Origin of the sequence: Caballeronia fortuita (assembly GCF_001544835.2) — a bacterium.
GTDB classification, from domain to species: Bacteria; Pseudomonadota; Gammaproteobacteria; order Burkholderiales; family Burkholderiaceae; genus Caballeronia; species Caballeronia fortuita.
In genome coordinates this window covers 228,233-284,520 of record NZ_FCNX02000002.1, presented here as the reverse complement: position 1 = coordinate 284,520, position 56,288 = coordinate 228,233, and the positions used below count along the sequence as shown (strand labels likewise).

General features: G+C 64.0%; 51 protein-coding genes, 1 tRNA gene and 2 pseudogenes (2 of these 54 running past the window's edge). 24 read left to right on the top strand and 30 right to left on the bottom strand.

What is annotated here, in order from left to right; all coding sequences use genetic code 11:
- The 3 genes in view from AWB77_RS05560 to AWB77_RS05550 are tightly spaced (at most 3 nt apart) and all read left to right on the top strand, a layout consistent with a single transcriptional unit that may run on beyond the window.
- Positions 1 to 576, top strand: partial view of a transporter substrate-binding domain-containing protein gene (locus tag AWB77_RS05560; RefSeq protein WP_061133391.1) — the 3' portion only. Its footprint begins 294 nt before the window's first position; the window shows 576 of its 870 coding nt (coding positions 295-870); its start codon lies beyond the left edge, outside the window; it ends in the stop codon at positions 574 to 576.
- A gap of 3 nt (positions 577 to 579) precedes the next feature.
- A complete protein-coding gene (locus tag AWB77_RS05555; protein ID WP_061133390.1) occupies positions 580 to 2,034 on the top strand; it encodes a SidA/IucD/PvdA family monooxygenase in 1,455 nt (484 codons plus the stop codon).
- Positions 2,031 to 3,641 (top strand): rhodanese-like domain-containing protein, encoded by a 1,611-nt coding sequence (locus tag AWB77_RS05550; protein ID WP_061133389.1) that lies wholly within the window; start codon positions 2,031 to 2,033, stop codon positions 3,639 to 3,641. Before AWB77_RS05555 ends, AWB77_RS05550 begins: the two co-directional genes overlap by 4 nt.
- Before the next feature lie 341 nt (positions 3,642 to 3,982).
- Here AWB77_RS05550 and AWB77_RS05545 read toward each other — a convergent pair whose 3' ends face one another.
- The 8 genes and pseudogenes from AWB77_RS05545 to AWB77_RS37400 form a co-directional block, all read right to left on the bottom strand.
- Positions 3,983 to 5,113, bottom strand: coding sequence for an SMP-30/gluconolactonase/LRE family protein (locus AWB77_RS05545; RefSeq protein ID WP_061133388.1), 1,131 nt, complete (start codon positions 5,111 to 5,113; stop codon positions 3,983 to 3,985).
- A 42-nt stretch (positions 5,114 to 5,155) separates the two neighbouring features.
- Positions 5,156 to 6,328, bottom strand: coding sequence for a zinc-dependent alcohol dehydrogenase (locus AWB77_RS05540; protein ID WP_061133387.1), 1,173 nt, complete (start codon positions 6,326 to 6,328; stop codon positions 5,156 to 5,158).
- Positions 6,329 to 6,339: 11 nt separating this feature from the next.
- Positions 6,340 to 7,098 (bottom strand): SRPBCC family protein, encoded by a 759-nt coding sequence (locus AWB77_RS36585; protein ID WP_208601494.1) that lies wholly within the window; start codon positions 7,096 to 7,098, stop codon positions 6,340 to 6,342.
- 206 nt (positions 7,099 to 7,304) lie between these two features.
- Positions 7,305 to 8,453: a glutathione-independent formaldehyde dehydrogenase gene (locus AWB77_RS05530; protein ID WP_061133385.1), complete on the bottom strand. Its 1,149-nt coding sequence runs from the start codon at positions 8,451 to 8,453 to the stop codon at positions 7,305 to 7,307.
- Between the two features lie 670 nt (positions 8,454 to 9,123).
- Positions 9,124 to 9,426, bottom strand: coding sequence for a hypothetical protein (locus AWB77_RS05525; protein WP_157694752.1), 303 nt, complete (start codon positions 9,424 to 9,426; stop codon positions 9,124 to 9,126).
- A gap of 15 nt (positions 9,427 to 9,441) precedes the next feature.
- Positions 9,442 to 9,744 carry a putative quinol monooxygenase gene (locus AWB77_RS05520; RefSeq protein ID WP_061133383.1) on the bottom strand — a complete coding sequence of 101 codons (303 nt, stop codon included), beginning with the start codon at positions 9,742 to 9,744 and terminating at the stop codon, positions 9,442 to 9,444.
- A 255-nt stretch (positions 9,745 to 9,999) separates the two neighbouring features.
- Positions 10,000 to 10,131, bottom strand: coding sequence for a hypothetical protein (locus tag AWB77_RS37145; protein WP_279616167.1), 132 nt, complete (start codon positions 10,129 to 10,131; stop codon positions 10,000 to 10,002).
- A gap of 99 nt (positions 10,132 to 10,230) precedes the next feature.
- Positions 10,231 to 10,428: pseudogene (locus tag AWB77_RS37400) on the bottom strand (alkene reductase); the annotation flags it as partial.
- Between the two features lie 584 nt (positions 10,429 to 11,012).
- Between AWB77_RS37400 and AWB77_RS36725 the strand changes: the two are divergent.
- The 3 genes from AWB77_RS36725 (at position 11,013) to AWB77_RS34195 (ending at position 13,140) form a co-directional block, all read left to right on the top strand.
- Positions 11,013 to 11,162, top strand: coding sequence for a hypothetical protein (locus AWB77_RS36725; RefSeq protein WP_244158442.1), 150 nt, complete (start codon positions 11,013 to 11,015; stop codon positions 11,160 to 11,162).
- 399 nt (positions 11,163 to 11,561) lie between these two features.
- Positions 11,562 to 12,821: an NAD(P)/FAD-dependent oxidoreductase gene (locus tag AWB77_RS05505; RefSeq protein ID WP_061133380.1), complete on the top strand. Its 1,260-nt coding sequence runs from the start codon at positions 11,562 to 11,564 to the stop codon at positions 12,819 to 12,821.
- A gap of 46 nt (positions 12,822 to 12,867) precedes the next feature.
- Positions 12,868 to 13,140, top strand: coding sequence for a UBP-type zinc finger domain-containing protein (locus AWB77_RS34195; protein WP_074168849.1), 273 nt, complete (start codon positions 12,868 to 12,870; stop codon positions 13,138 to 13,140).
- Between the two features lie 45 nt (positions 13,141 to 13,185).
- Here AWB77_RS34195 and AWB77_RS05500 read toward each other — a convergent pair whose 3' ends face one another.
- From AWB77_RS05500 to AWB77_RS05470, 7 genes are all read right to left on the bottom strand, one after another.
- Entirely contained in the window at positions 13,186 to 16,020 is a 2,835-nt protein-coding gene (locus AWB77_RS05500; RefSeq protein WP_061133379.1) for an ATP-dependent Clp protease ATP-binding subunit, read from the bottom strand.
- 136 nt (positions 16,021 to 16,156) lie between these two features.
- Positions 16,157 to 16,756 (bottom strand): Hsp20/alpha crystallin family protein, encoded by a 600-nt coding sequence (locus tag AWB77_RS05495; RefSeq protein ID WP_061133378.1) that lies wholly within the window; start codon positions 16,754 to 16,756, stop codon positions 16,157 to 16,159.
- Between the two features lie 79 nt (positions 16,757 to 16,835).
- Positions 16,836 to 17,363, bottom strand: a complete 528-nt coding sequence (locus AWB77_RS05490; RefSeq protein WP_374728675.1) for a PRC-barrel domain-containing protein — start codon at positions 17,361 to 17,363, stop codon at positions 16,836 to 16,838.
- Positions 17,312 to 17,887 (bottom strand): HdeD family acid-resistance protein, encoded by a 576-nt coding sequence (locus AWB77_RS05485; RefSeq protein ID WP_061133376.1) that lies wholly within the window; start codon positions 17,885 to 17,887, stop codon positions 17,312 to 17,314. Before AWB77_RS05485 ends, AWB77_RS05490 begins: the two co-directional genes overlap by 52 nt.
- 164 nt (positions 17,888 to 18,051) lie before the next feature.
- On the bottom strand, positions 18,052 to 18,900 hold the full coding sequence (locus AWB77_RS05480) for a helix-turn-helix transcriptional regulator (RefSeq protein ID WP_061133375.1): 849 nt from the start codon (positions 18,898 to 18,900) through the stop codon (positions 18,052 to 18,054).
- A gap of 245 nt (positions 18,901 to 19,145) precedes the next feature.
- Positions 19,146 to 19,661, bottom strand: a complete 516-nt coding sequence (locus AWB77_RS05475) for a phosphate-starvation-inducible PsiE family protein (protein WP_061133374.1) — start codon at positions 19,659 to 19,661, stop codon at positions 19,146 to 19,148.
- Positions 19,662 to 19,863: 202 nt separating this feature from the next.
- Positions 19,864 to 21,240, bottom strand: a complete 1,377-nt coding sequence (locus tag AWB77_RS05470) for an aminotransferase-like domain-containing protein (protein WP_061133373.1) — start codon at positions 21,238 to 21,240, stop codon at positions 19,864 to 19,866.
- 175 nt (positions 21,241 to 21,415) lie between these two features.
- On the opposite strand from AWB77_RS05470, the gene AWB77_RS05465 reads away from it, so the two are divergent.
- From AWB77_RS05465 to AWB77_RS05445, 5 genes are all read left to right on the top strand, one after another.
- On the top strand, positions 21,416 to 22,699 hold the full coding sequence (locus tag AWB77_RS05465; RefSeq protein WP_061133372.1) for a hydroxymethylglutaryl-CoA reductase, degradative: 1,284 nt from the start codon (positions 21,416 to 21,418) through the stop codon (positions 22,697 to 22,699).
- Positions 22,692 to 23,630, top strand: a complete 939-nt coding sequence (locus AWB77_RS05460) for a hydroxymethylglutaryl-CoA lyase (RefSeq protein WP_061133371.1) — start codon at positions 22,692 to 22,694, stop codon at positions 23,628 to 23,630. The genes AWB77_RS05465 and AWB77_RS05460 overlap by 8 nt, the downstream gene beginning before the upstream one ends.
- Before the next feature lie 22 nt (positions 23,631 to 23,652).
- Positions 23,653 to 24,135 carry a hypothetical protein gene (locus tag AWB77_RS05455; RefSeq protein WP_061133370.1) on the top strand — a complete coding sequence of 161 codons (483 nt, stop codon included), beginning with the start codon at positions 23,653 to 23,655 and terminating at the stop codon, positions 24,133 to 24,135.
- Positions 24,135 to 25,520 (top strand): tripartite tricarboxylate transporter permease, encoded by a 1,386-nt coding sequence (locus tag AWB77_RS05450; RefSeq protein WP_061133369.1) that lies wholly within the window; start codon positions 24,135 to 24,137, stop codon positions 25,518 to 25,520. The genes AWB77_RS05455 and AWB77_RS05450 overlap by 1 nt, the downstream gene beginning before the upstream one ends.
- Before the next feature lie 796 nt (positions 25,521 to 26,316).
- Complete coding sequence (locus AWB77_RS05445) at positions 26,317 to 27,297, top strand: LysR substrate-binding domain-containing protein (RefSeq protein ID WP_167354128.1); 981 nt, start codon at positions 26,317 to 26,319, stop codon at positions 27,295 to 27,297.
- Between the two features lie 10 nt (positions 27,298 to 27,307).
- Here the strand turns inward: AWB77_RS05445 and AWB77_RS05440 are convergent, their stop codons facing one another.
- Complete coding sequence (locus AWB77_RS05440) at positions 27,308 to 28,255, bottom strand: VOC family protein (protein ID WP_061133367.1); 948 nt, start codon at positions 28,253 to 28,255, stop codon at positions 27,308 to 27,310.
- A 25-nt stretch (positions 28,256 to 28,280) separates the two neighbouring features.
- Positions 28,281 to 29,105, bottom strand: a complete 825-nt coding sequence (locus AWB77_RS05435; RefSeq protein WP_061133366.1) for an aspartate dehydrogenase — start codon at positions 29,103 to 29,105, stop codon at positions 28,281 to 28,283.
- Positions 29,106 to 29,302: 197 nt separating this feature from the next.
- Here AWB77_RS05435 and AWB77_RS05430 point away from each other — a divergent pair, with 197 nt between their 5' ends.
- Positions 29,303 to 30,067 (top strand): alpha/beta fold hydrolase, encoded by a 765-nt coding sequence (locus AWB77_RS05430; protein WP_157694751.1) that lies wholly within the window; start codon positions 29,303 to 29,305, stop codon positions 30,065 to 30,067.
- A gap of 17 nt (positions 30,068 to 30,084) precedes the next feature.
- On the opposite strand, the gene AWB77_RS05425 is transcribed toward AWB77_RS05430, so the two are convergent.
- The gene (locus AWB77_RS05425) at positions 30,085 to 31,014 is read right to left on the bottom strand and encodes a 2-hydroxyacid dehydrogenase (protein ID WP_061133364.1); all 930 of its coding nucleotides are present in this window, start codon (positions 31,012 to 31,014) and stop codon (positions 30,085 to 30,087) included.
- A 229-nt stretch (positions 31,015 to 31,243) separates the two neighbouring features.
- Here AWB77_RS05425 and AWB77_RS05420 point away from each other — a divergent pair.
- The 6 genes and pseudogenes from AWB77_RS05420 (at position 31,244) to AWB77_RS05395 (ending at position 38,435) form a co-directional block, all read left to right on the top strand.
- Positions 31,244 to 32,389: pseudogene (locus tag AWB77_RS05420) on the top strand (porin).
- A gap of 66 nt (positions 32,390 to 32,455) precedes the next feature.
- Positions 32,456 to 33,565, top strand: coding sequence for an amidohydrolase family protein (locus tag AWB77_RS05415; RefSeq protein ID WP_061133363.1), 1,110 nt, complete (start codon positions 32,456 to 32,458; stop codon positions 33,563 to 33,565).
- A gap of 2 nt (positions 33,566 to 33,567) precedes the next feature.
- A complete protein-coding gene (locus AWB77_RS05410) occupies positions 33,568 to 34,452 on the top strand; it encodes a transporter substrate-binding domain-containing protein (RefSeq protein WP_061133362.1) in 885 nt (294 codons plus the stop codon).
- Positions 34,453 to 34,528: 76 nt separating this feature from the next.
- The gene (locus AWB77_RS05405) at positions 34,529 to 36,073 is read left to right on the top strand and encodes an amino acid ABC transporter permease/ATP-binding protein (RefSeq protein WP_061133361.1); all 1,545 of its coding nucleotides are present in this window, start codon (positions 34,529 to 34,531) and stop codon (positions 36,071 to 36,073) included.
- A complete protein-coding gene (locus AWB77_RS05400) occupies positions 36,070 to 37,110 on the top strand; it encodes an alpha-hydroxy acid oxidase (protein ID WP_061133360.1) in 1,041 nt (346 codons plus the stop codon). The genes AWB77_RS05405 and AWB77_RS05400 overlap by 4 nt, the downstream gene beginning before the upstream one ends.
- A 2-nt stretch (positions 37,111 to 37,112) precedes the next feature.
- Positions 37,113 to 38,435: a dihydroorotase gene (locus tag AWB77_RS05395; RefSeq protein WP_061133359.1), complete on the top strand. Its 1,323-nt coding sequence runs from the start codon at positions 37,113 to 37,115 to the stop codon at positions 38,433 to 38,435.
- A gap of 245 nt (positions 38,436 to 38,680) precedes the next feature.
- Here the strand turns inward: AWB77_RS05395 and AWB77_RS05390 are convergent, their stop codons facing one another.
- The 10 genes from AWB77_RS05390 to AWB77_RS05345 all read right to left on the bottom strand — a co-directional run bounded on the left by AWB77_RS05390 (position 38,681) and on the right by AWB77_RS05345 (position 49,577).
- Positions 38,681 to 39,883 carry an acyl-CoA dehydrogenase family protein gene (locus tag AWB77_RS05390; RefSeq protein ID WP_061133358.1) on the bottom strand — a complete coding sequence of 401 codons (1,203 nt, stop codon included), beginning with the start codon at positions 39,881 to 39,883 and terminating at the stop codon, positions 38,681 to 38,683.
- Positions 39,884 to 39,898: 15 nt separating this feature from the next.
- Positions 39,899 to 41,272: an LLM class flavin-dependent oxidoreductase gene (locus AWB77_RS05385; protein WP_061133357.1), complete on the bottom strand. Its 1,374-nt coding sequence runs from the start codon at positions 41,270 to 41,272 to the stop codon at positions 39,899 to 39,901.
- The gene (locus AWB77_RS05380; protein WP_061133356.1) at positions 41,269 to 42,108 is read right to left on the bottom strand and encodes a TauD/TfdA dioxygenase family protein; all 840 of its coding nucleotides are present in this window, start codon (positions 42,106 to 42,108) and stop codon (positions 41,269 to 41,271) included. Before AWB77_RS05380 ends, AWB77_RS05385 begins: the two co-directional genes overlap by 4 nt.
- On the bottom strand, positions 42,101 to 43,492 hold the full coding sequence (locus AWB77_RS05375; protein WP_061133355.1) for an LLM class flavin-dependent oxidoreductase: 1,392 nt from the start codon (positions 43,490 to 43,492) through the stop codon (positions 42,101 to 42,103). Before AWB77_RS05375 ends, AWB77_RS05380 begins: the two co-directional genes overlap by 8 nt.
- Before the next feature lie 3 nt (positions 43,493 to 43,495).
- The gene (locus tag AWB77_RS05370; RefSeq protein ID WP_061133354.1) at positions 43,496 to 44,461 is read right to left on the bottom strand and encodes an oligopeptide/dipeptide ABC transporter ATP-binding protein; all 966 of its coding nucleotides are present in this window, start codon (positions 44,459 to 44,461) and stop codon (positions 43,496 to 43,498) included.
- Positions 44,458 to 45,453, bottom strand: a complete 996-nt coding sequence (locus tag AWB77_RS05365; RefSeq protein ID WP_061133353.1) for an ABC transporter ATP-binding protein — start codon at positions 45,451 to 45,453, stop codon at positions 44,458 to 44,460. Before AWB77_RS05365 ends, AWB77_RS05370 begins: the two co-directional genes overlap by 4 nt.
- On the bottom strand, positions 45,450 to 46,247 hold the full coding sequence (locus AWB77_RS05360) for an ABC transporter permease (RefSeq protein WP_061133352.1): 798 nt from the start codon (positions 46,245 to 46,247) through the stop codon (positions 45,450 to 45,452). The genes AWB77_RS05365 and AWB77_RS05360 overlap by 4 nt, the downstream gene beginning before the upstream one ends.
- Positions 46,244 to 47,164 (bottom strand): ABC transporter permease, encoded by a 921-nt coding sequence (locus tag AWB77_RS05355; protein WP_061133351.1) that lies wholly within the window; start codon positions 47,162 to 47,164, stop codon positions 46,244 to 46,246. Before AWB77_RS05355 ends, AWB77_RS05360 begins: the two co-directional genes overlap by 4 nt.
- Before the next feature lie 3 nt (positions 47,165 to 47,167).
- Complete coding sequence (locus AWB77_RS05350) at positions 47,168 to 48,688, bottom strand: ABC transporter substrate-binding protein (protein ID WP_244158440.1); 1,521 nt, start codon at positions 48,686 to 48,688, stop codon at positions 47,168 to 47,170.
- A gap of 505 nt (positions 48,689 to 49,193) precedes the next feature.
- Positions 49,194 to 49,577 (bottom strand): hypothetical protein, encoded by a 384-nt coding sequence (locus AWB77_RS05345; RefSeq protein WP_061133349.1) that lies wholly within the window; start codon positions 49,575 to 49,577, stop codon positions 49,194 to 49,196.
- A gap of 244 nt (positions 49,578 to 49,821) precedes the next feature.
- Here AWB77_RS05345 and AWB77_RS05340 point away from each other — a divergent pair, with 244 nt between their 5' ends.
- The 4 genes from AWB77_RS05340 to AWB77_RS05325 all read left to right on the top strand — a co-directional run bounded on the left by AWB77_RS05340 (position 49,822) and on the right by AWB77_RS05325 (position 51,486).
- Complete coding sequence (locus AWB77_RS05340; RefSeq protein ID WP_061133682.1) at positions 49,822 to 50,265, top strand: Hsp20/alpha crystallin family protein; 444 nt, start codon at positions 49,822 to 49,824, stop codon at positions 50,263 to 50,265.
- A 27-nt stretch (positions 50,266 to 50,292) separates the two neighbouring features.
- Entirely contained in the window at positions 50,293 to 50,700 is a 408-nt protein-coding gene (locus AWB77_RS05335) for an Hsp20/alpha crystallin family protein (protein ID WP_061133348.1), read from the top strand.
- Between the two features lie 102 nt (positions 50,701 to 50,802).
- Positions 50,803 to 51,366, top strand: coding sequence for an Hsp20/alpha crystallin family protein (locus AWB77_RS05330; RefSeq protein ID WP_061133347.1), 564 nt, complete (start codon positions 50,803 to 50,805; stop codon positions 51,364 to 51,366).
- A 47-nt stretch (positions 51,367 to 51,413) separates the two neighbouring features.
- Positions 51,414 to 51,486 (top strand) — tRNA-Lys (locus tag AWB77_RS05325).
- Positions 51,487 to 51,614: 128 nt separating this feature from the next.
- Here AWB77_RS05325 and AWB77_RS05320 read toward each other — a convergent pair.
- Both AWB77_RS05320 and AWB77_RS05315 read right to left on the bottom strand, forming a co-directional pair.
- Positions 51,615 to 53,054 (bottom strand): aldehyde dehydrogenase family protein, encoded by a 1,440-nt coding sequence (locus AWB77_RS05320; protein ID WP_061133346.1) that lies wholly within the window; start codon positions 53,052 to 53,054, stop codon positions 51,615 to 51,617.
- A 17-nt stretch (positions 53,055 to 53,071) separates the two neighbouring features.
- A complete protein-coding gene (locus AWB77_RS05315; protein WP_061133345.1) occupies positions 53,072 to 53,992 on the bottom strand; it encodes a LysR family transcriptional regulator in 921 nt (306 codons plus the stop codon).
- A gap of 291 nt (positions 53,993 to 54,283) precedes the next feature.
- Between AWB77_RS05315 and AWB77_RS05310 the strand changes: the two genes are divergently transcribed.
- Positions 54,284 to 55,777, top strand: coding sequence for a UbiD family decarboxylase (locus AWB77_RS05310; protein ID WP_061133344.1), 1,494 nt, complete (start codon positions 54,284 to 54,286; stop codon positions 55,775 to 55,777).
- Positions 55,770 to 56,288 carry the 5' portion of a UbiX family flavin prenyltransferase gene (locus AWB77_RS05305; protein WP_061133343.1) on the top strand. 102 nt of this gene lie beyond the right edge of the window, so the window shows 519 of its 621 coding nt (coding positions 1-519); it begins with the start codon at positions 55,770 to 55,772; its stop codon lies off the right edge, out of view. Before AWB77_RS05310 ends, AWB77_RS05305 begins: the two co-directional genes overlap by 8 nt.

Genomic DNA, 56,288 nt, shown 5'->3' with positions numbered 1-56,288 from the left:
GTCGATGCGCTCATCGCCAGCATGCAGTACACGAAGGAACGCGACGAAATCCTGAGTTACGTGCCGACACCGTTCGAGGAAATCGGCGGCTCGGCGATGGTGCGCAAAGGCGCGGGCATCCACGACTGGGCCGATCTGCGCGGCAAGCCGGTATGCGTGTCGCAAGGCAGCAACTACACGAAGCCGCTGATCGAACAATACGGCGCGCAGGTCAAGGCGTTCAAGGGCATGCCGGAGGCGCTGCTGGCGTTGCGCGGCGGTGCGTGCGTCGCGTCGGTGCATGTGACGCCGGGCATCGAGGCGCGGCTTCTGAGCGAATCGGGCGAATGGAAGGACTATGAATCGCCGATCAGGACGCAGCTCATTCCCTCGCCGTCCGTGGTCTGGGTCCGCAAGGGGCAGACCGATACCGTTGCCGCGTTCGACGGCATCGTGAAGGACTGGCATCGCACGGGCTTTGTGATCGACGAAGGCAACAAGTGGCACATGCCGCCGTCGCCGCAACTGCTCGCGTGGCATCGGCAGTATTCGGGCAAGCAGGGCGCCGTCGCGCAAAACACGACGAGCAAGGACTGAAGCATGGACGAATTCTTCGATGTGGACGGCGAAGCGCGCCGCGCGCTCGATCTGCTCGGACCTGCGCCCGAGAACTGGGTGCCGGCGCGCGCGGGCATCGATCACGATGTGCTGATCGTCGGCGGCGGACAGACCGGCTGCGCGTTTGCCTTCGCGTTGCGCCGGGCAGGCATCGGACGCGTGAGCGTCATCGACGCCGCTAACGATGCCGGCACGGCGGGCGTCTGGCTGAATCGCGCGCGGATGAACACGCTGCGCACGCCGAAAACGCTCGTCGGGCCGGAGGGCGATGTCGCGGGCCTGAGCTTTCGCGCATGGTACGAAGCGCGCTACGGCCGCGACGCGTACGGGTCCATCGAACGCGCGCCGCGCAGGGAATGGGCCGCGTATCTCGCGTGGTTTCGAACGTTTCTCGACATTCCGGTGCGCTACGGCGTGCGTCTTTCGCGGATCGAGCCAGCGGGCGACAGCTTTCGCGTGCACCTCGAAGTCGATGGCGAAGCGCGCGTCGAAACCGTGCGCAAGATCGTGCTGTGCAACGGCGTCGCGGGCAACGGACGCGCCTTCGTGCCCGATGTCGTGGCGCATTTGCCGCCCGCGCTTCTTGCGCATACGTCGCAGGCCATCGATTTTTCCGCCTTGCGCGGCAAGTCGGTCGCCGTGATCGGCGCGGCGGCGTCCGCGTTCGACGCCGCCGCGACCGCGCTCGAAGCCGGCGCCGCGGATGTGCATCTGTTCGCGCGCCGTGCCGCGCTCGCCGCGAAACCGGTCTCGCGCACGCGCGGCTATCCGGGCGCGTACGACAACTATCACGGCTTGCCCGATGCGCTGCGCTGGTCGCAGGCGCGACGCTTTCGTCGCGAAGGCTCGACCGCGCCGCGCGATTCGATCGAGCGCGTGACGCGCTTCGCGAACTTCCGCCTGCATGTCGGCGCGGCAATCGAGGCGGCGCGCGCCGTGGACAAGCGCATCGTGCTGAATGCGAACGGCGATGCCTTCGCGTTCGACTTTGCGATTGCGGGCACCGGCTTCGCCGTCGATCTTGCGGCGCGTCCCGAGCTTGCCGATATCGCGCCGCACGTGCGCCTGTGGCGCGACCAATACACGCCGCCGCCCGCCGACGCCGATGCGGCGCTCGGCGCGCATCCCTATCTCGGCGAGGCGCTCGAGTACCTCGAAAAGACGCCGGGCGCCGCGCCGTGGCTGCGCAACATCCACGTCTACAACCCAGCGGGCTTCGTCAGCGCGGGCGTGCCGGTCGGCGACGTGCCGAGCATGAGGCGCGACATTCCCGCGGTCGTGCGCCGCATCAGCCGCGATCTCTTCCACGCGGATATCGACACACACGCCGCGCGCCTCGACGCCGACGTTCCCGCCGATTTCGACGCGACGCTCTATGCAGCTAACGTGTGGAACGCGCAGGAACACGATCAACCGCTTTCTCAAGGTATTTCATGACTGCTTCGACACACGGCATCAAGCGCATCCAGACCGGTACGCTGCTCGACTGGCTCGGCGACGAACGCGAGATCGCACTCGTCGACGTGCGCGAGGAAGGCGAGTTCGGCTGGAACCATCCGCTGCACGCGATCAACGTGCCGTACAGCACGCTCGAACGCGACATCGCCACGCCGGTGCCGCGGCTCGCGACGCGCATCGTGTTGATCGACGACGGCGAGCACGGCGTCGCGGTGCGCGCGGCACGCCGTCTTGCCGCGCTGGGGTATAGCGATATCGCCGTGCTCGAAGGCGGCGTCATCGCGTGGCGCGAGGCGGGGCAGACGCTCTTCGAAGGCGTCAACGTGCCGAGCAAGGCGTTCGCGGAATTCGTCGAGCTCGCGTGTCACACGCCGCAGCTCGATCCGCAGGAACTGAACGCGCGGCGCGAAGCGGAGCCTGGCCTTGTCGTGCTCGATTGCCGCACCGCCGAGGAGTTCGAGCGTTTTCACGTGCCGGGTGCGATCAGCGCGCCGGGCGCGGAATTGCTGCATCTCGTCGATGCGTATCTCGACGATCCCGCGCGCACTATCGTCGTGTCGTGCGCGGGCCGCACGCGCGGGATCATCGGCGCTCAGGCGCTGATCAATGCGGGCGTGCGCAATCCGGTGTTCGCGCTGCGCGGCGGCACCCAGGCATGGCGGCGCGCGGGCTTCGAGCTGGCGTCGGGCGCCGTGCCCGCCGCACATGCGGACGCCGCGCCCGGCGATGCCGCGCAAGTCCGCGCCGATTCCCTCGCCGCGCGTTTCGACGTACGCTGGATCGAGCACGCGCAACTGCGCGAATGGCAAGGCGATGGGTCGCGCACGACCTATCTTTTCGATGTACGCACTGCCCGTGAATTCGACGCGGGCCATCTCGCGGGATCGGTCCATGCACCGGGCGGACAGCTCGTGCAGACCACCGACCGATGGATCGGCACGCGGCGCGCACGCGTGGTGCTCGTCGACGAGCATCGGACGCGCGCGATCGGCACCGCGCATTGGCTCGCGCAACTCGGCATCGACGTGTACGTGCTGCGCGATCCGTTCGCCGGCGTGACGCTCGAGCGCGATCGACGCGCCTTCGCATTCGAGCCGCCGCAGCCCGCGCCGGACTGGATCGATCCGCATGAAGCGGCGCAACGGCTGCGCGATGGCGCGGCGGGCTTCGTCGCCGGATCGAGCGCGGCGTACCGGAAGCGCCATCCGGCGGGCGCGGAATGGGTCAACCGCGCGCGTCTCGATGCGCTCATCGACACGTTGCGGACGAAACGGGCAGCGGTCATATTCGGCGACGACGACACGCTCGCAACGCTCGTCGCGATCGATCTGCGGGAGCGTCTGCCGGATGCGCGCGTCGAGTGCGTGCGCGGCGGCGTCACGGCGTGGCACGCGGCTGGCTTGCCGGTCGATTCGACGCCGCAGCATCCCGCCGACGACGAGCGCATCGACTATCTGTTCTGGGCGCACGACCGTCACGAGGGCAACGTCGCAGCGATCACGACGTATCTGCAATGGGAAGAGCAGTTGCCTGCGCAAATTGGCGATCCGGCGCGCGCGGGTTACCGGTTGCGCGCGGCGCGTTGAGAGAGGGGAAGAGGGCGGCTCCTCGGCGGCGGCCTCGCGACAGGACGCGGTCGCGAAACCGCGCAGCCGCCCGCGCTAACTGGCGATCGAGTGAACGTGAGGAGCCACGTCCGCTTCGGCACGTGCATCGCACATTGCTCGACGCGCCGTCGCCGCGCTTCGGTCAGGCACAACGAATAATGTACCGAGTACGAGGTCCGTACCGGGCCGTCGCTATTTGCTGCCCGATGGCCGAAGCGCGCGGTCGGCATCAGCCGGCGCTCACTTACTGCCGTTTCAAGGTGTCTTGGCTTAAAGGACGTCGACGCCGCCAGGCGGGCGGAAAAACCCTGCCCTGTGCGTCATCGTGGGACATCGGGCCGTTCAATGCGCCACAACTGCGTCTCGAGGCGCGGACCGTTCTCGGGCTTGAACCAGCTCATGTCCTGGATGCGGGAACTGGTGACATAAAGGGTTCCGTCGGGTCCCTCCGAGAACGTATCGGGCCAGCGCAGCCGCTTGTCCTGCACAACGGTAGCAGTGCGATCCCCGTCGCGGACTTTGACTGCGTTCTGCTCGAAAGCGCTCAAATAGAGCCGCCCGCGTTCATCGATCCAGAGACCGTCCGTCGGCTCCGTCTCGGCGACACGCTCCACGCGCGCTTCGAGATCCTTCGCCGGCAGACGCGGGTTCTGCAGTGCGCCCGTCGCGATGCGATAGAGCGTGCGACCGGTCAGTGCTTTCCAGTAGAGCGTGCGGCCATCACGCGAAAGCGCGAGGCTGTCGGCGGCGAATTCGACGCCGCGTCCGTCGGGTCGGCGCAGCGGCTGCCCGTCGATCTTCACGACGACGTCCTTTTCCGGCTGCGTGCTCGCGTGGCCGTCGAGCACGCGTCGGGCATTGCCAGAGCGCAGATCCACGACGAGGAGCGCTCCCTTCGCTCCGGCATCGGTCAGATAGGCATACTTGCCATCCGGCGAAAAACGCACATCGTTCAGGTAGCTTCCCTGAGGTGCGACGGTCTCGTCGAAGCGGATCACCTGCGCAACCTCGTTCGTCTTGAGGTCGATTCTCACGAGCTTGGGTCCACCCGGCACCAGTGACGCTGTCGCTGGCGCGGCCGGATCGACGACCCAGAGATTACCGTGTGCATCGGTCACGACGCTCTGAACGCACACGAAATGATCTCCGGCGGACATCTGGTTCTTCTTGCCGTTGCGCCACGAATTCCACTCGTCGTCCGGATAGGCCTTGAGCTGGCCGTCGTGTGTCACTTCGGCGACCGAGATCGGCGCATCTTCCGTCCAGCGCGGAAAATTGACGAAGATGCGCCCATCCTTCGAAACGGTCACGCCGGTGACCTGATGCTCGAATCGCGCGACCTGCTGCAATCGTGGCGTATCGGATGAAGGCGCCGTGTGCTGCTGTGCGATGGATGCACTGGCGAGAAGCGTCATCGCCACGACGGCGGACGCGGCTGTGATGCGGATCATGGTCGTTTCCTTTGCATGGCGGCACCCGGACTGCACGGGAAGTTACGGCGCGAACACGGCACGGACGCAGCCGTCTGTCTTGTGCTTGAACATGTTGTAGCCGCGTGGTCCGTCCTCCAGCGAGAAGCGGTGAGTGGCGAGGTAAGCAGGGTTGAGTTCGCCTTTCTGCGCGTGCGAGAGCAGCCGATCCATATAGGCTTGCCCGTGTTGTTGGGCGCTGCGCACCGTCATGCCCTTGTTCATGATGGCGCCCATCGGGAACTTGTCGATCAGCCCGTAGACGCCCAGCACCGACAGCGTGCCGCCCTTGCGGCAGGCCATCACGGCCTCGCGCAGCGCCTGGCCGCGGTCCGTCTCGAGACGCAGCGCCTGCTTGACGCGGTCATACGCGTATTGCGGCCCGGTGCCGTGCGCTTCCATCCCCACAGCGTCGATGCAAGCGTCGGGGCCCCGTCCGCCGGTCATCTCCATGAGCGTTTCCAGGACGCTGTCGACCGCCGTGTAGTCGATCGTCTCCGAGCCGGCGTGCTCGCGCGCCATCTCCAGACGCTCGGGGAAGCGGTCGATCGCGATGACCCGCTCCGCGCCCATCAGACGCGCGCTTTGCTGCGCCATCAGCCCAACGCCACCGCAGCCCCAGACCGCGACCGTGTCGCCCGGCTGGATGTTGCAGAAGTCGGCGCCCATGTAGCCGGTCGGCGCCGCATCCGAAAGGAACAGCGCCGTATCGTCCGCCACGCCGTCGGGGACCTTGAAGCAGTCGTTGTCGGCAAACGGAACGCGCACGTATTGCGCATGCGCGCCCGCATACCCGCCGAACGCGTGGGTGTAGCCGTAGATTCCTGCCGTCGTATGTCCGCCCAGAAGCGGCGCCTGTAGCTCGGGCTTCGGATGCGTGTTGTCGCACAGCGAGTAGAGGGAATGCTGGCAATACCAGCATTGGCCGCAGACGATGAACGAAGGAACCACGACGCGGTCGCCTTTCGCGAGGCGTTTCACCTCGGGGCCGACCTCCTCGATCACGCCCATGAACTCGTGGCCGATGACATCGCCGGACTTCATTGTCGGGATGTAGCCGTCGATGAAGTGAAGGTCCGAGCCGCAGGTCGTCGACAGACTGACGCGCAGGATCGCGTCGTGAGGATTGGTGATCTCCGGGTCTTTCACGGTCCCGACGCGCAGGTCGTTTACCCCGTTCCAGTAAAGTGCTCGCATGCTCACTCTCCTTAGCGTGTATTCGCGCGAGCAGCGGGCTGCCGCTCAGTGGTAGGAATCTCGCCGGTTTCGGCGAGGTTCTTGAAGCGCCGCAGCGCGTTGTCCGCGACCAGTTTCAGCGGCGTGGTCCCGAGGAGCTTGAGTAACCCTTCACCGAGCGCGCCGCCGGGCGGGTCGAACCGGACGTGCAGCGTCGCCACCGTGCCGCGGTCGTTCGGGGCGGAGTCGAAGCGGACGGATCCTTCGTTCGGCACGGCGGCGCCAGGCAGCGAGCGCCAGCCGACGCCTGCGCCGGGACCGTCGACACGCTCCGATTCCCATCTGTAGGCGCGACCGAGCGGCGTCCTGATCTCCCAGCGCATGCGGCCGTCGCTCGTCGGGTGCAACGTCGCGAAGCCTGCCAAGAGTTGCGGGAGCGTTCCGGGCTCAAGCCAGAGACGACGAAGATCGTCCGCGCTCCTGCCGATGGTGATTGCGCGTTCCACTTCCGGCGTCGCGCCAGAGGTCCCGCTTCGCTCCTTGCTGTTCGCCCCTCGATGCAGCGGGACAGCGTACCCGGCCCGCACCGCGGCGACGCCCGCGCAAGCAGTGAGCGCGAGCGCCACGGCGCCTTTCTTTCGTCCGGCGAGCCCGGACACGATCAAGGCCGCGCTGAGCGCGACGGGGATCCAGCCAATGCCTTGCATTGTTTCTCTAGCCGGGATGCCCGAAGAAGGGCGGCCGCGCTGCAATGTTTCGCGCGACCCGATAGCAAGAATGTTGCTTGCCATAACGAATGCTCCGAAGGTTACTGACCGCTGCGGTATCCGCTACGCGGTTCGTGCCGTGCAGCGGTATCGACGATAGATGTGGGCGGCGCCCGAGCGCATCGCACGGCTGCCATGAGTCGTGGAACCGGGCTGAGGGGATGCATCGCCCCACCACAGATGGAGCGATGAGCCCGAGTGCGCATGCAACGACAACGCGCGTCGCTTTGCTAACCTCCCGGATGCAGGACCACCTTGGTCCAGCCATGCTCGCGCACGTCGAAGTGCTTGTATGCTTCAGGCGCCTGGTCGAGTTTCAACTCATGCGACACGATGAAAGATGGCTTCGCGCGGCCGGCGTGAATCAGGTTGCGCAACTGCCGGTTGTACGCCTTGACGTTGCACTGGCCCGTGGCGATGTGCTGGCCTTTGAACCAGCACTTGCCCCAGTCGAATGCGATCTGCCCTTTCTTCGCCAATTCGTCCTGCGCGCCCGGGTCTTCCGGCACGAACACGCCGACCACGCCGATCCCGCCCGTGAACTTGACCGACGAGACCAGATTGTTCATCGTCAGATTGGGGCTCTCATGACGATGCGGAGACGGATCGTGACACTGATAGCCGACGCATTCGCAACCCACGTCCGCGCCCATGCCGTTTGTCAGGTCCATCACGCGCTGCACCGGATCTTCCTTCGAATAATCGATTGCAGTTGCGCCGATCGATTCAGCAAGCTTGAGACGGTCGGGATGGCAATCGACCACCATGACGCTGCGTGCGCCCTTTATCATGGCCGAGTGCGCGGCCATCAGACCCACCGGTCCCGAGCCATAGATCACGATAGCGTCTCCGGGCTTCAGGCCGGCAAGTTCGGTCGCGTGCCAACCGGTCGGGAAGATGTCGGCGCACATCACGTAGTCGGTCTGCTTCGACTCCGCGTCCTGCGGCAGCTTCAGCGCCATGAAGTCCGCCCACGGTACGCGAAGATATTCGGCTTGTCCGCCGGCCCACGGCCCCATGTCCGCGAAGCCGAATGCGCCGCCCGCGATGCCCGGCTGATTCGCGCTCAGGCAAAACGCAGTGAGGCCGCGCTCGCAGTTCACGCAATGGCCGCAGCTAATGTTGAATGGCAGACACACCCAGTCCCCGGGTTTGAGCCGCTCCACGGCGGGTCCTACTTCCTGCACCACGCCCAGATTTTCATGACCGAAGATGCGGCCTTGCTCGAAGTCTGTTCGCCCCTCGTACATGTGCAGATCCGAACCGCAGATGTTGGTAGTGGTGATTCTGACGATGGCGTCGGTCGGACGCTCGATCTTGGGATCCGGCACATCTTCTACTGCGACCTGGCGAGGACCGCGATATACAACGGCTTTCATATCTTTCTCCCGAGAGTCAACTGCGAAGAGCCTCAGCCACATCAATTCTTCAGCGGCTGACGGCGTCGATAAGCCCGCACGCATATCTGCGGGCCGTCCCTGACATATTCAGACCGGCACCTTGAAGGCCGCGTCTGCTATTGCTCGTTGAGGCTGGAAAGTCTGTCGCTATCCTAAACATTGCGTGCGAGGCGCTCCAGATTTTTCGTCGCGGTGCGCTATCACATCGGCAGCTATCCGCGTGCCTGATTGATGCCGGGCGAGGCAATCGCGGATTAGCGCCGTTCAATCCCGAATTCGGTGCGATTCGACGGGTCGGCTCATCGGTGCGTGATGGGCAGCGGCTACTGCGTATTCGCGGAAAACGTACATCAGGCCGCACATTTTGCAAAAGCGGCTCGATTTTGCGAACCGGAGATGCCGCAAATTGGCCAGCCGGCATGCTGGCGAAGTCTGCATCGCCACGTCTTTTCGGAAGCACTTGTCGGCACGACGCAGCGTAACGATCGAGTGGATAGGCTGCAGGTCTGACTGAACGCAGACGTGGTCATCCGCGATTTGCCACGCAGCTCATCAAAATGCTCTTCTGACATGGACACCGATGCGGCGTCATCGGGCCACCAGTTCACCATACAACGATCATCCGATGCAAGAAGCTGATGGCGGCAAGTCAGGAGGCCTTGAACGGAACGATGAATGCTTCTTGCATGACGGGTGCCGCGCTGCTGAGAGGCGAGGAGAAGCGCGTTCCAAGATCGGTGATTGCGTCGCTGTGCCCTTCGCGATCATCAGCGGCGCATGTGACCAGTGCAAACGTGTCAGCTTCGCGGTCGGCAAACCGGGCAAACGGACGCCGGGACGCGGCGAACAACGTCTCACGAGTCTGAATCCTCACGCCTTTCACGTGCACGCTTTCCGCAGTGTTTCGACGGCCAGGATTGTTCAGGCTGCGTGGCGGCGACGCGTCCAGCACCGGATGTCGACGTGGCTACGAAGGCAGCTTCGCCGCGAGTACATCGATGTTCATGATCTCCGGCGAATGAGCGAAGAGTTCCGGGGCTTTCGCCATCAGCGCCTCGGCTACCTTGCCCGAAAGGTGCGCCTTGCGGCCAGCGTCGTCGGGGAATGCGTCGAAGATGCCGTACACCGATGGCGCGATTTTCAGCCCGAACCACGCAATCGTGGCGGGCTCCTGCTCGACGAGCGGCAAGCCGCCCATCAGGAAGTCTTCGACTTCCTGCTCCTTGCCCGGCTTCGCTTCAAGTCGGACGAACAACGCTTTCGTGACCATGCCTGCCTCCGTTTTGATGACGCTTGTGGGTCGACGAGAACTTCTTTCCGATCACTTCACGCATGCGTGGCGCGCGCCTTGGCCACCGGGCCTTCTCATGCAAGGCAGTTCCTTGCCAGCGTATCCACAAGTCGATCGCGGCAATCCAAAGAGTGCTGCGCCCGCTGCTCAGTGTCCGGGCCACATGTTCGGCCCCGGCAAGCTTCAGCCATTCGGTCGAGCACTTGCAAATCGGCGCTTAGATGGAGCGAGCCTTCAAGTCTTCAGCGGTAGTTGCGAGCCGGCCTGCGGGATATCGCGACCCATGCTGCCGTCGGTGACGACAATTTGCGAAGTGCCGACCCCGGTGCGCCTCTCGGCGTGGTCGGTCGCGGCCTCGGCGGTCATCGCAAATCGTCGCATCACGCAAGCGAGCTTGCCTGTCGGTGATAGTCGGTAAGTCCGTGCTCGCCGCCCCCATCGAAGATGCGGCATCTCTTCGACCTAATGCGGGCGAGGCTCGACGCACGGGGCGACGACACTTTCGCCCCGCTCGTTCTCGATGAATGCCTCTGCTTTCGGCTGAACAGCAGACAGTGCGACTGGCATCATTTCATTGGGCTGCAAGGAGGGGTGCGATATGCGTCCTACGTGCCACAACTGCATGAACATCAACCCGCCTGCCTCGTGCACGGCGTCCGCTACGGACAGGGCTATGCATGGACGCCCGGCATACATACCGCGGCGCAGATCGCCTTTGCGGGTTCGAACAGCTTGTGAAGGAAATCTGCTCGGCGTGCTGCCGGGCTTCTTGTTTTTGGAACGGTCCGAACAGATTGCCATATCGAACCGCCGGCGTCAGCACATCGACACGATCCCGGAAGTTTAGCCATGACCGCGCATGGGCTTCTTTCCAGTTTCTGCTCAGATATGTCGCGATCCTGCGAATTTCGGGGCAGCAAAGGCGAGCGCATTGTTCGATGCAGCCAAGCCGCCGTCGGGCGGAACGCGAGGCGACGGTCCTGCGTGGGCTGTCAAACCGGGGCGAGGTTTCAAAAACGTTTCTCTGCACGATAGGAGCCGGACCCTGTTCGAATTAGCGACTAGACTAAAAAGGTCGGTGGCGCATGCATATTAGCGTAATCGTGTGCGCGCACTGGTCACGATCCGGACATCAAACCGAAGGAGGCAGACAGATGCCTAAAATCGTTCGAACCCCTGAGCAGATTCGCGACGAACTGCAGAACCGCATATCGAAAATCGACCCTGACGCGTCGGGAGCTTTGCACATGCGCATACCGCTACCAGAGCGTCACCCGCCCGACGCATCGGGCCGCAACTGGAACATCGTGCCGCTTAATGACCTCGGTGCGCGTTACGTGCATCACGTCGGGAAGGTGATCGAAGACATGCGCACCGAGTTCGTGCTTCCAGATTGACGCCGCGATACGAAAGCGGAGCGGATCATACAAATGCACGCGTGTGAGCATCGAAGCCGGGCGATCGTGGCACGGCAAAGGCCGGAGCAGAACGGACACGGAGCGTAGCCGGCGCACCGTGGCTGTGCGTCATGTCGGCAAACCGTGACGGAACATCGTCCAGAGACGGCTCATTCGGAATGACTTGCGCAGCGGCATCGAATGGGGGTACGCGTTGTTGACCGCAGCGAAGAGTCGCACGACCGACGTCATGAAAGCGTCGGCAGAAAACCAACAAAATCCGGCAGAATTGCGAAAGACCCACACCCACGATGCGCCTAACGTGGAGTAACGCGGTCTATCGCGGTTATCGGTGCATGCCGCCAGGACGCAAAGAGCAGGAAACGAAGAGAATCATCGATGTCCTCAAAAGCGGACAAGTTCATGGTCAGGATCTATGGATGCATGCGCAGCGCGAACGGCTACGCGATACGCGACTTCCTCCATCGTTGCGATATACCGTTCGAATGGATCGAACTTGGCAGCGATAAAGAAGCCAAAGATCTCGCGCACGTGCAGCATCTTTCCGACTCCCGCTTGCCGGTCTGCATCTTCCATGACGGCACCCGCCTCGAATGTCCCACTGTCCGGCAAATCACCGAAAAGCTCGGCTGGTTTACCACTCCATCCAGGGAAGCCTACGATCTGGCGATCTACGGCGCGGGACCGGCTGGATTGAGCGCGGCCGTGTACGGAGCGTCAGAAGGGCTGCATACCGTACTGGTGGAACGTTGGGCATTGGGCGGTCAGGCGGGCAGCAGTTCGAAAATCGAGAACTATCTGGGCTTCCCGCACGGCGTGTCCGGCGCCGAACTGGCAGAACGGGCGCGCGACCAGGCCTTCAAGTTCGGCGCGGAAATCCTGATCGCGCGCGAGGGCGTGCGTGCGGAGTTTCCGCCCGGGCAGGGCATCGTGTACCTGGAGGACGGCACACGCATTACGGCGCGCACGTCGATCTGCGCAACCGGCGTCGCCTATCGCACGCTCGGTCTCGAAGGTGAAACGCGCTTCTTCGGCGCCGGCCTTTACTACGGCGCCGGCACAAGCGAAGCAGCGCTGGTCCATGGTGACGACGTCTATGTGGTTGGCGGCGGCAATTCGGCGGGACAGGCCGCCATGCACTTTTCGCAATCGGCCAGGCGCGTCTATATGCTAGTCCGTGACGCTTCGCTCAAGAACACGTTGTCTCAGTACCTGGTGGATCGCATCGCGGCGGCGCCGAACATCGAAGTTCGGACGAACACCGAAGTTACCGCGCTCGCAGGCAGGGACACGTTGCAGGAGATTACGCTGACCGATGTGCACACGGGACAGCGAAGTTCGGTCAAGACCAGTTGGCTATTCGTCTGCATTGGCGGACAGCCCAAGACCGAATGGGCGCAGGAGGTTGGCGTTGTCCGGGATGAAGGTGGTTATCTGGTGACGGGTCCCGACCTGCAGGCATATCGGTCGAGCCTGAAATGGCCGCTCGAGCGAGCGCCGCTACATCTGGAGACGAGTGTGCCCGGCGTATTCGCGGCGGGCGACGTGCGCCACGGGTCGATCAAGCGTGTCGCGTCGGCAGTCGGCGAAGGGGCGATGGCCGTTGCGCTGGTGCATCGCTATTTAGAAAGCGCGTGAGCGTTGGCGCGATCTTGATTTGCGCGCCCGTCCGAGGAGTACGGTCATGAACACTGGTTGCACGCATCTTGGCGAAGCCCGCATTTCCCACACGTCCATCAATTACTGCGAGGACTGCATCAAGCTTCGCCAACCGTGGGTCCATTTGCGGCTTTGTCTTTCATGCGGACACGTCGGCTGCTGCGATTCGTCGCCCAACCGGCACGCAAGCAAACATTCTCACGCGACCGGACATCCGCTGGTGCGCTCAATCGAACCCGGCGAGACCTGGATCTGGTGCTATCGCGACGAGATTGTCGTCGGCGAAGTCGCATCCTGACAGCATGCCGCCCTCGCGGGCGGCGCCGTTCAGGTAAAGCCGGATTCACGTATGCGCCGGTTCTGGCTTGGCCGCTTCGATCGGCGCTTGCGCAGGTGCTGAGTCCTTCTGCACACGCACGGATCGGACACCCGGGTCGTAGGTGATGGTGACCTTGTCGCCGTCGCGAACGTCACCCCGCAGCAGCGCATCGGCCAATTGCGATTCCACTTCAGCCCGGATCTTGCGCTTGAGCATCCGTGCGCCGAACTCGGGGTCGTAGCCGACCTCCGCGAGATGGTCACGCAGCGAATTGTCGAACGACAACTCGATGTTCTGCCCGGCCGCAGTGCGCCGCACGCGTGCCAGTTGCAGATCCACGATGCTACGGATCTGCTCCTTGCCGAGCGCATGGAACACGACGACTTCATCGACCCGGTTCAGGAACTCGGGTCTGAAGTGATGCCGCAGTATTTCCATCAGACGGTCGCGCAGCGCGGGGTAATCGAGCTGCTTTTTGTCGGAGCGCACGTTGTCCTGGATCAGCTGCGAACCGATATTGCTCGTCGCGATGATGATCGTGTTCGTGAAATCGACGAGACGGCCCTTGCCGTCGGTGAGGCGGCCTTCGTCGAAGAGCTGCAACAGGATGTTGTGCACTTCCGAATGCGCCTTTTCGATCTCATCGAGCAGTACGACGCTATACGGACGGCGTCGCACGCGCTCGGTCAACTGGCCGCCTTCCTCATAGCCGACATAGCCCGGAGGCGCGCCCACCAGCCGGGCTACGGTATGCCGCTCGGCGTACTCGCTCATGTCGATGCGCACGAGCGCGTTCTCGTCGCCGAACACCGTTGCGGCGAGCGCTTTGGCGAGCTCGGTCTTGCCGACGCCAGTCGGTCCGAGAAAGAGGAAGCTTGCGGTCGGCTTACCGCCTTCGGTGAGACCGGCGCGTGAAAGCCGGACGGCCTTCGCGACGGCGCTGACGGCCTCGTCCTGGCCGATCACGCGTTCCTTCAGCCGGTCTTCGAGACGCAGCAGCTTCTCCCGGTCCTCGGCGGTGAGCTCGGACACCGGCACGCCCGTGAGCGACGCCACGATCTGCGCGATGTCCTCAGCCGTGACCTCTTGCGAATTCGTGCCGCGTTCCTTCTTCCATGCTTCGGTGGCATCGTCTAGCCGCTTCTGTTCTGAGACGAGCTTGTCTTCGAGTTCCTTTGCCTTGTCGAACTGCTTGGCGGCGCTTGCCGCGTCCTGTTCCTGGCGTGTTCGGCGGATGGTCGCCTCGATGTCGCGCAACTGCCCCGGCCGGGAATTCGACGAAATGCGCACGCGAGCGGCCGCCTGGTCGAGCAGGTCGATGGCCTTGTCGGGCAGGAACCGCGCTGCGATATACCGGTCCGACAACCTGGCAGCGGCCGCGATGGCCTCCTCGGTGATCTTCACCTTGTGATGGGCTTCGAGGCGGTCGCGCAGTCCGCGCAGGATTTCGATCGTCTCCGCGACGCTCGGCTCGGGCACGTTCACCGGCTGGAAGCGCCGTTCGAGCGCGGAGTCTTTCTCGATGTACTTCTGATATTCGTTGAGCGTCGTCGCGCCCACGAGATGCAACTCGCCGCGCGCGAGCGCCGGCTTGAAGACGTTGCCGATATCGAGGCCGCCTTCGCCGCCGCCCTGGCCGGCACCCACGATCGTATGGAGTTCATCGATGAAGATGATCAGCCGGTCCTGGTTCTCGACGATTTCGTCGAGCACCTGCTTCACGCGCTCTTCGAACTCGCCGCGATACTTTGCCCCCGCCACCACGCTGTTGATATTCAACTCGACGACGCGCTTGCCACGCAGCACTTCCGGCACCTGGTCCTGGACGATGCGCTGTGCGAGTCCTTCGACGATTGCCGTCTTGCCGACGCCGGGTTCGCCGATCAGCACCGGGTTGTTCTTGCGCCGACGCGCAAGGACTTCGATAGTCGTTTCGATCTCCTTGTCGCGGCCGATCACCGGATCTAGCTTGCCACGCCGGGCGAGATCGCTGAGATCGCGCGCGTACTTGTCGAGCGTCGGCGTGGTGGAGCGGCCCTCGACGGTGCCTTCCTCCGCGCCCTTGCCGACTACCTTGACCGTCCTCTGCCTGAGCGCATGCGACGATAGCCCGTACTTGCGCAGCAGCTCACCCGCGAAGCCGTCCTCCTCTTCCACGAGCCCGATCAGGATATGCTCTGGCCCAACGTAGCTATGGCCGAGCTCGCGCGACGCGGTGAGCGCGTTTTCAAGCGCACTCTTCGCGCGCGGTGATACGCCGATGCGTTCTTCGTCCGTCCTCTGCTCGCGGTTGCCGCGTGGCGCGTGCTGGTCGATGTTCTTCCTGATCTCATCGGGATCGAGCTTGAACTCGCGCAGAATTTCCTGCACCACGTTATTGCTGACGAGTGCGAGCAGCAAGTGCTCGGTATCGACTTCGGACTTGCCGAATTCGACCGCCGTTTGCGCAGCCGCCTGCAAGCGGTCCAGGCCGCTTTCGCTCAGGAACGTCTGCAGATCGACGGCTTCACGCGCGCGGCGATGCCGGCGCGGCCGGCCGCCCGCAGGGGCGCCGGCGGATTCATCCCTTTGTCCGCTACCGGCGTCTGCACGCTGGTCCGGGCCGCCGGATTGTCCAGGCGCGCGTCCAATGCGTGGCCGGCCACCTTGGCCGCTTTCCATCTGCGGCCACATGTCGTCGAACAAACTCTCGAACAGCCCGCCGTGAAAGAGGGACTCGAGCGGCGACAGACTGCGCTGATTGCGCGCCATGAACTGCATGTAATGCTCATCGCACAGCATCAGCTGGCGACGCTGACCGTTTTCGGTGATCGTGATCTGCGAGGTTGCCGGTTTGCCGCACACGCTGCAAGTAGGCATGATGTTCTCCGTGGGGTGGGCAGGGACGTCCTTCTCGTTACGCGTGCACAGCCTGATGAGTTTCGTCGCGAAGGTGGGTATCGACGAAGGCCGTGGAAGCTGCCGCATCGTCCGATGCCGGCTTGTACGCAACGCGCTATGTAATCTCGAGGCGCCGCTTCGCCGCGGGAGCATTCGCCGCTTTGGGCACCCGCACGGTGAGCACGCCGTTCTGGAAATTTGTCTCGGCTCGTTCGAGATCGACGCCGGAGGGCAGCGGAACCGCGCGCTGGAACTGTCCGAACGCCCGCTCCACCCGGTAGCAGCCTTTCTCGTCGCTCGTCGATTCGATGCGCTTCTCGCCGGTCAGCAGCAGCATGTCATCTATCACTTCGAGCTCCACATCCTCGCGCGATAGTCCTGGCAATTCGGCCACGATGCGAAGCGCGTCGCCGTCGTCGACCACTTCGAGGCGCGGCTGAAAGCGGCTGGGACTGAAGTCGCCGAACCAGTTGCCAAGCGGCCCCATCCCGCCGAAGGGATCGCGTATGAGGTCGGTGAGAAGATGCAGCGGATCGGGCAGCGGCCAACGCGCCGCATCGAACGAGGCCGGCCATGTGGACGTGTCCGCGTCTGAAGCAGACGGCGTGGGAGCTTGCTGCGTGGGTGGGGCGTTCAGCTTCGCGCCTGCTCCCTTTTCCTCGGGACTCTTGCGCAGGAAGCGAAAGGGATTCCATTTATCGAGGTCCAACAGCATTGCAATGCTCCTTGTTCCGATGAGCCGCAGGAGCGGCCCGAATCTTCAGTGACTGCCGCCTTGGCGCCCGCGGCCAATGTCAGCTCTTGGCATATTCGAACTCCGGCAGTTTCTTGAGCGCGTCCTTGTTGGCGCCAGCCAGGATGGCCTTCGGCGCGATCTGCTTGAACTGCTGAATGGGAATGGCGACACGGTGCGCCGCCACGCCGAGAAAGCCGCCGACGTCGATGATCGCGACCGAAAGCGAGCCATCGGGCGCGACAATCAGGTCGTCGACGCGGCCGATCTTTTCGTTCTTTTCGTTGTAGACATCGGCGTGAATCATCTTGGATGCGCGCCAGCCTGTTGCGACCACTTGCTCTTCGGTGACGGTCACCCCGAGCGTCGCCTTGCCGGCGATGGGCGCATTCTGCGCGCTCGCGCCGCTGGCCGAAAAGCCACAGACGCACAGCGCGAGGATGAATGACGACAGCCTTGCGGCCGATGCGAGTTCGAACTTCATGGCGTTCTCCAATATGCGCAACGGACTACGTGGACGCCGGGCGCGAGATGCGCTCATGAGTGCAGCGGCGTGTTCGGTTGTTTGAGAAGGACGGCGCTGCGCCAATTCCGTGCGCCGAGGCCGAGGACGAGCAGCAGCGCACCGGTGACGATCGCGTAGGTGCCGATCATCCAGACGAGGGCGAGCGCTCCGGCACCCGGGACGGCCCGCACGAAGATGCCAAACAGAACCGACAGGCTACCGATGAACAACAACAGCCAGTGCGTGCGGCCGCGCCTTTTCAGGCGAACCCAGGCGACGAGGTCGAGCACGCCGGTGACGATGGCGTTCGCCCCCATCACGGCGATCAGCACGAGCGCCGTGACGCCCGGCGCCGCGACGGCGATCAGGCCCGAAGCGATCATGCACAGACCGAGCAGCAAGGGGATCCACCAGTCGGTGCGGATCGACCGATGGCGTATCGCCGCGCTGACCGCGGCCACGCCTGTGATGAGCGCATACGCCGCGAACATCGCGACAAGGAGCAGCAGCGTGAGACCCGGCCAGCAGAGCGCGAGTAGACCGAACAGGATTCCCGCGGCGCCACGAAGCGTGAGCATCCACCATGCGCGACCAAGCAGTTCGTCCATCGTGGGCCTCCTCAGGCGGGTCGCCGCTATTCGGCGAACACAGCGCATCGAATTCCTGTTTGATCAAGCCTACGTCTGCAGAGGGCGCTCTTCTTTCGAGTTCCTGCCTAAAGGTGTCGGATTTCTGCGTTTGTTGGTGGCTCACCGATCTAGTCGAAGATCCCTCACGCCTGATCCTTGGGGACGTAATGTGCAATGCGGAACGCGCGGGGCGTGCACCCCACATATCGATGAAATACTGCGGTGAAATGCTGCTGAGTCTGAAAGCCAACGCGTGCTGCGATATCGATCAGCGGGAGACTCCCTTTCGAAAGCAGCGACCGCGCAAGTCTCAACCTTTCGGTGGTCAGGTAGAAGTGCGGCGGATGCCCTGTCGTGTTCTTGAAAGCCCGCGCGAAATGCGACGGACTCATGTGCAGGAGCGCGGCAAGGTCCTCGATCTGAATATTCTGCGCAATGTGCTCGCCTATGAAATGTTCGACAACGCTTAGCTTCGACTGAGTAAGGCTTGTACCCGTGTCGCGCGTATCAGCGGTGTGTCCATAACGATGCACGAGATGAAGCGCGAATACGTCGGCGAACGCGGCGAGGCATCCAGGATCCGGGCTGCTGTTGGCATGCAACGCGGAGAGTGTGTCGCCCGCTTCACGCAGGAAAGGGTCCCACGCCTTGAACCAGCAAGGGATCTCGCAAGTCGTCGTGCCGAGTGCATGTCGAGCGGTTTCTCGCAGCCTCGCCCAACGGAGCGCAACGACAAGGCCGCGCGGATCGTCGTCATTGACGAGCTCGACACGAGCCCAGGCCGGCACGATCGCAATGAACGGCGCACTGACGCTGAGATGCTGATCGGCGCGCGCGCTGCTGCCGGCGGTGGTCGCATGCACGGTGGTCCGGTCCGCCGGGATGATGCAAAGGATCCATTGCGCCGAATTCTGGGCGCAGTCGGTGCCTGACGCACCGATCCAGTGGCATCGAAGGTATTGCAAGTTCAGAGAACGGTGTAGTTGCTCCATTGGAGGCGACCCTCGGGGCGGGCATCGTTATCAAGCCTTGAATAATAGTGTTCAGCTTCCGTCCAAGCTAATTCGTAACGCATGCTTTCCGTACTGTCACCGGGCGGAAATGCACCTTCGCCCTGATGCACGAGAGGCGCAAAAACACAACGACGAATTTGGGGATTCTTGAAGGAGTGCAGGTCTGTGCGTAGAACGGGCGAAACTCGCGGGTACTCGGGGACCTTTCAGCGAACGCAGGTAGATCAAGGGCGCTCTTCGCGATTGCGCGCGGCGCGCTCTGCAATCGCCGCATCGATGGGATCGTCGCGCTGCCGCATGAGCCAATAGACGATGCCGAGCGCGATCAGGGCTGCCGCGAGTGCGGCAATGCGACCGGGGTCCGTGGCCGGATCAAGGATGATGAACTTGCGTGCTATCGCGAGCATCGCCACGAGGAGCACTGTCTTGACCTGCACGATGTGATCGCGTCTCAACATGACGCGGGTGATCGAACGCTTGAATTCCATCGCGATCAACAGCGTCATCACCATGCCGAAAACCGCTTGAAAGATCGCATGATCCAGCGGATCGAGTGCCCCGGACAGCACTAGCGCCACGACCGCCCGAATCAACTGCCACAGCGATACGACGACGATCGCCGAGATCACGACGCTCAGGATATGGGCGACGATCTGCTCGAAGCGCTCGTAGAAGGTCATCACGCGCCATTGCAGCCGAAATTCTTCGAGTTTCACGGAAACCTGGGGTGGCTTGCTCATGGTTCGGGGCGCAGGAGGACTCGGGCACGGAGTGACGCCAAAGACGGTGTGGCCGACCTCGTGAGCTTGAGCCATCCGCGTGGTCTTTTCTTTCGTCTTCGTGCTGATTTTTTTGCCTTATCTGCTGCTTGTTTCCGCACGGGCGCAACGCCTTCTCCCGCAGCGCGCTGCATGGCCGGCATGACACACGGAACAGCAAGGCCTAGCGCGGCAGCGCTTTCTCGAATCGCGGATCGCCGAGATACGCGACATTGAAACGAAACCACGGGGAAACGATATTCGGCTGCGCTGAGAAGATCGTCCCCGGCGCGAGGATGACATGCTTGTCGAGCATCTCTTTCGCGAACGCTATCGAGTCGTCGCAAGCCGGCAAGCGCGCCCATAGATAAAGACTCTGATCGCTGACCTTGAAGATGGTCGCGTTCAGACGCGTCAACGCTTCGACGCCCGTCGCAGTCGCGCGTTTGAGGCGGTCCTGCAAGCGGTTCGTGTGACGCAGAAAGTGTCCGTCGCTGACGATCGCATCGAGCGTGCGCTCGCAGTATTCGCTGCTGCTCACGTGCGTGAGCATCTTCACATCGGCGAGATCGCTGGCAAGATCGGCATGGCAGGCGAGAAAGCCCGTGCGCAGCGCCGCCGACACCGACTTCGAAAAACTGCCGATATAAATCGTGCGCCGCAGTTCATCCAGTGCGCTGATGCGCGTCGCCGATCGCGGCTTGAGATCGGCGAGGGCGTCGTTCTCGACGACGATCAGATCGTGCGCTTCCGCCAGTTGCAGGACGCGATGCGCCTTCGCCGCGCTGATGTCCGTCGCCGTCGGATTGTGTCCGACCGATTGCGTGAAGAAGAGCCGCGGCCGATGGGCTCGTAACCGCTCCTCCAGCGCCGCGATGTCCGGCCCGTCCACCGCGCGCGGCACGCCGACGATATTCGCGCCCGACAGTTTCAGCTTGCCGAACAGCGCGTAATAGCCGGGATCGTCGACGAGCACCGTGTCACCCGGCCGCACGAAGTAACGCACGACCATGTCCATCGCCTGATTCGCGCCGTGCGTGAGGACGATCTGTTGCGGCGCGGCTTCGATCTCATAGCCCGCGAGCTTCTGCTGCAGATGCTGACGCAAGGGCAAATAACCGAAGCGGCTGCCGTAACGAAACAGCGACGCGACACCGGTTCGCACCACGCGCTGGTGGAAGTGATCGAGCCGCGTCTCCTCGAGCCAGGCAACGGGCGGAAATCCTTCACCGAGATTGAGAAAGTCCGGCTTGCTCTGTAACTGTTCGCGCATGAGCCAGACCGAATCCATCGCGCGATCGAGCGTCGGCGCATCTTCGTCGTGTTGCTGCGGCCTCGCCACGCTCGCGACGAAAAAGCCCGCGCCGCGTCGCGGTTCGATGAGTCCGTTCGCCGTCAGCATGTCGAACGCGCTGATAACGGTGTTCTTTGCGCAACCGTTCGCCTCAGCGTATTCCCTGATCGACGGGAGTTTGTCGCCCGCGCGCAGGACACCTTCGGTGATCTGTCTGGCGAGATTGTCCGCGAGTGTTGCAGACAGGCTCGGCTTCTCATGACGCATCGTATCGACCTGGTCGGAAATGATCCTGCTGTCATGGGTACAGCAAAATCACTGTTTGTCGGAATTGTACCTTTGCAATGGGTACAGTCAGCCTATTATTCGCTCACCCGGTGCGTTGCTGCAAGCATCGAAAGGAAATACTCACGACACACATCCGGACAGAAGAGGAAGACACATGATCGATTCGAAGTTGCCGAATTTTCGCGCGATGTCACCCGCGCAACGCCTTTCACACATCGCGAAGGCGGCGGATCTCGATGACGCCGAGCACGCGCTGCTCGCGAAACCCGGCGCGCTGCCGCTCGATACCGCGAACGGCATGATCGAAAACGTCGTCGGCACGTTCGAACTGCCGATGGCGGTGGCCGGTTACTTCCAGATCAACGGCCGCGACGTTCTGGTGCCGATGGCGGTCGAAGAGCCGTCGATCGTCGCTGCGGCGTCGTTCATGGCGAAGCTCTCGCGTGAGGCGGGCGGTTTTCGCACGTCGAGCACCGGGCCGTTGATGCGCGCGCAGGTGCAGATCGTCGGCGTGTCCGACCCGTATGGCGCGCGGCTCGCGATTCTCAAGCATCGCGACGAACTGATCGAGATGGCGAACGCGCGCGACAAGGTGCTGATCGGCCTGGGCGGCGGCTGTCGCGACATCGAGGTGCACGTGTTTCCGGACACGCCGCGCGGCGCGATGATCGTCGCGCATCTGATCGTCGACGTGCGCGACGCGATGGGCGCGAACACCGTCAACACGATGGCCGAAACAGTCGCGGGCCGCATGGAAGAAATCACGGGCGGCAAGGTGCGTCTGCGCATCCTGTCCAACCTCGCGGACTTGCGCCTTGCACGCGCGCAAGTGCGCTACAGTGCGGCCACGCTGCAAACGAAGGAATACGCGGGCGAGGACGTGATCGCCGGCGTCGTCGATGCGTATCTGTTCGCGGCGATCGATCCGTACCGCGCCGCCACGCACAACAAGGGCATCATGAACGGCATCGATCCGGTGATCGTCGCGACGGGTAACGACTGGCGCGCGGTCGAAGCGGGCGCGCACGCCTACGCGAGCCGCGGCGGGCGCTATACGTCGCTGACGACGTGGGAAGTGGCGAACAACGGCGACCTCGTCGGCACGATCGAGATGCCGATGCCCGTCGGACTCGTCGGCGGCGCGACGAAGACGCATCCGCTCGCTCGTCTCGCATTGAAGATCATGAATGTCAGCTCGGCGCAGGAACTCGGCGAGATCGCGGTCGCGGTCGGTCTCGCGCAGAACATGGGCGCGTTGCGTGCGCTCTCGACGGAGGGCATCCAGCGCGGACACATGGCGCTGCACGCGCGCAACATCGCGCTGGCAGCGGGGGCGAGCGGCGCGGATATCGACTGGGTCGTGAAGAAGATGGTCGCGGCGCGCAACGTGAGCGTCGATTACGGCATGAGTCTTCTGCAAGGGCCGCGCGATGAATGAGCTGCCAAAGCGCGTTCGCATCGTCGAAGTCGGTCCGCGCGATGGCTTGCAGAACGAACCGTCGCACGTATCGGCGGATGTGAAGGCCGAGCTCATCGAACGCCTGATCGATGCGGGCGTGCGCTATGTCGAAGCCGCTTCGTTCGTATCGCCGAAATGGGTGCCGCAAATGGCCGATGGCGCGCAAGTGCTCGAACGCGTGCGCGACAAGGCACGCGCCACGCGCACGACGCTCGCCGCGCTCGTGCCGAACATGAAGGGGCTCGACGCCGCGCTCGCATCGCATGTCGATGAAATCGCGGTCTTCGCGGCGGCATCCGAATCGTTCTCGCAGAAGAACATCAACTGTTCGATCGACGAGAGCATCGCGCGCTTCGAACCGGTGATCGTGGCGGCGCGCGAGGCGAACGTGCGCATTCGCGGCTATGTATCCTGCGTGCTCGGGTGCCCGTTCGAAGGCGAGATCGCGCCGCAAGCCGTGGCGCGCGTCGCCAAGACGCTCTTCGACATGGGCTGCTACGAGATCAGTCTGGGCGATACCATCGGCGCGGGCACGCCACGAAAGACCCAGGCGATGCTCGATGCGTGCATCGAGCACATTCCCGTCGATGCGCTCGCCGGTCACTTCCACGATACGTGGGGCATGGCCGCCGCGAACGTCCACGCGGCGCTGCAACGTGGCGTCGCCGTGTTCGACGGCTCCGTATCGGGCATCGGCGGATGTCCTTATTCGCCGGGCGCGACGGGCAACGCCGCAACGGAGGACATCGTCTATTTGTGCGAGGGCATGGGCATCGAAACGGGCATCGATCTGAACGGTCTTGCGCAAGCGGGCGCGTTCATTTCGACGGCATTGAAGCGCGAAACGTCGTCGCGCGTGGCGCGTGCGCTCGAAGCCAAGCGTCAGCGACAAGAAAAGCAGTGCATTTGATAACTCCATTCAAGGAGGAGACATGGAACAGCAACTCGCCGCGCACGAGCGCGGCCGGGCGCTTTCGCAAAGCGCCGAAACGACGGAGTATCGGCTCGTCGAAATCTGGGGCGATACCGTCGATACGCGGCATCTCGCGTGGTCGGTCGTGCTCGGCATCGGAATCAGCTACGGCGCGTTCGCCGTCGCGAATCGCGTGCTCGCCGCTTATGTGCCCGATGCCGCGATGGCCCGCGCTTACGCGATGCTCGTCGGCCTCGCCGGATGCCTGATCGCGGGCGCGGTCTGCGCGAAGCTCTTCAAGCCGAAGCGCGAAGTGGTCGAGGAAGCGCACGGCGCGGCGGGACGCGAGGAAGTGCTGAAGCAGCTCGCGAACGAAGCGGGCGGAATCGGGCGCGTCGCGGATCTGCCGCCTTCGGTCGTCGCGGAGATGAAGGAACTCGGTCTCTACGAGCTTTTCGCCGAATATGAACAACGCGATGAAAAACGCGAAGGAGCGCGCTGATGGAACCGTTCGTCACTCAGCTGCTCGTCGCGCTCGGCATGGGACTCATCGGCGCGATCGTGTTTTCCGGCATCGGCCTCATTTCGGGCACCGATGAAACCACGACGCTCGCGCCGCTCACCTTGCTCGTCGTGCTGCTCGGCGTGCCGCCCGTCGGCGTGTTTTCGTTCTTCATGGCGGGCGCGGTGTCGAAGCACATGACGCACGCGATTCCGACTGCCTTGCTCGGCATTCCCGGCGACACGCTCGCCACGCCCCTGCTGCAACAGGCGACGATGCTGCGCAATCTCGGCGTGCCGCATATCGCCCTGCGCAAGATGATCTCGGGCGCGATCGTCGCGGCGTTCGTCGCCGTGCCGCTCGCAGTGCTGTTCGCCGTGCTGCTCGCGCCGTTCGGTCCGGTCATCACGAAGGCCGCGCCGTGGGTGTTTCTCGCGGCATCGGTGGCAATCGCGTTCTTTTCGTCGGGTCGATGGGCCTCGGTGTTTCTCCTCGTGCCGTTCGTGCTGGTGATCGTCGGCCTTCAGGCGCTCACGGGCAAATATGGCGTGAAGCTATCGGTGAGCTACTTCCTCGGCATCGCGATCGGGCCGCTCATCGCCGATCTGTTTTCGATACTCTCGCCGGCTGATCGCGCCCGCATGCGCCGCGAACGCGTGCGAACGTTCTCGCTTGCGCCCGACGTGAAGGGCTGGAGCGGCTACTTCCCCAATCCGATGAAAGTGCTCGACGGACAGCAGCGCGGCTGGGTCGCGGCCACGGCGGCGATATCCAGCGCGACGTTCGTGTTCAGCCCGGTCGCGATGACGGTCGTGCTCGGCGAACTCGTCGGCTCGCGTGTGAAGCATGCGTATCATCGCCTGACGACGGTGATCTCCGCGCGCAACGGCGTGACCGAAGCCACGTACATCGCCGAAGCGCTGATTCCGCTGATCGCGTTCGGTCTGCCGCTGAGTCCCGTCGCGGCGGGACCGGCTGCGCCGCTATTCAACGCGCCGCCGCGCTTTTTCGTCGATACGGCGACCGGCCATATCAACAATCTGCATACGTTGATGACGACGTGGCAGTTCCTCGGCTTCGGCCTGCTTGCGGTCGTGCTCGCGGCGCTCGTCGCGTATCCGCTTTCGATGAACTACGCGCATCGCGCGGCATCGTTCGTCGCGAGGAAGCTGAGTCACGAGGCGATCATCGCGACGTTCGTCGGCCTGATCGTCGTGATCAGCGTGTGGGAAGGGCAGTTGCTCGGTCTGCTCGTGATTCTGAGCGTGGGCTTGCTCGGCGGATTGCTGTCCCGCAACTTCGGCTTCAATACTGGCGTGCAGTTCATGGGCTATTACACGGCGGTGTTGAGCGTGCCCGCACTCACGAAGGCATTTGGCGCGTAAGACGAAGAAGTCGTATCTCGACGGAGTGTCCTGTCGAGATACGACAAGCTCTCACAGCCGACGACAGGAAACGCGCGGCCGCTATACCCGGCACTCGCTTCGAAGGTGGCCATCGCGCGGTCGACGAAGTCACGGAGCAGAACGCGCGCTCGTAGAAGGGGTCCGGCGCGTCGTCTGAAAGTCGGGCAAGGTCTGACATTGAACCTGTCGGCGAAGAATGCGCGCGAGGGCGCGGACACGTCGAGGTTGTGGAAATCAGCGTCACTAAAAAATTTACGCCGGCGCGTGGGGCAACATACCGCTTTGCGCGTGAGATAGGCATTGCGGCCCAGCGTCATGGGCACTCCGACGTTCACGCCGCGTGGATGAATCGCGCCGTCTTCTCCGCAGACAATGCCTCCGTCCAAGTATGCGGATTCTCTCAACTGTAGCGTGATCAGGCACAGCCGGCATCCTTGTTGGATCGTGTCCCGTGCAACGTTCGCTCACGACGCGCTGGCTCGATTGCGCCCAATTTCCCGCCGACAGCCAGATCGCCGAGATGAGGAAGTACACGACGCCGACGCCTGCGTAACACGCTACTTTGAATATGGCCAGCGTGAGCGGCGCAGGCGCAGGCGCAAGCGCGAACGTCGGCAAAGGCCGATCTGCAAGCGTAGGGCGTCGGACAGGTGCCGGCCAGTAGCAGTCATTCTGTTCCGCTATCGGTTTTTGAAATGATTTTTGGCGCGGAATAATGACCTCGTATGACTATGCAATGTAAAACGAGGAACCGATGTCTCGCCGACTGCCCAGCATGAACGCTCTGCGCGCCTTCGAAGCGGCGGCGCGGCATCTCAACTTCAGCCGCGCAGCGGAAGAACTGTTCGTCACGCAAGGTGCGATCAGCCGTCAGATCAAACTGCTCGAGGAGTCGTTCGGCGTGCCTCTGTTCAGGCGGCTCACCCGAACCATCGAACTGACGGAGCACGGGCGTGAATATCTGCCCGTGGTGCGCGATGCGTTCGATCGCATCGAACAAGCGACGCTGCGACTCGTCAATCGCGACCGGCATCGCATCCTCAACGTGAATGTGCTGCCGACCTTCGCGATGCGCTGGCTCATCCCGCGCCTGCCGCACTTCGCAATCGAGCATCCGGATATCGAAGTGCGGCTTATCACGTCGATCCGTCCGGTGAACTTCTGGCGCGAGGATATCGATGTCGCCATTCGCGTGGGCGTGATTCCCGACAGCGATCCCGGTGCCGATGTCGATCCCGCCATGCGTCCTCGCATCAGCCTGCAGATGGCGGAGGACTGGAGCAATGTGCGCGCGTATCGGCTGTTGCCGGACGTCCTGGTGCCGGTGTGCAGTCCCGAACTGATGAAAGGCGTCGCGCAAGTGCATGAGGCGCGCGAGCTTCTGCAACTTCCGTTGCTGCATATGGCGACGCGCGTGCATGCGTGGCCCGACTGGTTCCGTGCAAGCGGCGTCGAATACGATATCGCCGCGCACAATCACGCTTACGGACACTTCTTCATGGTGCTGGATGCGGCGCTCGCCGGGCGCGGCGTGGCGCTCGTGCCGCGCATGCTGGCGGCACCGGACATTCAGGCCGGGCGTCTCGTCGTGCCGCTGGAACTGGAGCATGAAAGCGCGGGCGCGTATCACATTCTGTGCCGCGAACATCAGGCCGACTCGGCGACCGTGCGCGCCTTTCGCGATTGGCTGTTTGCGCAGCGCGATGAACAGCAAACGCTCAAAGAGACCGCTTCGCTGAGCGAAGCCGATCTCTAGTCTTCCAAGGCTAGATAAGGAACGGCGCGAGCTTCGCGTCGATGCTGCGAATCGTATCGACGGTCCAGTCGCGGTTCACATACAGCTGTATCGGCAAGCCATCAGGATCGTGCACCAAGACCACGCGGCGCGCGGCGTGATCGTGCGCGGCGATCAGCTTTCCGCCGGAACGCTCGATGCCCTCCAGCGCGGCATCCAGATCAGCTTCCGAACTGACTTCCACGCCGATGTGATGCATCCGCATATGCGATTCCACATCGCTGCGGTACAACGCGAGATCTCCCATGCTGTGCGTGCCCGCAAGCAGCGCGAACGCGCGATCGCGGCCACCGGCGACCACACTAAGCCCGACGATGTCCGTATAGAAATCGAACATGGCCTCGAAGTCCTGCGCGATCAGCGCAACGTGCGACACGCGGCGGGCGTGAACGAGCGCAGCATCGACGACCCGAATCTCGGGATCGACAGGAAAGAGCGGTTGAGCAATCGGAACATTGGTTTCGCCCGGCACCCACTTTGGCTTCTTCTTGCTGAACGAGCCTTTGCGTGCAGAGCGCCAATCTTGCACCACGTCCGCGTAAATCTCGACTTCGTTGCCGTCCGGATCCTTTTGATAGAGCGAATGCGCGACGTCGTGATCTTCCGTCGAACGATACACGACGCCCGCCGCCACCGCCGCGCGATAGCCTTCCACGAGCGCCGCTTCGCTTTCCACTTCGAACGCGACGTGGTTGAGTCCCGGCTGCTGTCCCGGCTTCGCATACCGGCTGTTGATATCGACCAGTGCAAAGTCGTGGTATGTGTTGCCGTTGCTGATGAAACTCGCCTTGTTGTCCGGCTGGTTATAGACCTCTTCGAAGCCGAAGACGTCGCGATAGTAGTCGCTGGCGCGCTGATAGTCGCCGACGAAGATGTTGGCATGCGCGAGGCGGCGCGGTTTGAAGAAGCGTGAAGTCATGGCTATGTCCTTTGGATTGCGTGCATCAGGTGCCCACGCGCAGCGGCGCGCGCATTTTTTCCAGCAGCGCGACGACGCTCAATGCGGTAATGAGTCCCGTCTTCGGATTTGCGCTCGGGATGTTTTCGATCGTCATCGTGAAGCGCGCCGAGTCCGAGTCGATTTCGATCGTGTGCGTGTTGCGCGTCAACGCCGGATCGGCCCAGATTTCGAGTTCGGTGTCGTCCGGGCCGATGCCCGCGAGCGACAGCGCCACGGACACGTTCAGGTTCGCTGGAAAGCCCTTGGCCGCATCGCGCGGCGTGCCGGCGAAGATGCGCATCGGTGTTTTGATATCGTCGATGCGAATGTTGTTTTCTTCGAGGAACGGCGCGCCGAGCAGGCCCGTCACCGGTTTGCGGGTGACCATGCGCGCCGAGCGAATCGTGCCTTTGGCGGCGGCGGTCACGGCATCGAGGCCGAGCAGCGCGCCGGTCGGCACGCTGATCTGGCCGCCATGTTCACGCGCGATCTCGACCAGGTCCATATGATCGAGCAGTGCGCCGACGCTCAACGGCACGACCGTCTTGCCCGCGCGCAGCATGGGTTCGGCGATCTTCGGCAACAACTGCGAAGGCGCGCATTCGATGACGACATCGGCGTAGAGCGGCATCTCGTCGAACGAGACGATGCGCGGCGTGCAGTTCAAGTCCGCGAGCCAGGCGGCGGCGGCCGACGCATCGCGCACGCTGACGGCGGCGAGTTCGAGGCCGTCGATGCCCGCATCGATCGCTTTCGCAACGGTCTTTCCCACCGTGCCCAGACCGGCGATACCGACACGCAGCGCGTGCTTGTCGTGCTTTTGATTCATGCTGTTTCTCTCCAAGGGATGAACGCATCTTAGGGGCGCCAAAACGCGGAAACAAACGAGATTTTCTGCGCGGACGGATGAGGTGTCGTCATGCGTCGCCATGAACTGATCTCATCGACACGCATCACAAAAGTCGTTTGCCCGGCGCGTTTTTGGCTCGCGATAATGAGTTTTTACTGCTGCCGAAGGATCAGTCGATGCCATATCTCGATCATGGCGCGAGCCGCCTCTACTACGAAACGCATGGCGAAGGCACGCCGCTCGTGCTGCTGCACGGCGTGGGCGGCAATCATGCGAGCTGGTTTCATCAGGTCGTGGCGTGGCGCGACAAGGCGCGGATCATTACGTTCGATGCACGCGGCTTCGGCAATTCGACGGACGCCGAAGGGCTCGGACGCGCAGCCTTCGCCGACGATCTGGAAGCGCTGCTGGATCATCTGCACCTTTCACGCGTCGCGTTGATTGCCCAGTCGATGGGCGGCGGCGCGGCCGTGCCGTTCACTGCGCGTTCGCCCGACCGCGTGCGCGCGCTCGTGCTGGCGGATACGCTTGTCGGATTGACGCTTCCTGATGACCTCGCGGCGCGAATGCAATCGATTGCTGCGCGCACCGCCCATCTCTCGCAGCTCGAACGTGTCCTCGGTCCGACATTCACGCGATCGCAGCCTGCGTTGTCTTATCTCTACACAGCACTCGCGAGCTTCAACGACACCAATGTGCACACCCTGCGCGGTGATCAGCCGATGACATCGCTTGCCGCGCTCGATGCGTGCGGCGTTCCGGTGCTGTTCGTGGCAGGCAACGAAGACGTGCTGTTTCCGCCGCAGGAAATCAGGGCGGCACAGCAATCGATGGCGCGCGCCGACTACCTGGAAATCGAAGCGGCCGGGCATTCGGCTTATTTCGAAGCTCCGCAGGCTTTCAACGGACGGGTCTTCGAGTGGCTTGCAGCGCAACGGTAAGCGCGTCAGTGACCGCGTCAGTAACCGCGTGACGGATCGACACGCCCGGTTACGGCGCGTCCCGCTTCGATCGCGGCGATCTTGTCGGCGACCTGACGCGCGGAATCGTCGATCAGGGTGACGGCGGAAATATGCGGCGTGACCATCACGCGCGGATGCCGCCAGAACGGATGCGCTGCATCGAGCGGTTCGTGCGTGAAGACATCGAGCATGGCGAAGGCGAGCTTGCCGCTGTCGAGGGCATCGAGCAGATCGGCTTCGTGCACATGCATGCCCCGTGCGAGATTGATGACGCAGGCGTTATCCGCGAGACGCGCCAGTGTTCGTGCGTTGATGAGGCCGTGCGTATCGGCCGTGGCGGGAAGCAGGTTGACGAGCACGTGCAGGCCCTCGAGAAACGCGTCGAGTCCGTCTGGCGAGCCAAACGTTTGGATACCGTCGATGGTCTTCGTCGAGCGGCTATAACCCCGCACGATGAATCCGTCCGCTGCCAGTGTGCGCGCTACATGCTCGCCCAGACTTCCAAGTCCCATTACGCCGATCGGCATGTCGCGCCGATGCATCGCATCCAGCGCCTTCCATTCCCCGCGCGCCGCCTGCTGCCGGTATGCCTCGAAACGCCGCATGTGATGCAGCACGCCATAACGCGCGTAATCCGCCATTTGTTGCGCCATGCCCGCATCTTCCAGGCGATAGATCGGCGCTTCCACGAGTACGCCGGGCAGCATGGCAAGAAGCGCGTCCACGCCCGCGCCAAGATTGAAGACCGCCTTCAACCCGGCCCGTGGCTTCAACGCAGCGGCGTCGCATTTCCAGACGAGTGCGTAATCGGCGGGCTCGTCATCGCCTTGCCTCCACGCGCGCACGTGCGCTTCGGGTAAAACGCATTGCACCGCCTGCATCCAGCGCGACGCGTGCGGCGTGCCGACCGCCATCAGAATGTCCATGGAAAGCTCCGTTCGTCGATGAAAACCCCGCACGATAGAACCTGCCGATACGCAGATCAAACGAATAAATTAACCGGCGCGCATGAGGTCAGGTCATGCCTCGATGCATGACCTGACCTCATCGAAACCTCGCGAAAATCTCGTTTGTTGCCGCTTTTTCGCCTTCCTATGATGGCTTCGACTCAAGCCCACATGCACATCGAAAGCATATTCATAAGGAAACGAAAACATGAAACGTCTCGCACTGCCGTTGTTCGCTTCACTGCTGGCCGCCGCGTCGTCGCAGACGTTCGCGCAGAGCGCAGTCACCTTGTACGGCGTCGCCGATGAAGGCATCACCTATGGCAACAACGTCGGTGGCGGCGCGCAATGGGCGGCGGCGAGCGGCACCATGTCGGGCAGCCGCTTCGGCCTGCGCGGCGTGGAAGACCTCGGCAGCGGCCTGAAGGCGGTGTTCAATCTCGAGAATGGCTACGATCTCTCGACAGGCTAGCTCGGGCAGGGCGGGCGCATGTTCGGCCGCAAGGCGTATGTCGGCCTGGCCGATGCGCGCTTCGGTTCGGTCACGCTCGGCCGTCAGTACGATCCGACCGTCGATCTCGTGCAGGGCATCACCGGAGACGGCGTGTTCGGCGCTTTCTTCACCACGCCCGGCGACGCCGACAACAACGACAACAGCATCCGCGTCAACAACTCGGTCAAGTACACGAGCCCGACGCTCGCAGGCTTCACCTTCGAAGCGATGTACGGCTTGGGCGGCACCGCGGGCAGCATCTCCAGCGGCAATTCGATGGGCGCGGCGCTCGCATGGAGCAATGGCGGGCTGAATATCGCGGGTGGTTACCTGTACACGAAGAACGACACGCTGGCGAATGCGTCGTCGGGCGGCTTCATCAACAACGGCAGCCTCGTCACCGCCGGTTATGGCGTCACGCCCGGCTCGTTCCAGACGGCGCACGCGGCCATCTCGTACGCGTTCAACAAGTTCACGGTCGGCGCGCGCTATTCGAACTCGCAATACAAGACCTACACGCCGAGCGCCGTCTTCAACGACACCGAAAAGTTCAACGTCGTGAGCGGTTACGTCGCTTATCAGTTCACGCCTGCGCTGATGGCTGCCGTCAACTACGGTTACACGAAGACGAGCGGCGCGCAGTCCGCTAACTACAACCAGGTTTCGGCGGGTGTGGATTACTTCCTGTCGAAGCGCACCGATCTGTACGCCATCGCCGGCTATACCAAGGCCAATGGCTCGACGCTGTCCGCCGACGGCGCGTCCGTGGTCGCCGCGACGGCGAACGTGGGCGACTACAACACGGCGTCGTCGAACAGCAAGCAGGTGCTGGCCGTAGTCGGCATGCGCCACAAGTTCTGATTTTTGATCACGGGTAAGCGGAAATTTGGCTTGGTCTAATCGGACTTTGAAGGCTTCAGAAACAGCATGCAGCTCGTAATCGAAAATCTGTACGACAGCGCCGGTCTTCTCGGCGCACGGCGCGTGTTTCGCGTGCCGCGCACGCTGCCGGCGACTGTGCGGGCGCTGGATGCATCGCGCTGGCAGGTGCATCCGGCCCTGTACGACGCCGATACGCTGCTCACCCTGCGCGATGCCCGTCTCGACGAGAACGATCGTGAGATCGCGCTGGCGGGCGGCGTGGCGCGGCTCAATGCGAGCATCGGCTGGCAGCGCATGGCCGATCGCGAAGATGCGGCTGCGTTGCTGCGCATGGCAAGAGACAGCGTCATGCCGCGTGTCCGCCTGCTTCTCTCCGTCATGCCGGATCACGATACTTCCGGCTTTGCGGCCTGGTTCGCGGAATTCGCGCCACATGCGCCGACGGAGGACGGCACGCTGGTGCGCGCCTGCAAGCTGTACGGACGCGAGCCGCATTTCCAGCGCAATCTCGATGCCGTGTGGGATGCGGACTGGTTGCCGGTCGTCTTCACCGCCGATCCGCGCGCGGTGCTGGCGCAGGCGGCCCAGCGCCAGTGCGCGGTCGTGTTTCGCCACGCGGCCAGCGCCGCCGATGTCGATGCGATGCACGCCGGTCCCGCGCTCGACGTGTCGCGCTGGGTCGCGAGTTCGCCGCAGTATCTGCTGCCGGTGGAGGCATCGCGGCGCGCATCGCTGATCGTGCGTCCGCCCTTGTCCGATGACACCACACGCGATGCACTGCTCGCCCGCTTCAACGAAATCGATCTGATTGCAACCGATCACGTCGCGCGCGGCTCGACCACCGGTCCGGGACTGCAATCGCAACATCACTTCCTGCCTGCGCTGCTGACGCTGGCCGATTCGCTCGATGTTCCCGCGCACGCCGTGCTCGGCCGTGCATCCAGCCGTCCGGCGATGCTGTTCGGTCAGGACCCGACCGACTGGGCGGCCGCGCTCGTTTCAACCGATCCGCCGCGCGAAGGCAGCGTTTCCGGCATTGATGCCGCGCGCGACCCGTTCAATGCGGCGTCATTCAAGCCACGCGTCATGGCGATCGTCCACGGCGATACGTTGTGGCCGACGCGTCATCTCATCGACTCAATCCCTCTGGAGTAACTATGTTTCGTTCCGCCTTCCTGACGGTCGCCACGCTGGCGTCCGCACTGTTTGCGCTGTCTTCGGCTTCCGCACACGCAGCCGCTTTGCCGAGCTACGATGCGTTCGGCAAGAGCGCCGAATGCGTCGCGCTGCGCAAGCAGTATCCGACGCTCGTGGGGCAGCATCTCAAGATCGGCCTCGGTGGGTACACGGCCGGTTTCGAAGCGCCCGCGAAAGACGATCCGTCGAAGATCGAAGGGCTCGATCCCGATCTGATCGCATACATGGGCGCATGCCTCGGCTATACGCACGAGTTTCAGAACGTCGCGTTCAACGTGCTGCTGACCGGCATCACCGGCAAGCGCTTCGACATGGGCCCGAATCTCTACGTCACCGATGTTCGCCGCAAGCAGGTGGCGTTCGTATCGTCGTTCGCGGTGATCGACGGCTCGGTCATCAGGAAGGGAAATCCGAAGAAGCTGACCTCGCTCGATACGCTATGCGGCGCAACAGTCGCCGCGGCGGCAGGCACGTATGAAGCGGTGACGCTCGTGCCCCAGGCCACCGAAAAGTGCAAGGCGGCGAGCAAGCCGGAAGTGAATCTGCTGCTTCTGCAGGCGACCGACGCGAGCGTGCAGGCGGTCATGAGCGGCCGCGCCGACATCTATCTCACGGCGCACTCGGATGCAAAGGCGCTGGCGGCATCGGTGCCGGGTCTGGAGAGCGGCTTCACCGTCGATCTGCCGATTCTCAACGGCTTCCCTATCGCCAAGGAGAACACGACGCTGCGCGGCGCGGTGCTCGCTTCCATGAAAGTGATTCAGGACAAGGGCATCGAAAAGTCGCTTCTCGACAAGTGGGGACAAGATGCGGCGTCTCAGCGTCCGGCTGCCGACGCGGAGTAAGCGAAGTCGCGGATGCCTTCGATCTGGAAGGCATCCGCATCGGTTTGAGTATCCGAAGTAGCCCAGCGTGCCCGACATGCAAAACTTTCTGCATTACCTGACTTTCCCATACCTGCTGCAAGGCTGCATCACCGCGCTCGGCCTCTTGTTCGGCGCGCTTGCGGGCGGCCTGCTGATCGGCTTCGTGCTCGCGCTCGCCGCCGATTCGCGATGGCTCTGGCTGCGCTATCCGGTGCGCGCCTATATCTACGTGATACGCGGTACGCCGCAACTGCTGCAACTGATCCTGCTGTTCAACGTGCTGCCGCAGGCGGGCATTACGCTCGCGCCGTTCGTTAGCGCGCTGCTGGCGCTGACCATCAATGAGACGGCGTTTTGCGCGGAAATCATTCGAGGCGGCATTCGCTCGGTGAATCGCGACCAGCGGATCGCGGCGCAGGCGTTCGGCTTTTCCGCGTTGACGGAACTCGGGCATGTCGTCGTGCCGCAAGGTTTGCGCGCGATCATTCCGGCGCTCGGAAACGAAGCGGTCGGTCTTTTGAAATCGACGTCGCTCGCCTCGGTCGTCGGCGTGAGCGAACTGACCTTGCGCAGCCAGACCATCGTGTCGCAGAACTTCGAGTTCCTGCCGGTGCTGCTCGCATCGGGCGTGATGTATATCGCGCTGTCGGCGCTGATCGCGGCCATTCAGAACTGGTGCGAGCGCAATGTCGGCACCGGCCGCCGCGCGCGTCGCGGCGCGCAGCCGGAGCTTCGTATCGACGATCCTGGTCCGGTCGGACGCATGGCACCGGTCGAATCGGCGAGCGATGCGCATGTGCCGCAGCTCGAGATCGACAAAGTACGCGTAAGTTACGGCAGCAAGCAGGTTTTGAAGGACGTGTCGCTGTCGGTTGCGCCGGGAGAAGTCGTGGCGCTGCTCGGCAAGTCGGGATCGGGCAAGAGCACCTTGCTCAAGACCATCCTCGCCCTCAATCCGCTCGATTCGGGCAGCATTCGCATCGAAGGCCGTTCGCTGACATCGACCGGGAGCGGCGCGCCGATGCCCCGTCGCCGTCTCGCGAAAGCGCGTGCGGATGCGCGCATCGGTATGGTCTTTCAGAACTTCGCGTTGTTCGATCATTTGAGCGCGCTCGACAACGCCGCATCCATTCCGGTGCGCGTGCAGCATGTGCCGCGCGTAGAGGCTGCGCGCCGCGCGCGCATTGCGTTGTTGAAAGTGGGCCTCAAGGACTTCGCCGATCACATGCCGCACGAACTGTCGGGCGGACAGCAGCAGCGCGTGGGCATCGCACGGGCGCTGGCGAGCGATCCGCGCGTCATTCTCTTCGATGAACCCACGTCCGCCCTCGATCCCGAACTCGTCGGCGAAGTCGATGAAACTATCCGGCGGCTCGCGCGCACCGGCATCACCATGTTGTTGTCGACGCACGATATCGATTTCGCGGCGAGCGTCGCGGATCGCATCGTCTTCCTGCACGATGGACGGATCATCGAACAGGGCACCCCGGATATCCTGCGTGCGCCGAAAACACCGGAATTCGCGGCGTTCCTGCGTCATCCGGAAGACGACGGCGATGCGCCGCTTTTAAAGCCTGCCATGCTCGAGGCCGCCCGATGAAAGACTTCCGCGATGCCTCGCGCGCCGCACTTGGCGCGGAGTTATACGGCTATCTCGCCGGCCGTCCGCACGACATGCGCCCCGACGACGCCGATCCCAATGAACTCGCGTGGTCGCGTTACCGGCTGGTGCCGCGCGTCTTGCAGGGCCACGATCATGTCGATGTCACGTGCCGCCTGTTCGGCTGCGACTATGCCGCGCCGATCGGCGTCGGCGCATTTGCGGCGGATCGTCTGTTCGGCGAGGAGGGCGTGACGGCAATCGCTCGCGTATGCGCGTCGCTAGGTTTGCCGGTCGTCGTGTCCGAGGAAGCGGTGACGCCGCTTGGCGACATCACCGCGACGCGCGCCGATTGCTGGTTGCAACTGCGCGCAGCCGGACCGCTGGAACGTGCCGTGCGCCTCGCGCGAGAAGCGTCGCGGGCGGGTTGCCAAGGCATCGTGCTGACGGTGCTGGCGCCCGTGCATCCGGTGCCGGGCCTGCATCCGGGCGGCGTCGATGTCGCCGCGCAAGTCGCGCAACGCGGCTGGGCGACCATCGGCGCGAGCGAGGGCGTGGCGCGGCTGCCTGCGTTTCCATCGTGGGGCATGGACGCGATGAGCGAACTGCTGACCGTGGTCCATGCGCTCGGCATGCGCCTCGTGCTCAAGGGCGTCCTGCATCCCGACGATGCACGCGCCGCGCAGGCCGCCGGTTGCGATGGCGTGATGGTGTCGAACATCGGCGTGCGGCAGTCGTATCGCTGGGCGCCGGTCGCGGGGCAACTTGCGAGCATCGGTGCAGCACTCGAGGACGGCATGGCGCTGCTCGTCGACGGCGGCATTCGCCAGGCCGCCGATATCGTCGCGGCGCGTGTGCTGGGTGCGCATCTGTCGATTGTCGTGCGCCCCGTCGTGCATGCGCTCGCGGCGGGCGGCGAAGCGGCGGTACACGACCTGCTGAGCGGCCTTGTCGGCGAAGTGCAGGCCATTTGTGCGTGGATGGGCGCGGCATCGCCCGGCGATATCGCACGCGATCAACTCATCAGGCTCGACTGACCATGTTCGATCTCATTCTGCGCGGCGCGAAGCTCGTCGACGCCAACGGCGAGCGTTGCGCGGATCTTGCCATCATCGATCAAAAGATTGCCGCACTCCTCGCACCGGGAACGCCCGCCGAAACCCGCGCGACCCGCGATGTGCGCGGCCTCGTAATCCTGCCCGGGCTCGTCGATACCCACGTTCATCTGTGCGATCCCGGCTACACGCACAAGGAAGACTTCGATTCGGGCACGCGCGCTGCCGCGCTCGGCGGCGTGACTACGCTACTCGACATGCCGACCGACCTGCCGATCACAACCCATGCATCGGACCTGCGCGAGAAGATGACGCTGGCAGGCGGACGCATCCATGTCGACGTAGGTTTTCAGGTGGCGAAGCTCCGCGATCATCCGTCAATCGATGATGTGCGCGCGCTCGATCCCGTATCGTTCGAACTGTTCATGGCGGGCGTGCCCGAGGCATATCGGCACGATACGCAGGAGGCGCTCATGAATTCGCTCAAGGCGTTGAGACCGCTGAACACGCTCGCTTGCATATCGCCGGGCGATCACTCGTTGCAGAGTGCGCCGCAAACAGATACCGGAAGGGCTGGACTGAATGCTTTGCTCGCAAGCCGTCCGCCCGTTTTTGAAGCGGCGGGTATTGCGAATGCCGTGCTCGCTGCCGCCGCGACGGGCGCACGCGTGCATCTGCGCCAGGGCAATTCGAAGCTCGGCGTCGATACGTGGCGACGCCTGCGAGATCTTGCCGACGTGAGTATCGAAACTACACCGCAGGCATTGCTGCTGACAGAAGACGTTTACGACGAGCGGCGCAATTTCTTCAAGGCGTTGCCGCCGTTTCGCCCCGAAGGCGACCGGGTGGCCTTGCTGGCCGCCGTGCGGGAAGGGTTGATCGACATGCTCGTCACCGATCACGCACCGCATGCTCATGCAGAGAAAGCTGCGCACTACGATGATTTTCGCGACGTTCCCAGCGGCATGCCTGGCGTGCAGACCTTTCTTGCCACGCTGCTGCATCTGGTCGAAAGAGGCGAAATCACCTTGCGCGATATCGCGAAGCTCTGCGCGCACAATCCGGCGCAACGCTTCGGTCTCGGCGCGACGAAGGGTTTGCTCGCTCCGGGATACGACGCGGACTTGCTACTCCTCGACCCCGAACGATCGACGACCTTGCGCAACGAAGATCAGCGCTCGAAGGCACGTTACACGCCGTTCGATGGCATGCACGTGTCATGGTCGCTGGCGGCGGTGTACTTGCGAGGCGCGTTGAAGGGCGAAACAACTCCGGCGAATGGAAGGGTGGTGACGGCGAGCGCCTGACATCTACCGCGCATTGTAAGGCAAGAGGCAGAATGGACTTCTACCTTTGAGGTGCTGTCCGGATGCGCGGTGAATAGCGCGTGCGAAGCCCCGCGCACTTTCACGCGCGGCAGCGAGGAGGCGAGCCGTGTGGAGCGGCGCGAACACACCGCGTTGTTCGCGCAGGCGGCGTATTCAGCACGCAAGCATCCTGGTTTGCCCCGGCCGGCCGAGCGGTTCGCGGCGGCCGAGGTGCGCCGCGTCGCTCAGAACGTGCGGCCTTCCACCAGATGCGTCTTCACGCCGTTGAGCACATAGTCGCCGACGACCCTGGCCTTGTGGTGCAGCGGGTTGTGGCTGAAGATCGTGCGGAGATTGCGCCAGTGGCGGTCGAAATTGTGCTTGCGAGAGGTCGCCGATGCGCCGCCTGCATCGAAGAGCCGCTCGCCCGCCTGCAACGCCAGCCTGCCGACGACGATCTGCGTGCGCGCTGTGGCGAGCGCACCTTGCAGCACGCGTTCGTCCGCATCGTGATCGCCGCGCAGAATGGCATCCGACGACGCTCCGAGCGCGCGTGCGTTCTCGCGCACCAGCACGTCGATGGTATGGCTCAGCGCCGACAGCTCGCCGACGACCTGCTGGATGAACACGTCCTCGCGGGCGCTCGGCGCGGTCGAGTGCATGACGGGGCGGCCATGCGCGCTCACGTAGGTCCGTGCATCGGCGACGATATTGCGCACGATGCCCGCCGCCACCGCCACCAGATGCAACTGACGATACGCGCCGCCATGCCGCCCGGCGAGCGAGCCATAGCCCTTATCGACGACTTCGCTCGCATCGACGCGCACGTTGTCGAATACGGTGCTGCCGCTCGCCGTCATGCGCTGTCCCATGCCGTCCCAGTCGTCGAGCACTTCCACGCCCTCGGCGCGCACCGGAATGATGGCGGTGACGCCCTTGCCGTCTTCATCGACGAGATTGGTGCGAACGAAGTCGGCGTAGGCGGTGCCCGTCGTGTAGTACTTCTTGCCCGTCACGCGAAAGTGATCGCCTTTGCGCCGAAGCACGGTCTCGATCTCGCCGGCGCGCGCGGTGCCTTGTTCGCCCGATGCGCCGCCGAACAGCGCCCCTTCGACGATGCGGCTCACCTGCCGGTCGTGGAACGTCGTGCGCGGCGCGAGCCGCAAGGACTCGACGACATCGAAATGCACGCGCAACGCATGCGCGACGTTCGATTCGGCGGCGGCGAGCGTCGTCACGACGTGGATCGCGTCTTCGAGCGTGCCACCGAGACCGCCGCGCTCGGCGGGTATCCGCAACGCGCCGAGACCGGAACGGCGGAAGGCGTCGAAGGCCGCGAACGGCAATTCCCGGCGGATTTCGCGCTGCGCGGCATCGACGCCGATCTCCTGCGCCAGCGCGGGCAACGCGGCGAGCGCGTCGGAAAGCAGAGTGGTCTGGATGCTCATGTGAAGAGTAGATGGTTATCGAAGACGAAACGCCGCGCCGGGATGCCGCCGGTTCAGAAGGCTGCTCGCGCCCCCGAGTTTCTCGCGAAGGGTGCCTGGCGCGTAGGCGGTCTTGTAGCGGCCGCGTGCCTGCAACTCGGGCACGACGAGATCCGCGAAATCCTCGTAGGCTTCCGGCGTGACCGCATAACTGAGGTTGAAACCGTCGATGTCGGTTTCATCGACCCATTCTTCGAGCGCGCTGGCCACTTCATCCGGCGCACCGATGAACACCGGCCCGCGCCCGCCGATCGCGTTGTGCAAGGCGAGCTCGCGCACGGTCCACACGCGTTCCGGATCGAGCTTCGTGAAGCCTTCCAGCGCGGACGACGTGCCCGCGTCGAGCTGCATGTAGCGGATCGGCTCGTCCGGATCGTAGGTCGAGAAGTCGATGCCGGTCCAGCCGGAGAACATCGCGAGCGCAGCCTCCGGCGTCACGTAGCGGCGATAGTCCTCGTATTTGTCGCGCGCTTCTTTCGTCGTGCGGCCGGTGATGATCGTCGCCATCGTGAAGAACTGGATGTCGCGCGCGTCGCGGCCGGCTTTCACGGCTTCGGCGCGCGTGCCGGCCACGACCGGCGTGAGCACTTTCTTGCTTGGCCCGCTGAGATAGATGCCTTCCGCGTGACGCCCCGCGAAACGCTGCCCGCGCGCCGACGATCCCGCCTGAAACAGCACCGGCGTGCGCTGCGGCGAAGGCTCCGTCATGTGGATGCCCTGCACCTTGAAGTACTTGCCGTGATGGTCGACGCGATGCACCTTCGACGGATCGGCGAAGATGCCGCTCGCCGTGTCGCGCACGCTCGCGCCGTCTTCCCAGCTGCTCTCCCAGAGCTTGTAGACGACGTCCATGTACTCGTCGGCGATGTCGTAGCGTTCGTCGCGCGAGGCGATGGCGTCCTTGCCGAGCACCTTCACGCTGCTCTGAGCGAAGCCCGTCACGATGTTCCAGCCGATGCGCCCGCGCGTCAGATGATCGAGCGTCGACATGCGCCTCGCGAATACGTAGGGCGGCTCGTGATTGGCGTTGCTCGTCACGCACAGGCCGAGATGGCGCGTGGCGTAGGCCATCGCGGAGAGCGCCATGACCGGGTCCTGCTTGGGCACCTGGGCGCCGTGACGCAATGCGGTGTCGATGCTGCCGCCATGGACATCGTTCACGCCGATGCTGTCGGCCATGAAGAGTGAATCGATCAGCCCGCGCTCGAGCGTCTTCGCCAGATCGACCCAATAGTCGAGCGTGTTGTACTCGAGCGAGCGGTCGCGCGGATGGCGCCACATGCCCGGCGAATGATGCACCGGACTATGCAGCGCGAACGCGTTCACGCGAATCTCCTTCTTCGTGCTCATAGGAAAGGCTTGTCCCCGTTGATCGTCACGCGATAGCCCGAGCGCACCTCCGGGTAGTAATCCCAGACGGCAAGATGCTGCACGGCGCGGTTGTCCCAGAAGGCGATCGAATGCGGCTCCCAGCGAAAGCGCACCTGGAATTCGGGCGACGCGAAGCGTTCGTAGAGCAGGCGCAGGATGCCTTCGCTCTCGGCCGCCGGCACGCCGTCGATATGGGTGGTGAAATTCGGGTTCACGAAGACGCCCTTGCGGCCTGTCTCGGGATGCGTGCGCACGACCGGGTGCGAGGCGCGCGGAAACTGCTTGCCGGTGTCGTCGATGCCGCGCAGGCGGTTGCGTTGGCGGTAGGTCGGCTCGCCGTCATGCGTCGCGGTCAGTCCTTCGAGATAGGTTCGAAAGCCCGGAGAGAGCGATTCGTACACCGCGTATGAACTGGAAAAGAGCGTGTCGCCGCCGTGCGAGGGCAGCGTATGCAGATGCAGGATGCTGCCCATCGGCGGTGCTTCGTCGCATGAGACGTCGGAATGCCAGCGGTCGCCCGCGATGCGCTTCGTCGTCGCATCGCTGTGAATCGGCAGAATTTCCGGATAGCCGTCGGGGCCGGGGCTGTTCGGATGAACGTGCAGCGTGCCGAAATGACGGCCGAGCGCGAGATGCTGATCGAGGCTGATCGGCTGGTCACGAAAGAAGATCACCTGATGCGCGAGTAGTGCGCGGCGCACGTCGGCGACTTGTTCGGGCGCGAGCGCCCGCGTGAGATCGATGCCGCCGATCAGCGCGCCGATATGACGCGTGAGCGGCTGCACGGTGATGGTTTCGTACGCGGTATCAAGCATGAGTGTTCTCCTCGATGAATGCTGCGCGATGCGTGGCCGCGGGATGCGGTGCGTCAAGATGCGCGTGACCTTCGCCGTACAGCTTTTCCCGCAGCGTGCCCGCGCGATAGGCGTTCTTGTAGACGCCGCGACGCCGCAGCTCGGGCACCACGAGATCGACGAAATCCTCGTGCGTGCCGGGCAGCAGCGCGTGACTGAGATTGAAGCCATCGACGCCGGTCTGCGCTTTCCAGCTTTCGAGCGCATCGGCGATTTCGGCTGGCGAGCCGATGAACACCGGCCCCTTGCCGCCGATCGCGTTGAAGACCGCCAGCTCGCCGATGGTCCATACGCGCCCGGGGTCGGCGACGGTGAAGGCTTCGATCGCCGACTGCATGCCTTCGCTCTTCACGTATTGCAAGGAATCGTCGGGGCTGTACTTCGACAGGTCGATGCCGCTCCAGCGGGAGAACAGCGCGAGCGCGCCTTCGAGGCTCACGTGGCGCTGAATGTCCTGCCATTTCGCCTGCGCTTCGTCCGACGTCGGCGCGACGATCACGGTGGCGAGCGAGAAGAACAGCACCGATGCCGGATCGCGGCCGAGCGCGGCGGCACGTGCGCGCACGTCGGCCACATCGCGCGCGATCAGATGCGCGGTCGGCGAGCTGAGAAATACGCATTCGGCATGACGCGCGGCGAAATCCTTGCCGCGATTCGATGCGCCCGCCTGATAGAGCAGCGGCGTGCGCTGCGGCGAGGGCTCCGAGTAATGCGTGCCCTGCATCGAAAAGAAGCGGCCTTCGTGACGGATTTCATGCACGCGCGCAGGGTCAGCGAACACGCGCGCGTCGCGGTCACGCACGGCCGCGCCGTCTTCCCAGCTCTCTTCCCAGAGCCGGTAGACGATTTCCATGTACTCGTCGGCGAGGTCGTAGCGCTCGTCGTGCGGACGGGCGTCCGCCTGGCCGATCGCCCGCGAGCCGCTTTGCCCGAAACTCGTCACGATGTTCCAGCCGACTCGCCCGCGCGTCAGATGATCGAGCGTCGACATGCGCCGCGCGAAGAGGAACGGCGCTTCGTAGCTCACGCTGCTCGTCACCGCGAAGCCGAGATGTTCGGTGACCTGCGCCATCGCGGAGACGAGCAGCAGCGGATCGAGCCGCGGGAATTGCAGGCCCCAGCGCACGCCCGCCGCGTTCGATCCGCCGTAGACGTCGTACTGGCTGATGCCATCGGCGAAAAAGAGCGCGTCGTAGCCGCCGCGCTCGGCCGTGCGCGCGAGATCGGTCCAGAGCGCGAGCGAGTTGTAGTCGAGGGCACGGTCGCGCGGATGCGCCCACAGTCCGGGCGACAGATGCGTCGGCGCGAAAGCCAGGAACGCGTTGATGCGAATCTCTTTTGCCATGACTCAAGCCTTCGATGTGAGCGGAAAGTGACACGTCACGCGATGTGTCGCCGAAAGATGCTGCTCGGGTGGCGCGACACTGCGGCAAAGTTCGCGCGCGGCAGGGCAGCGCGCGTGAAAGACGCAACCGGCGGGCGGCGCGAGCGGCGACGCAATCTCGCCGCCGATCGCCTGCACGCCGTGGGCTTCCGGCTCGGACGCGGCGATCAGCGCATGCGTGTACGGATGCGCCGCGCGCACCACGATGTCGTCGCGCGTTCCTTGCTCCATGAATCGCCCGAGATAGAGCACGCCGATATGGCTGCTCATGAAGGCGACCACGGCGAGGTCGTGCGAAATCAGCAGATAGGAAAGGCCGAGTGCGTCCTGCAGATCCTTCAGCAGATTGAGCACTTGCGCCTGAATGGAGACGTCGAGCGCGGAGACGGGCTCGTCGAGGACGAGAATTTCCGGCTCCAGCACGAGCGCGCGTGCGATCGCCACGCGCTGTCGCTGGCCGCCGCTCAGTTCGCCTGGACGGCGGCGCTTGAACTCGGCGGGCAGGCCGACTTGCGCGAGCAATTCGTCGAGGCGCCTGTGCAAGGCGTCGCGCACGAAGCCGCTCTTCTGGATGCGCAACGGTTCGAGGACGATGTCGCCTATGCTCATCTGCGGATCGAGCGAGCCGAACGGGTCCTGCAAGACCGCTTGCACGGCGCGCTGCCGCCAGCGCCGGTCGGCGTCGCGCGGCGACCGGCCGAAGACGCGCTCGCCGAAACGCACGCTGCCGCGCGTCGGCTCGTCCGCGCCGAGGATGATTTTCGCGATCGTCGACTTGCCTGATCCGGATTCGCCCACCAGCCCGAACGTGCCGCCGCGCGGCAGCACGAAGGAGGCGTTCTCCACCGCGCGCAGCAGTTTCGGCCTGGCGAACAGTCCGCTGCGCACGGGAAAGGCACGTACGATGCCGGACACTTCGAGCGCGCTCATGATGCGGCCGTCGCGAGAAGCGCGTCGGGCGTCCGCGCGTCCGGCTCGGGATGCCAGCAGGCGACGCTGCGATGCGCGTCGACGGCGCGTGTCGCCGGATACGCGCTCAGGCAGTCGGCTTGCGCGCGCGGGCAGCGCGGCGCGAAGCGGCATCCCTGCGCGATGCTGCCGGGCGAGGGCGGCTGCCCTGGAATGACCGTGAGCCGATGCTGCAGATCACGCAGTCGCGGAACGGCGCCGAGCAGTCCTTTCGTGTACGGATGACGCGGCCGCGCGAACACCTGTTCCACCGGTCCCTGTTCGACGATGCGCCCGGCGTACATCACCGCGACGTCGTCGCAATAGCGGCGCACGAGAGGCAAATCGTGCGTGACAAGCATGATCGCGGTGCCGCGCTCCGCCTGCACTTCGCGCAGAAGGTCGAGAATCTGGAGGCGCACGGTGATGTCGAGCGCGGTCGTCGGCTCGTCGGCGATCAGGAGGCGCGGATTGCACGCGAGATTCATCGCGATCGCGACGCGCTGGCGCATCCCGCCGCTGAACTCATGCGGATAGCTGTTCAGGCGGCTCTCCGGCGCGGCAACGCGCACGCGGCGCAGCAGTTCGACCGCGCGCGATTCGCGTGCCTTGCGGTTCGCGACGCCTTCGCGATACCGGTACATCTCCGTGATCTGCCGGCCGATCGGCAGCAGCGGATTGAGCGAGGTCATCGGATCCTGAAGGATCATGCCGATCTCGCGTCCGCGCAGCGCGTGCAGTTCGGCGGGCGTCTTCGCGCGCAGATCTTCGCCGTCGAACAGAACGCGCCCGCCCGAGACCTGCACGCCGCGCGGCGGCAGGCCGAGTACGGACAGGCACGTCACGCTCTTGCCCGAACCGGATTCGCCGACGAGACCGAGCGAGCGCCCGGCGCGCACGGCGAAACTCACGCCGTCGACGACACGCGTGGGGCCGCTCTGTGCGACGAGATCGTGAACGCTCAACAAGCTCATCGGGACACTCCGTTGCCACGTTGCAGGCATTCGCCGATGCGGTTGCTGGACAGCACCGTCGCGATCAGCACGAGGCCGGGCAACGCCGAAAGCCACCACGCGGTATCGAGATAGTTGCGGCCTTCGGCGATCATGCCGCCCCACGAAGGATTGGGCGGCTGCACGCCGAGTCCGACGAAGCTCAGCGCCGCTTCCATGAAGATCACGAGACCGATGTCGAGCGTGAGAAGCACGACGAAGGTATTGCGCACGTTCGGCAGCAGATGGCGCAGCACGACATGCAGCGGCGTCGCGCCCGCGAGCTTCGCGATCAGGACGAAGTCGCGTTCGCGCAGGCTCAGCGCCTCGGCGCGGATGATGCGCGCAAAGCGCCCCCAGTTCGCGAGCGTCACGACGATCACGATGTTCGTCATGCTCGGCCCGCATATGCCGACGATCAGCATCGCGAGAAAGACGGGCGGCAGCGCGTATTGCGCATCGACGATGCGCATGAGCGCGGCATCGAAACGTCCGCCGATGTAAGCCGACAACAATCCCGCGAGCGCGCCGAAGCAGCCCGCGAGCAGCACCGCGCAGAACGCAATCGCGAGCGAGATGCGGCCGCCGTAGAGCGTGCGCGTGAAAACGTCGCGGCCCATCTGATCAGTGCCGAACCAGTGGTGCCACGTCGGCGACTGGAACGTGGCCGACAGGTCGATCGCGTTCGGATCGACATTCGACAGCCAGGGCGCGAACAAGGACGTCGCGACGATCGCGGCGAGCAGAGCGCCGAACAGCACGAATCGCGCGTTCATTGCCGGTACCGGATGCGCGGATCGACGAGCGCGTAGAGCACGTCGACGGCGAGGTTGATCGAGACGAACAGCAGCACCGACACGATCACGGCGGCCTGGACCACGGTGAAATCGAGCGTGCTGATGGCTTCGACCATCAGGCTGCCGAAGCCGGGCCACGAGAATACGGTCTCGATCGCGACCGCGCCTCCGATCAGCACGCCGAACTGCGACGCCGTGAACGCGACGATCGGCAGCGCCGCGTTGCGCAACGCGTGCGTGCCGATCACGACGTGCGCAGGCAGGCCCTTGATGCGCGCCATGCGGATGTAATCGGCTTCGAGCACGGTCAGCATGTTGGCGCGCGTGAGCCGCGCGATGCCCGCGGCCGAATACCACGCGAGTGCGCACACCGGCAGGATCAGATGACGCCAGGAACCGTGCCCGCCCGTCGGCAGCCAGCCCCATTGCACGGAGAAGAGGCGGATCAGCAGCAATGCGACGAAAAAGGGCGGCGCGGCTTGTCCGAGCACAGCAAAAATCGACGCGAGCCGGTCTGTCCACGTTCCGCTTCGCACCGCCGACGCGACGCCGAGCGACAACCCGACGGCCAGCGCCAGCGCCAGCGAAACGCCGACCAGCAGCAGACTCGATGCGAGCCGGCTCAGCGCCATCGAGAGCGCGGGCGCGCCGAAGTGGAAGGAGTTGCCCATGTCGCCGCGCAGCATGCCCGCAAGAAAGCGCGCGTATTGCAGCGGCACCGGATCGGCGAGGCCGAGTTGTGCGCGAAAGAGCTGACGATCGGCCTCGGTCGCTTCGGGCGGCATCAGCAGATACGCGGGATCGCCGACCATCCGCACCAGCACGAAGATCAGCAGCGACATCAGCCACACGGTGAGCAATGCGGAGCCGAGGCGGCGCAGAAGATAGCCGGGCATCGCTCAGTTGCCGGCGACCGCTTGCGGCGCCCACTGGATCGTACGGAAGTTGAGGAAGCCGCCGCCTTGCTGCGGTTGCCATTGCAGCGTTTTCTTCTTCGCGTAGACGTAGGTGAACTCGGAGATGAAGAACGCGGCGGCGTCGTCGTGGAGTTCGCGGCCGATCTTCTGGAACACTGCGCCGCGCTGTTTCGTATCGCTGACGCGGGAGACGTCGGCGAGCAGTGCATCGACTTTCGGATTCGAATAGTCGGACCAGCTTCCTTCCGATGCGAACGCGCCGCCGACCGGATGCACCGGGTCATATAGCGCATTGGTGAACTGGCTCAGCGCGAGCGGCCCGGATGTGTGCGTGTTGTTCAGGCGCTGGAACGTGGCGTACGTCAGGCGGTTGAGCTTGACCTTGACGCCCACTTGCCCCCAATAGGCCGCGATCGCTTCGGCGACGCCTTGCGGCATGTCGCCCTGAATGTTGAGCGTGGTCTCGAAGCCCTTCGGAAAGCCCGCCTGCGCGAGCAGGGAGCGCGCCTTCGCGGGATCGTAGGGATAGGGTTTGATCGAGCGATCCGCGCCGTACGGATAGTAGTTCGAGATCATCGTGCCGAGCGGCTCGCCGACGCCGTACAGCACGCTCTTGATGATCGCGTTCGTGTCGATCGCATAGCTGAGCGCCTGGCGCACCTGGACGTTGGAGAAGGGCGAATTCTTGTCGGTGGTATAGACGCGCACGTAGACCGGCGACGCGACGCGGCTTTCGATCACGTCGAGCCCGCTTTCCTTTTTGAGCCGCGCGTAGTCGGAGAACGGCAGCGCGACCGAGAGATCGACTTCGCCGCGCAGCACGGCGTTGACGCGGCTCGCCGGCTCCGTGATCGCGCGGAAGATCAGCGTCTTCACGCGCGGCTTGTCGCCCCAGTAATCGTCGAAGCGTTCGAGCACGAGTTCGCTGCCGCCAGGAGCCAGCGACCTGAACTTGTATGGACCGAGCGAGACGGGCTTTTGCGCGAAGGCATCGGGATTCGGCAGGCTCGCGAGATAGTCGGCGGGAATGATGTAGAGATAGCCCGCGACCTTGTTGGCGAACGCGCCGTCGGGCTGCTTCAGCCTGAAGACGACGGTGAGGTCGTCGGGCGTCTCCACCGTGTCGACGACGGGCGCGAAGAACGGGCGGCGCGTGCTCTTGCTGCGCGGATCGAGCACGTGTTCGAGCGATGCCTTCACGTCCCGCGAGGTCAGCGTCGCACCGTTATGGAACTTGACGTTGGGACGCAGCCTGTAAGTGAAGACCCGCGCGTCCGGCGAAACGGTGACGCTCGTCGCAAGGCGCGGCACGAGATTGCCTTTGAGATCGAAGCCGTAGAGCGTGTCGTAGATCTGCCAGCCGTAGCGCAGCGAATCGCCGCTTACGGCGACGAGACCGTCGAGGTTATAAAACTCCTTCTCGACGCCGATCACGACGGTGTCGCGATCGACGGCGGGCGTGGTGCTCGCCGCCTGCGCCGTCTGGATGAATGCGCTGGACAAGGCGACGCAGATCAGTCCGCGAAAGACTGACGAAAGCGTGTGCATAGTTGGGCTGAGTGCCGGGCGCGGTTGCGCCCACGTCTGTTATGGAAGCCTGCTTACGAAGCAACCATGATGACGCGCACGCGTCCGAATTCGAAGCGAGCAAAAGAGATATCGATATCAGGCCCGTACTCACGTCGATTCGACCAGCGGTCATGAAGACAGTGCGTCGGCAGGCCAGGCATTGTCGAACCGCACCATGATTCGCACTCCGCTCATGCCGGGCATGGCATATTCCACCTCCGCCGTCCTGACAGCAGCCGGACGCGGTGTTGCCGGTCTGCTTGCTGCCGGCCGGTGCGGCGGCGTATCGAGGCGCTACTCCATGGGCGTGGCGGGGCAAGGCGGCCGTCCCCCGGCGGCGCGACGAAGACAGCCGGCGCGCGACGGAGGTGAGTCCGGCGACATCGACGGCGTTGCCGCGCCCGGAGCAGTAGCGAGTCTGACTCGTACAAACGATGCGCTACTGAAGTGGCGGCACCACGCCCAACTTTTCAGCGAGCATCCTTTCGTAGACGCCGAAATGCAGATCGACCTCTTCTTGCGTCACTACCGTTACGAAAATATTGATCTGCGCGGGTTGCAAGCCGAGGACGGTCGCGATCGCCGCTTCGAGCTGGGGCGCGCATAAGCGGTCGTCGGCGAAGGTGGTGCCAACCGCGATGTCGAAAGTGGATTCCTTCCGGGCCACGACTTCGACCATGCGCGCACGCGCACTCATGTTGTTGTCTATGGCAAGCCGAATGACCTGTACCGCCGCACGCATGGTCTCGCCCGGAAATCCTTTCATCGAGCGCAACCGGATACGGTGCCGGCCGAGAGTCAGCCAATCGTATTCGAATTCCATTGTGTCCTCGCACGGGCCGTCGCAAACGTCGAGAAAATAGGTCGAGGCCGCCGGATTTCAAGAGCAAAAAAGTCGCAACGTCCCCTTGAATTTTTTGCGCGACATCCTATCTTGAATGTCGCTCAGGCAGTCGCGCGAGCAGTTCGGCGCGCTGCGTGTTTCGATTTGTTTGCCGCAGCACGGCAGACGAACTGGAGCGCGTAGGCCGGTTCGTCTTCCTGCTGGTATCCAGGAGGAAATGATCATGAGCGATCTCTATGCGGGGACCGACCTTTTCAGCGAGTTCGATCGTCTGCAACGGCAGATGGCGAGCATGTTCGGCGGGTTCCCTTCCAGCATCCGTTCCGGGCGCTTCGGCGCTTTCCCGCAAATCAACATCGGCTCGACCGACGAATCGGTCGAGATCGTTGCGTTTGCGCCCGGGGTCGATCCGAAGAGCCTCGACGTTTCAATCGACAAAGGCCTGTTGAGCATCAGCGGGGAGCGCGTTGCCGCGCAGCCGCAGAGCACCGGCGACGACATGCGCACCTATGCGCAGGAACGCTTCGTGGGCTCTTTTCGACGCGTCATCGAGTTGCCGGAGCATGCGGACCCCGATAAGGTCACCGCGCGGTATACCAATGGCTGCCTGACGGTGAGCATTGGCAAGCGCGAGGCATCGAAGCCACGCGCTATTACGGTTCAATGAGATGTCGGAAGTCGAAGGAGGAACATCATGAACGCGACAACAGAGCTTGCCAGCAGAGGCGAGAGCGCGGCAGCCGGCAGGGAGGCGGACGCGTCCGAGCGGCGAATGACCCTGACGCCGCCGGTTGACATTTTCGAGAATAGCCAAGGCGTGATCTTATGGGCGGATCTGCCGGGCGTAACGAAGGACCGGCTCGACGTGAAAATTCACGACGGTAATCTGTTCATCGAGGCAGAGGCTGTGGTTCCGACCCCGGCAGGATTGCGCCTGCAGCACGCGGAGATCCGCCAGCCCCACTTCGCGCGAGCGTTCTCTCTCGGGTCCGACCTGGATGCCTCGAAGATCGATGCCAATCTGAAGGACGGCGTGCTGCGGTTGACGATCCCGCGTCGTGACGAAGCCCGCCCTCGCCGAATCGATGTGCGCACGGGCTGATGAGGCAAGCGGGGAAGCAACAGGAGACTTCGAGGTGGCGGTCCAGGAGGCCGCCACCCTCTGATCGAGTCGATTTGCCGACGTAATTCGCGGGAGCAAACCATGAACACCGATCCGAAGAAATGGAACCCGTTCAAGTTTCTCCGCGGGTCGACGCGAAAGTCCGACGCGGACCACGCGGAGCGCCCGCCGGGCGGCGAACAGTGGCGCTCGGCGGGGCCTGACATGTCCCGATTCTTCTCGCGCGATCCGTGGCGTGCCGTCGAAGAGTTTTTCCACGATCCCTTCGCAGGACGGGGGGCGCTGGAAAGATGGTTTGGCGACTTCAGTTCATCGCGTTTTCAGCCGCGTATCGACGTGGTCGACGAAGGGAAGGTGCTGCGCGTAACCGCTGAGCTGCCCGGGATGGAACGCGAGGACGTGAGCGTAAGCGTCGAGGATGGCGCGCTCGTCTTGCGCGGCGAGAAGAAGCAGGACGTCCGCAGCGAAGAAGATGGCTGCTATCGATTGGAGCGGGCCTATGGGCGCTTCACGCGGACCATCCCCATGCCGGAAAATGCCGAGCCGGACCGAGCCTTGGCTAAATTCGACCGCGGCATACTTACACTGACCGTGCCGAAATCGGATTCGCTGCGCTCCGCGAGCCGCACGATCGACATTAGCTAGGACGACCGCGCTGATCGTGATAGCCGCAGCACGTCCGTCGGAAAGTTGGGCCGTTAGCTCAGCGGGTAGAGCAGCGGACTTTTAATCCGTCGGTCACTGGTTCGAATCCAGTACGGCCCATTAAGAATCCTAACGTCAATGTGCTGCAGGTCTCGTGCCTTCAAATCGCTCTGCGGCCTAACGTGTGAAGCCTCATGCGCGGCACCGGCGGCTGGGACTACGTTATCCGGCGGCCGGTCGATCACGAATCAGCGAAGCGGCGTGATGCCCTCGGCTACGCCGGCCGGCATGCAGATGTGCTTGATCTCGGTGAAGTCGGCGAGCGCATCGTATCCATGCAGGCGCCCGAGCCCGCTTTGCCGGTAACCGCCGGTTTCCGCTTCCGCAAACAGCTTGTTGTGGTCGTTGATCCAGACAGTGCCGTTGCGCAGCGCCCGCGCCATGCGAAAGGCGCGCGGACCGTCGTGCGTCCAGACGCTGGCTGACAGACCGAAGACGCTGTCGTTGGCTTTCGCGAGCGCTTCCTGTTCGCTCTCGAAGGTCTCGAGCGTGACGAACGGCCCGAAGATTTCTTCTTGACAAAAAAATGCTTTCGGATCGCTGTGCTCGACGAGCGTCGGCGAAAGAAACGCGTATTCCGAGCGGCCTCCGCGCAGCAGAACGTGATCGGCGACATCGCATGCCCGCTGGATGGTGCGGTCCACCGCATCGCGCGTCGGGGCATCGATGAGCGCCCCGATATCCGTCGCCGGATCGATGCCCGGTCCCACCTTGAGCGCCGCGAGCGCGCCCGCTAGATGTTCGCGCATTTCCGGCGCACGCGACGCATGCACCAGTACGCGCCGCGCGGCCGTGCATTGCTGGCCGGAGATGATCGTCGCGGCGCGCGCCAGGCGCGGCGCGATGGCGGCGATGTCGGCGTCGTCGAAGACGAGACAGCACGACTTGCCGCCGAGTTCCAGCGACAGCTTCTTCATGCTGTCCGCCGCCGCGGCCATGATCTTCTTGCCCGTCGCGGTCGATCCGGTGAAGCTCACCACGTCCACGCCGTGCGAATCCGCAAATCGCTGACTGGCAGCGTGACCTTGCTCGTTGACGAGATTCACCGCGCCTTTCGGCAGCGCGGTCTGCTCGAAGCAGCGCAGCATCGCGGCCGTGAGGAGCGACGTCTGCGCCGCAGGCTTCACGATCGCCGTGCAGCCCGCCGCGAGCGCAGGCGCAAGCGAGCGCACGAGCAGCACGGCCGGCGCGTTCCACGGAACGATGATCGCGGCCACGCCTGCGGCCTCGCGCAGCATCGTCGAGATGGTTCCGGGTTCGGGTTCGAGCACATGCCCGGCGATATGCCGCGCGAGCCCCGCGTAATAGCGCGCTTCGGAGATGGCGCCCGCGATCTCGCCGCGCGACTGGGCGATCGCCTTGCCGTTCTCGCGCGTAAGCAGCGCGGCGAGCGAATCGCGCTGCTGTTCGAGGGCTGCCGCCCATGCAAGCAGCACGTCCTGGCGCAGACGCGCATCCTGCGCCCATGTCGTGCGGTCGAAGACATGGCGCGCGGCGGCAATGGCGGCGTCCGCTTCGTGCGCGCCGCCGTCGGCGAACCGGCCGATGGTCTCGCCGGTCGCGGGATCAAGGCTGTCGAGCGTCGGCGCGCCGGTCCATTCGCCGCCGATCCAGTGCAATGCATTCATGCTGAGCGTTCCTTCATTCAGGGTTGCGGTTCGGACGCCGAAGTATTCGACGCCTGGTGTAGTTCGTCGCCGATCACCGTGATAAGCGCCTCCGCTGCCGTGCTCAACGGCCGGCGCGGATGGCTCACGCAAATGATATGGCGCACGATGCGCGGCGCGAGAATCGGGCACGTGCGCAAGGTTCCATGCCGGGCGGCGCGCTCCACGACGATACGCGGAAGAATCGTTGCAAAGCGCGTGTGCTCGACGAGCTTGAGGATGGTGGACAGCACGTCGATCTCGAAGCGCGGCGCGAGCAGCACGTCCTCATGCTGCGCGGCGTTGTCGAGCACGCCGCGTAGTCCGTGGCGCTTGGTCGGCAACACGAGTTCGAGTTCGGGCAGCTGCGCCAGTTCGATCGCATGAGGCAAGTCCGGGCCGTGCGCGGCGCTCGTTGCGAGCACCATTTCCTCGTCGAGCAGCGCACGCGAATCCAGCGAAAGGCGCGCGCGCGGCTTGTTGATGATCGCGGCATCCAGTTGACCGCCCGACACCCAGTCGATGAACGTCGCGCTGTAACCATCGGCGACGGTTACTTCGACGTCCGGATAGCGCGCATGAAAACGCGAGAGCGAGTCCGCGAGCACGCTTTCCGTCACCGACGCGATCAGTCCGATGCCCACATGTCCCGTCACGACCTCTTCACGCTGCACGAGCTGCTGGCGTGCGTGCGCAAGGTCCCGCATGATCGGCAAAAAGAGGCGATACATGAGCCGCCCCGCCGCGGTCGGCGCCATGCCGTGCGCGCCGCGCTCGAAGAGTTGTTGATGCAGTTCGTCTTCCAGCTTGGCGATCTGCATGCTCAACGCCGGCTGGACGATATTCAGCCGCTTGGCCGCGCGCGTGACCGAGCCGTCTTCGAAGAGCGCGATGAAGTACTGGATTTGCTTGAGGTCCATTCCGTCCTTTCGGCATCAGCGATGCTAATACCTTCTGCATGCACCATCACTGCGTGTCGTTCGCGCTCGATGCGCGGTTCTCCTTGTGACCTCGGCCGCACGGCGTACGGGGAGGGTCTATTGATACGCAACTGTAAGAACGCTGTCATCGGGGCAAACACGGATATAAGAGCCAGTGATTCGGCGCATCAGAAAACGCTATTAGAACTTATGGGGTGATCTGTTTACGCTTCATCCATGCACTGACCGCGGCATCTTCAGCCGCCATGCAGGCAACAGATGGAGACACCCATGAACACACGCGATGCTGCACCGAACGCCCCATCCACGTTGCATTGGGCCCGTGAGGGCGCGGACGCCGGTTCGATCTCACTGCGCGACTGGCTCGCGCATCTCGCGAAGACCGGACGCGTCGCGACGATCGACAAGCCCGTGGCGCTCGAACATGAACTGGCGGCCATCGCGAAGCGGCTCGACGGATCGCGCGCGGCTTTTTTCACGCGTCCGGGCAAACATGCGATGCCGGTCGTGAGCGGTTTCATGGCGAAGCGCGCATGGATCGCCGAGGCGTTGGGCATCGAGGAAGCCGGTCTGCTCGCGCGCTTTTCGGCCGCCGTTGCCGCGCCGCTCGCGTCGAAGACCGTCGGGCGTGAAGACGCACCGTGTCAGCAAGTCGTCCATATGAGCGGGATCGACCTGCACGCGCTCTTGCCCATTCCCACGCACAGCGAGCATGACAACGGGCCGTACATCACGGCGGGTCTCGTGATCGCGCGCAATCCCCGCACGGGCGTGCAGAACGTATCCATCAACCGCATCCAGGTGCATGGCCGCGACCGCATGGCGATTCTGCTGCTGCCGCGCCACTTGTACGCGTTTCAGCGCGCAGCCGAGGAAGCGGGCGAGGCGCTCGACGTGGCGGTCGCAATCGGCGTCGATCCGCTGACGATGCTCGCGTCGCAAGCCATCACGCCGATCGATTGCGACGAACTCGAAATCGCGGGCGCGCTGCACGGCGCGCCGCTTCCGGTCGTCCGATGCATGACGAACGGTGTGCATGTGCCGGCGTCCGCGGAGATCGTCATCGAAGGCCGCATTCTGCCGAACGTGCGAGAGCCGGAAGGCCCGTTTGGCGAGTTCCCGAAGTACTACAGCGCGAAGGAAGCACGCGAAGTCATCGAAGTCACTGCGGTCACGCATCGGCGCGACCCGATCTTCCATACCATCGTGCCGGCCGAGATGGAGCACCTGCTGCTCGGCGCGATTCCGCGCGAAGCCACGCTGCTCGCGCACCTTCAGCGCAGTCATCCGTCGGTGAAGGACGTGCATCTTTCGGTGGGCGGCGTGTGCCGCTATCACCTTTGGGTCCAATTCGACAAGAAGCGCGAAGGCGAAGCGAAGAACGTGATTCTCTGCGCGTTCGGCGCGCACTACGACATCAAACAGGTCGTCGTGGTCGATACCGACGTGGACGTGCACGATCCCGCCGAAATCGAATGGGCAATCGCCACGCGCTTTCAGGCCGATCGCGACCTCGTGGTCGTGGCCGGGGCGCAGGGCTCGCCGCTCGATCCGTCGACGACCGTCGGCCTGCCGGAGGACGCGCCCGCGCATCTGCAAGGCGTGAGCGCGAAGATGGGCCTCGACGCCACGCGACCGGTCGCCTATCCGGCGCACGTCTTCACGCGCGTGCGGATTCCGGGGCAGGACACGGTCGATCTCGATGCGCTCATCGCGAGCGACAACGGCGCATTGGACGCCTACCTCGCGTGCAATCATGGCTGAACGCAAGAGGCGCATCGTCGTAGGCATCTCGGGCGCGAGCGGCGCGGTGATCGGCGTGCGGCTGCTCGCCGCGCTGCGCCGGCTCGGCACGCACGAGACGCATCTGATCGTGTCGGCGTCGGGGGCGGTCACGGCGGCGCAGGAACTCGGCCTCGCGCGCGGCGACCTCGACACGCTCGCCGATATCGTTCACAACGTGCGCGACATCGGCGCGGCGGTGGCGAGCGGATCGTTCCTGAGCGACGGCATGGTGATCGCGCCGTGTTCGATGAAGACGCTCGCAGGTGTCGCGAACGGCTTCGCGGACAACCTGCTGACGCGCGCCGCCGACGTCATGCTCAAGGAGCGCCGCCGCCTCGTGCTGGTCGCGCGCGAGACGCCGCTCAACCTCGCGCATCTGCGCAACATGACGCTCGCCACCGAGATGGGCGCCATCGTGATGCCGCCAGTCCCCGCGTTCTACGCGCATCCAGAAACCATCGAGGATGTCGTCGACCACACGGTCGGACGC

Bases quoted from the DNA above. Each gene is read 5' to 3' on its own strand.
- AWB77_RS05315 (WP_061133345.1), bottom strand. From the start codon at position 53,992: ATGGACCTCAAGCAAATCCAGTACTTCATCGCGCTCTTCGAAGACGGC.
- AWB77_RS05435 (WP_061133366.1), bottom strand. From the start codon at position 29,105: ATGAATCAAAAGCACGACAAGCACGCGCTGCGTGTCGGTATCGCCGGT.
- AWB77_RS05460 (WP_061133371.1), top strand. From the start codon at position 22,692: ATGAATGAGCTGCCAAAGCGCGTTCGCATCGTCGAAGTCGGTCCGCGC.
- AWB77_RS05385 (WP_061133357.1), bottom strand. From the start codon at position 41,272: ATGAGCACGAAGAAGGAGATTCGCGTGAACGCGTTCGCGCTGCATAGT.
- AWB77_RS05395 (WP_061133359.1), top strand. From the start codon at position 37,113: ATGTTCGATCTCATTCTGCGCGGCGCGAAGCTCGTCGACGCCAACGGC.
- AWB77_RS05440 (WP_061133367.1), bottom strand. From the start codon at position 28,255: ATGACTTCACGCTTCTTCAAACCGCGCCGCCTCGCGCATGCCAACATC.
- AWB77_RS05400 (WP_061133360.1), top strand. From the start codon at position 36,070: ATGAAAGACTTCCGCGATGCCTCGCGCGCCGCACTTGGCGCGGAGTTA.
- AWB77_RS05345 (WP_061133349.1), bottom strand. From the start codon at position 49,577: ATGGAATTCGAATACGATTGGCTGACTCTCGGCCGGCACCGTATCCGG.
- AWB77_RS05390 (WP_061133358.1), bottom strand. From the start codon at position 39,883: ATGAGCATCCAGACCACTCTGCTTTCCGACGCGCTCGCCGCGTTGCCC.
- AWB77_RS05505 (WP_061133380.1), top strand. From the start codon at position 11,562: ATGTCCTCAAAAGCGGACAAGTTCATGGTCAGGATCTATGGATGCATG.
- AWB77_RS05445 (WP_167354128.1), top strand. From the start codon at position 26,317: ATGAACGCTCTGCGCGCCTTCGAAGCGGCGGCGCGGCATCTCAACTTC.
- AWB77_RS05340 (WP_061133682.1), top strand. From the start codon at position 49,822: ATGAGCGATCTCTATGCGGGGACCGACCTTTTCAGCGAGTTCGATCGT.
- AWB77_RS05410 (WP_061133362.1), top strand. From the start codon at position 33,568: ATGTTTCGTTCCGCCTTCCTGACGGTCGCCACGCTGGCGTCCGCACTG.
- AWB77_RS05415 (WP_061133363.1), top strand. From the start codon at position 32,456: ATGCAGCTCGTAATCGAAAATCTGTACGACAGCGCCGGTCTTCTCGGC.
- AWB77_RS05540 (WP_061133387.1), bottom strand. From the start codon at position 6,328: ATGCGAGCACTTTACTGGAACGGGGTAAACGACCTGCGCGTCGGGACC.
- AWB77_RS05470 (WP_061133373.1), bottom strand. From the start codon at position 21,240: ATGCGTCATGAGAAGCCGAGCCTGTCTGCAACACTCGCGGACAATCTC.
- AWB77_RS05335 (WP_061133348.1), top strand. From the start codon at position 50,293: ATGAACGCGACAACAGAGCTTGCCAGCAGAGGCGAGAGCGCGGCAGCC.
- AWB77_RS05485 (WP_061133376.1), bottom strand. From the start codon at position 17,887: ATGGACGAACTGCTTGGTCGCGCATGGTGGATGCTCACGCTTCGTGGC.
- AWB77_RS05530 (WP_061133385.1), bottom strand. From the start codon at position 8,453: ATGAAAGCCGTTGTATATCGCGGTCCTCGCCAGGTCGCAGTAGAAGAT.
- AWB77_RS05330 (WP_061133347.1), top strand. From the start codon at position 50,803: ATGAACACCGATCCGAAGAAATGGAACCCGTTCAAGTTTCTCCGCGGG.
- AWB77_RS05475 (WP_061133374.1), bottom strand. From the start codon at position 19,661: ATGAGCAAGCCACCCCAGGTTTCCGTGAAACTCGAAGAATTTCGGCTG.
- AWB77_RS05545 (WP_061133388.1), bottom strand. From the start codon at position 5,113: ATGATCCGCATCACAGCCGCGTCCGCCGTCGTGGCGATGACGCTTCTC.
- AWB77_RS05375 (WP_061133355.1), bottom strand. From the start codon at position 43,492: ATGGCAAAAGAGATTCGCATCAACGCGTTCCTGGCTTTCGCGCCGACG.
- AWB77_RS05320 (WP_061133346.1), bottom strand. From the start codon at position 53,054: ATGAATGCATTGCACTGGATCGGCGGCGAATGGACCGGCGCGCCGACG.
- AWB77_RS05425 (WP_061133364.1), bottom strand. From the start codon at position 31,014: ATGGACATTCTGATGGCGGTCGGCACGCCGCACGCGTCGCGCTGGATG.
- AWB77_RS05310 (WP_061133344.1), top strand. From the start codon at position 54,284: ATGAACACACGCGATGCTGCACCGAACGCCCCATCCACGTTGCATTGG.
- AWB77_RS05450 (WP_061133369.1), top strand. From the start codon at position 24,135: ATGGAACCGTTCGTCACTCAGCTGCTCGTCGCGCTCGGCATGGGACTC.
- AWB77_RS05480 (WP_061133375.1), bottom strand. From the start codon at position 18,900: ATGGAGCAACTACACCGTTCTCTGAACTTGCAATACCTTCGATGCCAC.
- AWB77_RS05495 (WP_061133378.1), bottom strand. From the start codon at position 16,756: ATGCTGTTGGACCTCGATAAATGGAATCCCTTTCGCTTCCTGCGCAAG.
- AWB77_RS05370 (WP_061133354.1), bottom strand. From the start codon at position 44,461: ATGAGCGCGCTCGAAGTGTCCGGCATCGTACGTGCCTTTCCCGTGCGC.
- AWB77_RS37145 (WP_279616167.1), bottom strand. From the start codon at position 10,131: ATGACCGCCGAGGCCGCGACCGACCACGCCGAGAGGCGCACCGGGGTC.
- AWB77_RS05405 (WP_061133361.1), top strand. From the start codon at position 34,529: ATGCAAAACTTTCTGCATTACCTGACTTTCCCATACCTGCTGCAAGGC.
- AWB77_RS05465 (WP_061133372.1), top strand. From the start codon at position 21,416: ATGATCGATTCGAAGTTGCCGAATTTTCGCGCGATGTCACCCGCGCAA.
- AWB77_RS05355 (WP_061133351.1), bottom strand. From the start codon at position 47,164: ATGCCCGGCTATCTTCTGCGCCGCCTCGGCTCCGCATTGCTCACCGTG.
- AWB77_RS05550 (WP_061133389.1), top strand. From the start codon at position 2,031: ATGACTGCTTCGACACACGGCATCAAGCGCATCCAGACCGGTACGCTG.
- AWB77_RS05380 (WP_061133356.1), bottom strand. From the start codon at position 42,108: ATGCTTGATACCGCGTACGAAACCATCACCGTGCAGCCGCTCACGCGT.
- AWB77_RS05430 (WP_157694751.1), top strand. From the start codon at position 29,303: ATGCCATATCTCGATCATGGCGCGAGCCGCCTCTACTACGAAACGCAT.
- AWB77_RS05360 (WP_061133352.1), bottom strand. From the start codon at position 46,247: ATGAACGCGCGATTCGTGCTGTTCGGCGCTCTGCTCGCCGCGATCGTC.
- AWB77_RS34195 (WP_074168849.1), top strand. From the start codon at position 12,868: ATGAACACTGGTTGCACGCATCTTGGCGAAGCCCGCATTTCCCACACG.
- AWB77_RS36585 (WP_208601494.1), bottom strand. From the start codon at position 7,098: ATGGCAAGCAACATTCTTGCTATCGGGTCGCGCGAAACATTGCAGCGC.
- AWB77_RS36725 (WP_244158442.1), top strand. From the start codon at position 11,013: ATGCGCATACCGCTACCAGAGCGTCACCCGCCCGACGCATCGGGCCGC.
- AWB77_RS05365 (WP_061133353.1), bottom strand. From the start codon at position 45,453: ATGAGCTTGTTGAGCGTTCACGATCTCGTCGCACAGAGCGGCCCCACG.
- AWB77_RS05555 (WP_061133390.1), top strand. From the start codon at position 580: ATGGACGAATTCTTCGATGTGGACGGCGAAGCGCGCCGCGCGCTCGAT.
- AWB77_RS05520 (WP_061133383.1), bottom strand. From the start codon at position 9,744: ATGGTCACGAAAGCGTTGTTCGTCCGACTTGAAGCGAAGCCGGGCAAG.
- AWB77_RS05500 (WP_061133379.1), bottom strand. From the start codon at position 16,020: ATGCCTACTTGCAGCGTGTGCGGCAAACCGGCAACCTCGCAGATCACG.
- AWB77_RS05455 (WP_061133370.1), top strand. From the start codon at position 23,653: ATGGAACAGCAACTCGCCGCGCACGAGCGCGGCCGGGCGCTTTCGCAA.